Source organism: Pseudomonas sp. FW305-25 (assembly GCF_017351415.1).
Classification (GTDB): Bacteria; Pseudomonadota; Gammaproteobacteria; order Pseudomonadales; family Pseudomonadaceae; genus Aquipseudomonas; species Aquipseudomonas chlororaphis.
On record NZ_JACNDE010000037.1, the window covers coordinates 1 to 55,210 of the forward strand.

Here is a 55,210-nt window from a genome sequence, read left to right on the forward strand (position 1 = left end):
AGGGGGGGTGTTCTGTAGGAGCGAGCTTGCTCGCGATGGCAGCAAAGCGGACCGTCAGGCCCTCAGAACCATTGCTTGAAGCGACGGATATAGAGGGTCTTCATGGTCTGGGCGACGACGCAGTAGCACAGCAGGGTGCCGACCAGCCAAGGGAAGTATTCCCACGGCAGCGGTACCAGGCCGACCATTGCACCCAGCGGCGAGAACGGCACGTAGATACCCAGGGCCATCACCAGGCCGGTCATCAGCATCACCGGCAGCGCCGCGGTGCTCTGGATGAACGGGATCTTCTGGGTGCGCAGCATGTGCACCACCAGGGTCTGCGAGAGCAGGCCTTCGATGAACCAGCCGGACTGGAACAGGGCGGCCATTTCCACGCTGTTGGCGGCGAACACGAACCACATCAGGGCGTAGGTGGTGATGTCGAAGATCGACGAGGTCGGCCCGATCCACAGCATGAAGCGCCCGATGTTCTTGGCGTCCCACTTGCGCGGCTTGCGCAGGAATTCCTTGTCCATCTTGTCCCACGGCAGCGACAGCTGGGAGATGTCGTACATCAGGTTCTGCAGCAGCAGGTGGATCGCCAGCATCGGCAGGAACGGAATGAACGCACTGGCCACCAGCACCGAGAACACGTTGCCGAAGTTGGAACTGGCGGTCATGTTCAGGTACTTCATGATGTTGCCGAAGGTCTCGCGGCCCTTGATCACACCTTCTTCGAGCACCATCAGGCTCTTTTCCAGGAGGATGATGTCCGCCGATTCCTTGGCGATGTCGGTGCCGCTGTCCACCGAGATACCGACGTCGGCATCGCGCAGCGCCGGGGCGTCGTTGATGCCGTCGCCGAGGAAGCCCACGGTGTGCCCGTTGGCCTGCAGGGCCTTGAGCACCCGAGATTTCTGCAGCGGGGTGAGCTTGGCGAATACCGTGCGCTCTTCCACCAGGCGCGCGAGCACCGCGTCGTCCATGTGCTCGATATCCCGTCCGAGCAGCGGCTGGCCGACTTCCAGGCCGACCTCGCGGCAGATCTTCGCGGTGACGATGGGGTTGTCGCCGGTCAGCACCTTCACTGTCACGCCGTTCTCGCGCAGCGCGGCGATGGCCGGGCCGGCGGTTTCCTTGGGCGGATCGAGGAAGGTCAGGAAGCCTTCGATGATCAGCTCGCGCTCGTCGCTGGCGCTGTATTGCTGGCGGGTCTGCCCCGGCGCCAGGTCGCGGGTGCCGACCAGCAGCACGCGGAAACCGTCGCGGTTGTATTCCTCGGCCAGCTCCAGCAGCGCCGCCCGGCGCCCGGCGTCGAGGGCCACGGTGACGCCGTCCTGGCGCACCCGGGTGGCGGTGTCGAGCATTTCCTCGACCGCGCCCTTGCACACCAGCAGGTGATGGCCGCTGGCGTCGGCGAGGATCACCGAGAGGCGCCGGCGGACGAAATCGAACGGCAGTTCATCGACCTTGCTCCAGGCATCGGGCGCGCTGAACTTCGGGTTGTTTTCGGCGTAGCTCACCACCGCGCGGTCCATCAGGTTCTTCATGCCGCTCTGGTGGTAGCTGTTGAGCCAGGCCAGTTGTAGCACCTGGTCGCAGCGGCTGCCGCTGATATCGACGTGGTGCTCGAGGATGATCCGGTCCTGGGTCAGGGTGCCGGTCTTGTCGGTGCACAGCACGTCCATGGCGCCGAAGTTCTGGATCGCGTTGAGGCGCTTGACCACCACCTTGCGCTTGGCCATGGCCGCGGCGCCCTTGGCCAGGTTGGCGCTGACGATCATCGGCAGCATTTCCGGGGTCAGGCCGACGGCCACCGCCAGGGCGAACATGAAGGCTTCGGCCCAGTCACCCTTGGTGAAACCGTTGATCAGTAGCACCACCGGCACCATCACCAGCATGAAGCGGATCAGCAGCCAGCTGACGCTGTTCACCCCGCGGTCGAAGGCGGTCTGGGTCCGCGAGCCGACGATGGAACGCGCCAGGGAGCCGAAGTAGGTGCGCGACCCGGTGGCTACCACCACCGCGGTGGCGGTGCCGCTGACCACGTTGGTGCCCATGAAGCAGATGTTCGGCAGGTCGAGCAGGTCCTGCTGGTCAGCTGCCGCTGTGCGATGGGCGGATTTCTCCTGCACCGCGCCCAGGGTGTCGTACTTCTCCACCGGCAGCGCCTCGCCGGTCAGCACCGCCTGGCTGATGAACAGGTCGCGGGATTCGATCAGGCGGATATCGGCGGGGATCATGTCGCCGGCCGACAGTTGCACGATGTCGCCGACCACCAGGTCGCGCATCGGCACTTCGCGCAGCGCGGCTTTCATGCCCATCTGCTCGCGCCGCAGCACGGTGGCGGTGGTCCGCACCATGGCCTTGAGCGCCTCGGCGGCCTTGGCCGAGCGGTATTCCTGCCAGAAACGCATCAGGCCGCTGGCCAGGACCATGACCAGGACGATGATCACCCCGGTCAGGTCGGTTTCCTCGCCGGCTTGCAGGGGCAGCCAGAAGTCGGTGAAGAAGCTGATGGCGGTCAGCGTCATCAGCACATAGATGAACGGGTTGTTGAAGGCTTGCAGCAATTGCACCAGGGCATGAGGCGGCCGGTCGTGGGCCACTTCGTTGAAGCCGTCGCGCTGCAGGCGGCCTTCGGCGTCGAGCTCGGTCAGGCCGTTGGCGTTCGACTTGACGTTGTCCAGGGTCACGCCAAGGCTGTTCTGCGCTTCGCGGGCGGCGCGCATCGACAGCCGGGTGTCGTCGCGGGTGGAGTTTTGCGAGGAGGAGGTGCGGGTTTTTACCGTAGTCATTACGTGTGCTCCTGCCGCAGGCTTGCGGCACGACACACAGACCACTCACCTATTCAAAGACGAGCGAACGTATGTCGAGCCGCAAGTAAGCGATCGATTCAGGTAGTTGCGTTTTATTGGTTTTAACGTTCGCCGCCTATTCAATGAACATGAACAGGCGACGAACCTACTACTGGCTTCGTCCATAACAATTACCACCAACTTTTAGTTGTAAGCAGGCAATAGGAAGTTGCCGAATTCCTTATTAGGGAAAACGTTCAGGAAGGACTTGAAAGTGCCTTCGGTTGAACTAGAAGTGCGAGTCCCGGGACAGGCTCAGCAGCAGGCCGGCCTGCATGAGGAGGCCGGCCAGGCTCCGACTCTGAGGGTCCTGGCTGTCGTCGAAGCTCCAGCGTTGCTGGAGCCGGCAGGTGACCGGGCAGACGCGCCAGTTGGCCCGCGGCCGGGTTTGCGAGGAGGGGGTGGAATACAGGGTGCCGACCCGGGAAACGGCCGCGCGCTCAGCGCAGGGCTTGACCCGCATGGTCGATGCAAAGGCGCGTACGCCGGGCATTACAGTGGATTTGAAGTTCATAACAGTTGCCTCGCGACCGGACTGGCTCCGGTGAAGGCAAGTTACGAAGGAGCGTCAAGCTCTAGCGCAGCTCACCCGACCGAAAAGTCGAGTCCCGTCATGTTCTGGGTTAAGTGCCCAGCCCTGCGCAAGCGCATCGACCAGACAGCGTCTAGATACTGTGTCCATTGGCTTCTTTTGTGAGTTGAAAAAAGGCCGGTTTGGCCGGCCCGCGCAATTTACTCAGGGCCACCTGTCAAGTCAAGATTAAATTGCCACGAATCATATATTCGTTCAGCTTTAAGCAAGGTCTGTAGCGGAACTCAGATAAATGATGGGCAAGTTATATAAGGCAGTTCTGAATGACGGCCATAACAATGCTGGAGATAGTTATTGTGCTGTAGCCGTTGAGAAACAGGCCGAGGCGCATTGCGCGCCCCGGCGGATATATCAGTCGAGGATCAGGTGCGGCAGGAAGCGGCTGGAGTCCTTGGTGATCAGGCTGTCGTCTTCACGCACGCCGATACCGGCGGCCTGGTCGCCGATGACCCAGGAGCCGATCAGGGTGTAGCTGTCGCCAAAGCGCGGCAGCGGGGCGAAGGACTGCAGGATGTAGGGCGCGTCGGTGTAGGGGCCGTCTTCCTTGACCACCTCGTCCTGCGGGGTGCGCAACTCGATGTTGGCGCCTTCGCGGGAAAAGAACGGCTTGCGCACCCAGCCCTTGGGCACCTCGCGTTGCGGGTGTGGGTCCAGGTGGGTTTCCAGCAGGTTCGGGTGGCCCGGGTGGGCTTCCCAGAGCAGCGGCAGGATGCCCTTGTTGGAGAGGATGGATTTCCACGCCGGCTCGAAGAACTGCGTGTCGCTGGCGGCGATCGCCGCGCCGAAGGGCTCGTGGAAGATGAACTCCCAGGCGTGCAGCTTGAACAGGTGCGGGATCCAGCGGTCCTGCAGATCGACGAAGCGGCCTTCGGCGGTGAGGCCGATGTCTTCCACGTCGATGTGCCGCGACTCGATGCCGGCCTTTTCCGCGATCAGGCGCAGGTAGTCGGTGGTGGCGCGGTCCTCCACCGAATCCTTCATCGAGGCGAAATAGAACGGACGCGTGATCCCCAGCTGGGCGAAAGCCTGGTGCAGCCGGGTGTCGATGCTGTTGAACTGGTCGGCATGCCGTGGCAGCAGGCCGCGCTCGATGTTCTGCTCCAGCCAGCCCCATTGGAACGCCGCGGTTTCATAGAGGCTGGTGGGGGTGTCGTAGTTGAGCTCCAGCAGCTTGGCCGGGCCCTGGCCGTTATAGGAAAAATCCAGGCGGCCGTAGAGGTGCGGGTGACCCTCGAGCCATGAAGTGCGGATCATGTCGTAGAAGGCCGGCGGAATGCTCAGGCGATCGAGCAGGGCCTCGCTGCGCACCACCCGGTCCACCAGGTCCATGCACATCTCATGGATCTCGGTGGTCGGGTCTTCCAGGTCGTCCTCGATCTGCTTGAGGCTGAACTGGTAGTAGGCGCTTTCGTCCCAGTAGGCTTCGCCGTCGATGGTGTGGAACAGGAAGCCGAGCTTTTGCGCGGTCTGTCGCCAGTCCGGGCGTTCGTTGCAGAGGATCTTCTTCATGGCGCGCCTCCTTAGCTGCTCGAGCGTCCCGAACTCCAGCTCGAGGAGCTGGAGCCGCCCCAGCCGCTGCGGGCGCTGGCCTGGCTGCCGAAGCCGCCGCGGGAGGTAGAGGAGGACACGGACATCGGCCGGGTGGTGGTCCGGAAACCGCTGCCCGACTGCGCCTGGCGCGACTTGGAGAAGGTCGAGCCGCTGGCGATGCGCTGGTTGAGCGTCGAGTTGGCATAGCTGCCGCGGTCGTCGCGATAGCGGTAGACCGGCTCGGAGTAATAGTTGCGGTTGCCGCCGCTGAGCAGGTTGCCGATCAGCAGGCCGGTGAGCAGGCCGCTGTCATTGCTGCTGAACGACGAGCTGCGGCCAGCCTCGGGGCTGACCCCGGCCGCTGCCAGCTGTTCGCGGGTGAAGGCACCCTGGGCGTTGATTTCAAAGCCGCCGAGCTTGGGCACGAACTTGCCGCTGGAATCCACCTGGCACCAGTTTTCGACGAAGTCGGCATCGCAATCGGCCTGGTTGTCGTAGACCGGCGCCTGGGCGCGGTGCTCCGCCATGGCCTTGATATAGGCATCGGAGCAGACGTCCACGGCGATCTTGCCGTCCACGCATTCCTGCACCGACTGGAAGTTGAATTTCTGCTGGACCGCGAGGGTCTCCGGCTCCGAGTTGCAGCCCGAGATCGCCAGGGCCACCGAGGCGGCCAGGGAGAGCTGAACGTATTGGCTTCGTTTCATCGAGGGCTCCGTGCGGTCGATCAGTTCTGCGAAGGGGTCATGCAGGCGGCGTTGAGCAGGCCGACGCTGATGGCCACGGCGGCGACATAGATGCCGGCGGCAATTTCGCCGTTGCGGATGCGCTGCGAAGTGCCCTTGAGCACCAGGCTGGTCATCAGGAACGCCAGCAGTTGCACCACGGCGGCGATCAGCGCCCAGACGGCGAAGTCCAGCAGGCTGATGGAGTAGGCGATGACGTTGCTCGCCGGGATGGCGAAACCGATGATGGCGCCGCCCAGGGCGATGGCGGCGGAGACGTTGCCCTCGCGGATCAGCTGGAATTCCTTGTGCGGCGTCAGGCGGGTGTAGACGAACTGGAACAGGGCGAACAGCACGGCCGCGCCGAGGATGTAGGTCAGGAAACCGACCACGGCGAATTTGTTCAGGGAGATGGAAAGGGCTTCAAGCATGGGTTCTGGTCCTTGTCAGAGGGTTTGCAGGTCGGTCATGTATAGGGAAATGCCCAGTGAGGTCACCAGGCTGACGCTGCCGTCGGCGTATTGCTCCACGGAAAACAGCAGGAACTCGCGGCGATTGGTCAGGCCGGTGTCGCGGGCATAGAGCATCGAGTGGCTTTCGAAGGCGAAGGTCTCGTCCGGCTTGGACACCTGCTCGCGCAGCGGCACCAGCTCGGTCTGTCCGGCTTCGGTGCCCCATTCGCGCAGGTACTCGACGCCGTCGAGGCTGTAGGTGGGCTGGCCGATCAGGCTGTTCGGGCCGGCCAGGCGCCGCAGCTCGGCTTCGCTGTTGACGGCCTGGTTGCTCAGGTAGTTGAACAGGATGATCGATTTGACCTGGCCGTCGATGCCGCCGCTGGTGTGCACCTGCAGCCAGTAGTCTTCGTCGTCCAGGTAGTAGCGCGACAGCCATTCGGACTGGCCCAGGTCCACCAGGCCTTCGCTGTAGACCGCCTGGTCGCCGGGAATCGCTACGCGGCTGTTGTCGGCGAGCAGCAGCTTGAGGCTGGCATCGAAGCGGATGCCCGCGCCCATGCTCAGGCCCAGTGGGCCGGTGGCGAAGCTCGAGCTTGTGGTGGCCGGGGCCTGGAGCCCCAGAAAGCGTTTAAACCATCCCATTGTCGATGTCCTTGAGGCGGCTGGAAGCGATGTAGAAGAGTTCGCCGCCCTGGATCCGCGTATCGCTGTGCGGGTTGATCTGCGGGTGTTGCGCGCCGCGGGCGCGGTAGCCGATCAGGGTGGCGTTGTAGCGTTCCTTGAGGTGTACGTAGAGCTCGGCGAAACGGCCTTCGTAAGTCTCGGGCAGGCGCATGACGTATTGGGTGGCGCCCTGGCCGACGCACAGCAGTTCGTTGATCACCACCGAGGAGCCCGGGTCCTGGGAGGAGCGCACCAGCATCTCGATGGCCATGCTCGAGGTGCACTCCAGCTTGGGGGCGTAGGAGGCGGCCAGGGTGGCGATTTCGCTGTCGTTGAAGTGGGCGACCACATGGCCGCTGGGGCGCAGTTGGTTGATCGCCAGCACACTGGCCAGGGTCAGGTCGTCGGAACTGGTGCGCACCAGTACCCGTTCGGCGCCGGGCACCCCGGCGCGCAACAGCAGGGCCGCGGACGACAGGCTTTCGCCCTTGACGAAGGCGGCCTTGCCCTGCATCGGGTTCTCGTCGAGGCTGGCGTCGCAGATGACGATCAGGTTGTCGTTGGAGGTTTCGTCCTGCAGCAGCAATTCGATCACCCGCTCGCTGGACGCGCCTTCCCAGCCGACCAGCACGGTATGCCCGGTCTTGCCGGTGAAGTCGCCTTTGCCTTTCATGCCTTTTCTCCATAGGTCCATAACGCTGCTGGTGGTCTTGCCGATGGCCGCGGTCAGCAGCGCGATGCCGCCGAGCATCACCCACACGGCGACGAACACCCGGCCGGCGGCGGATTGCGGCGACAGGTCGCCATAACCCACGGTCAGGGTGGTGGTGAAATAGAAATAGATGAAGGTCGCGGGCGCGGTGAGGTGCTGCTCGCCCAGGGCCACCAGGCCGAGATAGGAGGTTGCGGCATGCACGCCGAGTGCGATGGCCAGGCCCATCCAGCCGAAGCGCTGGAAGAAGGTGGCCGCGTATACCCGAAGCAAGATGAAAATCGACATCGAATCCCTGATTTCCTGATGAGCAGATCTATCCGTGATGCAGCGCGCCGTGCCCGGGCAAGGCATGGCTCATTGCCGCGCGGCATTAGACATCGGCTTGGCGCCGGATAAAAGCACTTTTGCTGCGATAAACCCCGCGAAGGCGCCAAAGATGTGCCCTTCGAAGGACACCCCGGCCCGTGGCAGGAACCCCAGGACCAGGCCGGAATACAGGAACATCGTCACCGCGGCGGCCAGCAGGCTGCTCCAGCTGCGCAGCAGCCAGGCGCGGGTGAGGATGTAGGCCCACAGGCCGAAGACCCAGGCGCTGGCGCCGACATGGATGCCCCTGAAGCCGAACAGCCAGACCAGCGCGCCGCCGAGCAGGATGATGATCAGGCTGGCCACCACGAAGCGCCGCTGGCCTTCGGCGATCACCATGGCGCCGAGGATCAGGAAGGGCACCAGGTTGGCGGTCAGGTGGGTAAAGGAGCCGTGGAGAAAGGGCGAGACGAGTATCCCCGGCAAACCCTGCAGGGTGCGCGGGATCAGGCCGAAGAGATTCAGGCTGTAGCCGCTCAGGCTGTTGAGCACCTGTGCGGCGATCATTACCAGGGCCAGGCCCGCCAGGGTCTTGAAACCATTTGCAACGGCCATCGAGGCCCTCCAGGAGGCCGAAAAAAACACAGGCGATTCACTGTAGGAGCGCAGCTTGCTCGCGATGGACTGGAGGGCGCCGCGCTCATCCAGGCAGTACGCGACATCGTTAACGACCATCGCGAGCAAGCTGCGCTCCTACAGGTTGAGTGGTGCAACAGCGCTGTTTACTCGGCCGACTTCTGTTTTTTCAGGCGCTCGAGGATGGCGTTGGCGCTGCCCTGGTCCGGCACGATGTTGGCTTCGCGCAGGCGGCGTTCCAGGTCGTTGCCGTTGCTCGCATCGGCCAGTTGCTCCTGGGCTTCCATTTCCGCCGCGCGCTGGTCTTGCTTGGCTTGGAGGCGGTTCAGGGTGTTGACCGCGGTTTCCAGCTTGCCGTTGGCGCCGCCGCTGGCGATCGAGGCGCTGACCTGGGCCTTCTGCACGCTCTCCCGGGCCTTGGCCATGTCCACTTGCTGGCGCAGGCTGCGGATGCGCGCTTCGGCCTTGCCGATGTCCTTGCGCATATTTTCGGCGTAGGCGCCGAATTCGCTGGCTTGCTTCTGCTCCGCTTCCAGGCCGGTGGTCAGGGTCGAGATGGCTTCGGCGACTTCCAGGGCCAGGTCTTCGCGGTTGGCCTGCAGCGAGGCGAGGGCCTTGGATTCCAGGTCGGCGATCTTCGCGGTGAATTCGCTGACCCGCTCAGTGGACAGCTTGTGCTTGGCCATGATGGTGACCAGCTCGCGCTTGGCGTTGGACAGGGCGTTGTCGGCGTCGCGGATTTCCTGGTCGAGGATGCGCAGGGCCTGCTGGTCGGCGATGCTTTCGCCGACTTCGTTGGCGCCGCCGCGCAGGGCGGTGAACAGTTTGTTCCAGATGGACTGAGTCATGTAGGTGTACTCCGGATTCTCGGCAATCAGTTGAAGAAGCTTTCGAAGGCTTCGGTGGCGCGTTGGACGTTGTCCACCAGGGTCTTGACCTCGGTCACCACGTTGGTCAGGTTCGAGCTGGCGCTCAGGGCGCCGAACATGTTGTAGACGGTCTGGCCGTTGGGCATGGACTCGATGCCGATCGAGGAGAGGGGGAACATCTCCCGGCTGCGCAGCACCGCGTCATTGAAGCGGGCGACGTCGTTGATCGACTCCAGGTCCACCAGCACGGTGTCGACGATGATCTGCTCGCCGACCACCGCGATGTAGATCGGCAGGCCGCCGAAGTCGTGCATTTCCAGCTTGATGCTTGGCTCGGCGCCTTGAATCAGGCTCAGGCCGATTTCGTTCGAGGTCACTTCGTCCAGGGCCTGCAAGGCGCCGAAGAGGCGGTCGATGGTCCAGTTCTCACCTGCGATCATGTCATTCTCCAATACCGGTGCGCCGCCGATCAGGGGTTGGCGCAGCTTCTTCTCAATGTGCTTGAGCACGCTCCGGTTTTCCGGAAGTACCCAGGTTTCGTGTTTCACATAACCAGCGGCACTCAGGCCCGCGCGCATCTGCTTCATGTAGAAGCTCGACGGCTTCTTGGCAGAAGCCTTGCTAGGGGCCTTGTTGCTGGAGGCCTTACTGCTGGAAGGTTTCGAGCGCTCTCCTTGTCGACTCTCTGAGGAAGCCGGTAGGTCAGCAGGCTGCCTGGCCGGGAGGGTCTTTTTCATGGGGTGACTCCGTTGTGCACGTATCACGCGTGAGAACATTACAGGGGATTTTGTTACGGCTCAATGACTCACGCGTGATATTTTTTCGCTCGGCTAAACAACGGTCGCAGGGCTCTGGAGCGGCATTTTGCGTTAATCAGCCGACTGCCGTGGCTCAGGGGGCATACCGGTGCCTGGGCGCTGGGCGAGGCTTTTCGGGCCTCGATCATTGCCCGGGCGATGTCGGGGTGTGGAATTTATACAGGGTGCAGGGGTAGCCGTCTGCCGTGATTGGATGACAGCTGTAGGCGTCGCCGACGAGCGTGGGAATGACCCGGGCCCAGAAATCCCGGGCCGGCCGGTTGTCATCGATGTGGACGATCTGCCAGTGCCCGGGCAGCTGTTCCAGCAGTTGCCTCACCACCTGCCGGCCGATGCCGCGACCGCGAAAGCGCCGGGCCACGAAGAAGTAGGCGAGGTTGTACTGCACCTCGGCAAAGTGCACCTGCTCGTCGACGATGGCAAAGCCCGCCAGTTCGCCGTCGACCCGCAGCAGCCAGGGACGGGTGCCGGGCTGGCGCCAGTATTCGGTCTTCGGCTGGATCTGGAACAGACCGTGGCGGCCGAGCTTGAGCGGCAGCCACTCGCTGAATTCGTACATGAAGAACTGCATCAGGTTTTCGATGCATTCCAGCTCGTCGCGCTGGGCCGGGTGCAGCTCGATCAGGCTCATGGTTCGAGGCTGCGCACAGTGTCGGTGGGCGAGGTGGCCTGGGCCGCGAAGTAGCGTTCGGCGCTGAGGCTGTACAGCAGGCTGGAGGGCAGGCCGGGGAAGTCGTCCAGTTCGCCGTCCAGGGTCAGGCCCAGGCGTTCCAGGGCGCGACGCGACGGCAGATTGTCGGGGCGCACCAGGCCGATCACCTGTTCCTTGCCCAGCACGCGGAACGCCAGGTGCAGCGCGGCGCCGGCCATTTCGCTGGCGTAGCCCTGGCCCCAGGCATCGACGGCGAAGCGAAAGTACAGGTTCAGCCCGGTGCGCTCGCCGAAGCGGCTGTGCATGACGCCGCCGAACCCCAGCACCCGCTCGGGCTGGGCGCGGTCGCAGACCACCCAATAGCCGAAACCCTGGTCCTGCCAGTGTTGTATCCAGCCCTGCAGCCGGTGCTGGCAGCTCTCGCGGCTGTCCGGGCCGGCCGGGTTATAGCGCTGAGTCCGCGGGTCGCTGTGGAGCAGGTGGGTGACGTCCAGGTCGGCGGCCGTTGGCGCGCGCAACAGCAGGCGGGCGGTGAGGGTGGTCGCGGAGGAGGGAGCATCGGTCATGGGATTCGTCCATACGCGAGGGGGGTATTTTTCTTCAATACACTGGGCGGCCTGCGCACTTACCTTGGTCACCGGACTCTCCGATTGATCCTTTGAAGGTGTGTGATGAGCGTAGTGTTTTCCATGGCGGCCTTCGCGCTAGCCTCTTCGATTACCCCCGGCCCGGTCAATATCGTGGCCCTGAGTTCCGGCTCGCAGTTCGGCTTTCGCGCCAGCCTGCGGCATGTCGGTGGCGCGACCCTGGGCTTTGTCCTGTTGCTGGTGCTGATCGGCCTGGGTTTGCATGAGCTGTTGCGGCTATGGCCGTTCCTCACCCGGGGCATCCAGCTGTTCGGGGTGGCTTTCCTGCTGTTCATGGCCTGGAAGCTGGCGGTGGACGACGGCCGGCTGAACAGCGATGGCCAGGCCAAGGCGCCGTCGGCCTGGTACGGCGCGATCATGCAATGGCTCAACCCCAAGGCCTGGCTGGCCTGCGTCGCCGGCATGGGCGCATTCGCCGCCAATGGCGAGGCGCTGCTGGTGTGGCAGTTCGCCCTGGTGTACTTCGTGATCTGCTACCTGTCGATTGCCTGCTGGGCCTACGCCGGGACGTTTTTGCGCCAGTACCTGAGCAACCCGAAGGGCATGCGCCTGTTCAACCGCAGCATGGCGGCGCTGCTGGCGGCGAGCGCGGTGTATCTGTTGTTGCCTTGAATCGGCGTTGGCTTTATCGCGAGCAAGCTCGCTCCTGCAGAGATCGCGTCCTCTGTAGGAGCGAGCTTGCTCGCGATGAGGGCGTCAGGTCTGCCAATCACCCGCGATACTGCCCCGGCGTCGCCGCCAGATGCTGCTTGAAGGCTCGCTGGAAGTGCGCCTGGTCGGCGAAGCCGGCTTCCAGGGCCACGTCGGCGATCGGCTCGCCGTCACGCAACCGGGACTGGGCGAACTGCACCCGCTGGTTGACCACGAAGGCGTGGGGCGTCATGCCGTAATGCTGCTTGAAGGCGCGGATCAGGTAGGACGGCGACAGCTCGGCAGCCTGGCAGATTTCCTCGAGCTTCAGCGAGCGGGTGCAGTGTTGGCGAATGTAGTCGGCGGCCCGTTGCAGTTTCTGGTTGCTCTCGCGCGGCGGTCGGCTGGCCGGGTTCAGGCGCTGCTGCAGGTCGCTGAAAAACGCCACCACGGCGCTGTGCTTGTGCAGTGTCTCGGTCTGTTCGTCCACCAGCACCTCATACAAACGGTTGAGCCCGGCATAGAGCTCGGGGTCGTCGCTGTGGGGCGTGGAAAAGGCGCGAAAGCCCAGGTCCTGGCTGAACCCCAGTTGATGCTGCAGGTCGGTCAGCCAGGAGGTATCGACATAGAGCATGAGATACGACCAGGGCTGGTCGTCGATGGGGTTGCAGGCGTGCACTTCGCCGGGGTTCATCAGCACCACGGTGCCGGCGCCGATGCGAAATTGCGCCTGCTCGTGCAGGTAGGTGCTGTGCCCGGCGGTGATGGCGCCGATGGAAAAATGTTCGTGGGCATGCCGGGCGTAACAGACCTTGCGCCCGTCGGCGATCGAGCGGGCCTCGATAAAGGGCAGCGCCGCATCGCGCCAGAACTGCGGGGCGGTATCGGGGCTGTGGCTCAAGCTCGGCTTCATCAAAGGCATCCCATCGGCAAGCGTCGGCCACCGAGTGTATTAGCTCTCGCCGGCGAAGGCTCGTTCCAGCGCGGCGATATCGAGTTTTTTCATCTGCAGCAGGGCCTGCATCACCCGCTGCGACTTGGCCGTGTCGGGGTCGGTCATCCAGTGGTTCAGCGCGCAAGGCACGATCTGCCAGGACAGCCCGAACTTGTCCTTGAGCCAGCCGCACTGCTGGGCCTCGGGCGCGCCGCCGTAGGACAGGGCGTTCCAGAAATGATCGATTTCGCCCTGGTTCTGGCAGTTGACCTGCAGCGAGACCGCTTCGTTGAACTGGAACACCGGACCGCCGTTGAGGCCGGTGAAGGTCTGCCCGTCGAGCTCGAAGGACACGGTCATCACCGAGCCTTCGGGGCGGCCGTGGAACTCGAAGCCGGCCTTGCCGTAGTGGGTGAGGGCGGTGATGCGCGAGTGCTCGAAGATCGAGCAGTAGAACTGGGCGGCGGCTTCGGCCTGGTGGTCGAACCACAGGCAGGGCGTGATGCGATGAATGTGCGACATGACGGTTCTCCTCGGCAGGTGGTCCACGCTTGAGCAAGCGTAGTCAGCCGATAGTCGTCCGGGGTTGCCGTAGATCGACAACTCACCGCCCTTCATCCGGGGGGCGGTGGGTGCATGACCGGTGGTCGCAGAATCCGGCCTGTTCGGCAAACTGCGCTTAGCTGTATGGAAAACCTCGCGGCGCGCGTAGGCCTTCGGCCACAGCGACGCCGCTCCAGGATCCCGTGAATCCTGTCCCCCCTCGGCCTGAGGAGTTGCGCATGTTGACACTCAATATCAATGGCAAGGACCAGCAGCTCGAGGTGCCCGCGGACATGCCGCTGCTCTGGGTGCTGCGCGATGTGGCGCACCTGACCGGTACCAAGTTCGGCTGCGGCATGGCGCAATGCGGCGCCTGCACCGTGCATGTCGACGGCGCGCCGCTGCGTTCCTGCGTGACCCCGGCCGCGACAGTGGCCAACGGGCAGAAAATCCTCACCATCGAAGGCCTGTCGGCGGACGGCTCGCACCCGGTGCAGCGCGCCTGGGCCGAGCTGGACGTGGTGCAGTGCGGTTACTGCCAGTCCGGGCAGATCATGTCGGCCGCGGCCTTGTTGGCGAAGATCCCGTCGCCCACCGACAGCGATATCGATCAGGCGCTGTCCGGCAATATCTGCCGCTGCGGCACCTACCCAAGGATCCGCGCGGCGGTCAAGCGCGCCGCTGAAATCGGCTGAGTCGGCATTAAGAGGGGCAAGGCATGATCACTGCATCACGTCGTGGATTTCTCAAAGGTGGCGCGCTGCTCGGCGGCGGGCTGGTGGTGGCGTTCGTCATCCCGGGAGCCAATCGTTTTGCCCGGGCGGCGAGCGAAGCGTTCGTGCCCAATGCGTTCTTGCGTATCGCCCCGGACGGGTTGGTCACCGTGGTGCTCGGCCATTCGGAAATGGGCCAGGGCATCTGGACCGGGCTGTCGATGCTGATCGCCGAGGAGCTGGATGCCGACTGGTCGAAGATTCGCGTCGAGCACGCGCCGGCCGCTGCGGTGTATGGCTTGCCGGCGTTCGGCGGGATGCAGATCACCGGCGGCTCGACCTCGACCTGGATGGAGTTCGACCGCTATCGCCAGGCCGGCGCCGCGGCCCGGCAGATGCTGATCGAGGCGGCGGCCAAGCGCCTGCAGGTGGCGCCCTCGACCCTGCACACCGAGCAGGGCTGGGTGGTGGCCGGCGACCAGCGCCTGAGCTACGGCGACCTGGCCAACGACGCCGGGCAGCTGCCGGTGCCGGACCCGGCCTCGTTGCGCTTGAAGGAGGCCAAGGACTGGCGGCTGATCGGCAAGCCGACCCAGCGCCTGGACACCCCGGAGAAAATCACCGGCCGTGCGCAATTCGGCATGGACATGTATTTCGACGGCCTGCTGACCGCCGTGGTCCTGCGTTCGCCGGTGTTCGGCGGCACGCTCAAGTTGTTCGATCCCCAGGCGGCGCTGGCGGTGCCCGGGGTGATCAAGGTGCTCCAGGTGCCCACGGGCGTGGCGGTGGTCGCCGAGCATTACTGGGCGGCCAAGCAGGGGCGCGATGCGCTCAAGGCCGAATGGGACCTGGGGCCGAACGCCAACATGAGCAGCGAAAGCCTGATGCAGAGCTTTCGCAAACTGGCGCTGACCCCCGGGACCAAGGCCGCCGAGGCCGGCGATGCGGCCGGGACCATGGCCAAGGCGACGCAGGTGATCAAGGCCGAATACAGCGTGCCGTACCTGGCCCATGCGCCGATGGAGCCGCTCAACTGCACGGTGCGCATCGGCGCCGACAAGTGCGAGATCTGGACCGGCACCCAGTTCCAGACCCTGGACCAGATGGTCGCGGCGAAGATCACCGGGCTCAAGCCGGAACAGGTGCAGATCCACACGCAATTTTTGGGTGGCGGTTTCGGCCGCCGGGCCAACCCGACCTCGGACTTCGTCAGCGAAGCAGTGGAGGTGGCCAAGGCCGCCGTAGCCCCGGTGAAAACCGTCTGGTCGCGGGAGGACGACGTGCGCGGCGGCTACTTCCGTTCGGCGTTCCTGCATCAGGCGCAGGTCGGCCTGGATGCCCAGGGCCTGCCGCTGGCCTGGCAGCATGTGCTGGTGGGGCAGTCGATCATGGCCGGCACCTCGTTCGAGGCCAGCTTCGTCAAGAACGGCATCGATAACACTTCGGTCGAGGGCCTGGCGGACGGGCCTTACCTGAAGGGCACGCCGAACCACCGGGTCGACCTGCATTCGCCGATGACCGGCATCACCGTGCTGTGGATGCGTTCCGTGGGCCATACCCACACCGCGTTCGTCGTCGAATCGTTGATCGACGAGATGGCCGCCGCGGTGGGCAAGGACCCGGTGGAATACCGCCGCACCCTGCTCAAGGATCACCCACGGCACCTGGGCGTGCTCAACCTGGCGGTGGAGAAGGCCGGCTGGGGCAAGCCCGTGCCCAATGGCCATGCCCTGGGCGTTGCGGTGCACGAGTCCTTCGGCAGCTATGTGGCGCAGGTGGCCGAGGTGTCCCAGGAGGCCGAGCGGATTCGCGTGCACCGCGTGGTCTGTGCGGTGGATTGCGGCATCGCGGTGAACCCGCAAAGCATCGCCGCGCAGATGGAGTCGGGGATCACCTTCGGCCTGGGCATGGCCCTGCACAGCCGCATTTCCTTCAAGGACGGCCGGGTGGTGCAGTCCAACTATCACGACTTCCAGGTGTTGCGCCTGAACGAGATGCCCGAGGTCGAGGTGCACATAGTCGCCAGCAGCGAGAAACCCGGCGGTATCGGCGAGGCAGGCGTGCCGCCCACGACGCCGGCGGTGGCCAACGCGGTGTTCGCCCTGACCGGCCAGCGCCTGCGCGAGCTGCCGCTGCAACTGGCGGGGGTGTGAGATGAAACGCCACCTGTTCCTCGGTTCGCTGATCCTGGTCGGCCTGGGCGGTTATGCCTCGGACCTGTTCGCCGCCGATGACCCGGCGCTGGCGGCGTTCGCGACGGTGCAGAAGGTGTTCCAGAGCCCGCGCTGCCAGAATTGCCATATTCCCGGGGATGCGCCCTTGCAGTTCGACGCCGGCACGCCCCATGCCATGGCCGTGGTCCGTGGCCTGGACGGCAAGGGCGCGGCGGGGCTGCCGTGCGCCACCTGCCATGGCGCAAGCAACCCGCCGGCCAGCTACGGCCCGCACGCACCGCCGGGGGCACCACACTGGAGCCTGCCGCCGGCGGCGCACAAGATGGCCTGGATCGGCCTGCCGGCCGACCGCCTGTGCCAGATGATCAAGGACAAGGCCAGCAACGGCGATCGCGACTTTGCCGCGCTGATCAAGCATGTCAGCGAAGACAAGCTGGTGCTCTGGGGCTGGAACCCCGGTGGCAACCGCGCGCCGGTACCGGTGCCCCACGACGTGTTCGTCAGCCAGTTCAAGCTCTGGGCCGAGGCGGGCGGACCCTGTCCGGCGGTCGGAAGTTGACGCCAGGGGCCCCCAGCGAGGGCTGGTTGCGGGGCAGTCGCAGGCCTCGGCAACTAAGCTCTATAGGTGATACCCGCCAATGGAGTGTGCGATGTTTTCCCCAGACAAGCCTGTCCAGGCACCGAACCAGGTGCCATCCCCGGAGGCGGACGACCCGTCCCGGCAACTGTTGCGCGATCAGAACCGCCGGGCCGAGCAGGAGCTGGCCGCGGTGCAGGTAGCCAACCTCGATAAACTGACCCTGCTGCCCAACTCGCACGGCTTTGCGGTGCTGGCCGGCGATGCGCTGCAGGCCTGCAAGGACCTGAACTGCCCGGCGACCTTGCTGCTGTTCGATCTTGACGACATCTACCGTATCGCCCGCGCTTATGGGTCGGAAGAAGGCGAGGCGGCGCTCAAGACCTTCGCCGACGGCCTGCGCATCGCCTTTCGCGAAAGCGACGTGGTCGGGCATCTGGAGTACCAGCGTTTCGCGGTGCTGCTGACCGGCTCGGAACGGATGGAAAAGCTGGCGATCATCACCCGCCTGCAGGCCATCCTCGACGAGCGCACCGCCACCCAGCAGTGCATTTACGACATCTGCTTCAGCATCGGCCAGATCGAGTTCGATCCGGCCCGGCCGGCCGATGTGGAAACCTTGCTGGCGGACGCCGACCAGACCATGAGCAGACCGGGCCGCGGGCCGCTGTTCAAGGCGTGAATGTTGGGCCGAGACGCAATACGGCGGGTTATTGCTCGGTGCCAGCCTGCCCTTGGAGCCTGTTTCGCAACTCGGTGATCACGCGCAGGGCCGTTTGAATGTCTTCAACTTCAAGTCCGGCCGACAAATCGTTGACCAGCGGGGTGTACAGGCGGATGGCCTCATTGAAGGCTGCCGTACCCTTGTCTGTCAGCGTCACGAGCTGCGCGCGCCGGTGATGCGGGTTGGGCTGGAAGGTCACCAGTCCTTCCTTCTCCAGATCGTTGACGATGCGCTGGACATTCTGTCGGTTGGCCTCCAGGTCCCGAGCGAGCCAGGCGACCGGCTGCGGGCGCTCTGCCGCCACGATCGCGCCCAGAATCTGCCAGCGGGCGCTGGTCAGCCCGAGGGGGGCGACTATCCGGTCGCCCCAGGCCAGCGTCAGGTTGCTTGCCCGGAACATACTCAGAATGAAGTCGGTCAGGGCAGCCCCGGCGGGGGTGGGTTCAGGTTCGTGCATAACGTTGTTATCCAGACAAAATGATTCTTCAGGGATATTGACATTATGATGTCAATATAGCAATTTGATTACGAATTCAGCCCTCACACCTGGAGCCTGCCATGTCTCTCATTCGCCCTATGGACCCCGCCTTTCCGATCGACCGCCAGATTACGCTCGAAGCCGCGCCGGTCATCCTGATCAACGTCTTCACCCTGGACCAGGCCGACGAGCCAACCTTCCTGCAGGCCTGGCAAGACGATGCCAGTTTTATGAAGCAACAGCCGGGGTTCATTTCCACCCAGCTGCATCGCGCCATCGGCGAAAGCCCGACCTATCTCAATTACGCGGTATGGGAGTCCAACGCGCATTTCCGGGCGGCCTTCGTGCATCCGGAGTTCAGGGCCAAGCTTTCGCACTATCCGTCCTCGGCGGTCGCTTCCCCGCATCTGTTCCAGAAGGTCGCGGTACCGGGCATCTGCGTCGCCTAGGCAGCCGATACCTGGCCCAGATGATTGCGGCCGTGAGGTGCCTGCCGGTCACTGCTGCATCCGCGCTCGCCGGCCGGTACAGCAGGCCAGCGAGCGCTCATGCCTCGCTGGCCGGCACCAGGAACGCGGCCTCCAGCAACTGCCGGGTGTAGGGATGCTGCGGCGCGGCGAAGATGTGCTGTGCGTCGCCTTGCTCCACCACCTGGCCATGCTTGACCACCATCAACTGGTGGCTCAGGGCCTTGACCACCGCCAGGTCGTGACTGATGAACAGGTAGGTCAGGTTGTACTTGGCCTGCAGCTTGCGCAGCAGCTCCACCACCTGGCGCTGCACGGTGCGGTCGAGGGCCGAGGTCGGCTCATCCAGCAGGATCAGCGCCGGCTTGAGCACCAGGGCGCGGGCGATGGCGATGCGCTGGCGCTGGCCGCCGGAGAACTCGTGGGGGTAGCGGTGCCGGGTTTCCGGGTCCAGCCCCACTTCCTTGAGCGCTTCGATGATCGCCTGTTCCTGCTCGGCGGCGCTGCCGATCTTGTGGATGCGCAGGCCTTCGCCGACGATCTGGCTCACGCACATGCGCGGGCTGAGGCTGCCGAAGGGGTCCTGGAATACCACCTGCATCTCCCGGCGCAACGGCCGCACCTGCTGCTGCGACAGGCCGTCCAGTTGCTGGCCTTCGAAGCGGATGGCGCCCTTGCTGGCGATCAGGCGCAGGATCGCCAGGCCCAGGGTGGATTTGCCCGAGCCGCTTTCGCCGACGATGCCCAGGGTCTGGCCCTGGGGCAGGCTGAAGTTGATGCCGTCCACCGCCTTCACATGGTCGACGGTGTGGCGCAGCAGGCCTTTCTTGATCGGGAACCAGACCTTCAGATCCTCGACCTGCAACAGCGGCGGGCCGACCACGTTGCTCGCCGGCTTGCCGCTGGGCTCGGCCGCCAGCAGTTCGCGGGTGTAGGGATGCTGCGGCGCGCGGAACAGCTCTTCGCAGGACGCCTGTTCGACGATGCAGCCGCGCTGCATCACGCAGACGCGGTGGGCGATGCGCCGGACCAGGTTGAGGTCGTGGCTGATCAGCAGCAAGGCCATGCCCAGGCGCGCTTGCAGCTCCTTGAGCAGTTCGAGGATTTTCAGTTGCACGGTGACGTCGAGGGCGGTGGTCGGCTCGTCGGCGATCAGCAGTTCCGGTTCGTTGGCCAGGGCCATGGCGATCATCACCCGTTGCCGCTGGCCGCCGGACAGCTCGTGGGGCAGGGCCTTGAGGCGCTTGTGCGGCTCGGGGATGCCCACCAGTTCCAGCAGCTCCAGGGTGCGCCGGGTGGCGACCTTGCCGATCAGGCCCTTGTGCAGGCCCAGCACCTCGTTGATCTGCTTCTCGATGCTGTGCAGCGGGTTGAGCGAGGTCATCGGCTCCTGGAAGATCATGGCGATGCGGTTGCCGCGAATATGCCGGATGGTTTTTTCTTTCTGGGTCAGCAAATCCTGGCCGGCGTACTGGATGGTCCCGGACGGATGGCGGGCCAGCGGGTAGGGCAAGAGGCGCAGGATCGAGTGCGCGGTCACCGATTTTCCAGAGCCGCTTTCGCCCACCAGGGCCAGGGTTTCGCCGCGCTTGATATCGAAGCTGATGCCCTCGACCACCCGTTGCGTGTGGGCGCCGACGCCAAATTCGACGGCGAGGTCGCGGACTTCGATCAGATTGTCCTGATTCATTTCATTTCCTCGGGTCGAAGGCATCGCGAGCGGACTCGCCGATAAATACCAGCAGGCTCAACATGATCGCCAGCACGGCAAAGGCGCTGATGCCCAGCCACGGCGCCTGCAGGTTGGATTTGCCCTGGGCCACCAGTTCGCCCAGGGACGGCGCGCCGGGGGGCAGGCCGAAACCGAGGAAGTCGAGGGCGGTCAGGGTGCCGATGGCGCCGGTGAGGATGAACGGCATGAAGGTCATGGTCGAGACCATGGCGTTGGGCAGGATATGGCGGAACATGATCGCGCCGTTCTGCATGCCCAGGGCGCGGGCGGCGCGCACGTATTCCAGGTTGCGCCCGCGCAGGAACTCGGCGCGCACCACGTCCACCAGGCTCATCCAGGAGAACAGCAGCATGATCCCCAGCAGCCACCAGAAGTTCGGCTGCACGAAGCTGGCGAGGATGATCAACAGGTAGAGCACCGGCAGCCCGGACCAGATCTCCAGGAAGCGCTGCCCGGCCAGGTCGACCCAGCCGCCATAGAAGCCCTGCAGCGCCCCGGCGATGACGCCGATGATCGAACTGAGCACGGTCAGGGTCAGGGCGAACAGCACCGAGACCCGGAAGCCGTAGATCACTCGCGCCAGCACATCGCGGCCCTGGTCGTCGGTGCCCAGCAGGTTGTCCGCCGAGGGCGGCGCGGGGGCCGGGACTTTCAGGTCGTAGTTGATGCTCTGGTAGCTGAACGGGATCGGCGCCCACAGCACCCAGGCGTCCTTGGCCGCCAGCAGTTCGCGGATGTACGGGCTCTTGTAGTTGGCCTCCAGGGGGAACTCGCCGCCGAAGGTGGTTTCCGGGTAGCGCTTGAGCGCCGGGAAGTACCAGCCGTCGTCGTAGTGCACCACCAGCGGCTTGTCGTTGGCGATCAGCTCGGCGCCAAGGCTGGCGCCAAACAGGATCAGGAACAGCCACAGCGACCACCAGCCGCGCTTGTTGGCCTTGAACAGCTCGAAACGCCGGCGATTGAGGGGGGACAGGTTCATCTCAATGCTCCCGGCTTTCGAAGTCGATGCGTGGGTCGACCAGGGTGTAGGTCAGGTCGCCGATCAGTTTCACCACCAGCCCCAGCAGGGTGAAGATAAACAGGGTGCCGAACACCACCGGGTAATCACGGTTGATCGCCGCCTCGAAGCTCATCAAGCCCAGGCCGTCGAGGGAGAAGATCACCTCCACCAGCAAGGATCCGGTAAAGAAGATGCCGATGAAGGCCGAGGGGAAACCGGCGATCACCAGCAGCATGGCGTTGCGGAACACATGGCCGTAGAGCACACGGCGCCTGGTCAGGCCCTTGGCCCGGGCGGTGACCACGTACTGCTTGTTGATCTCGTCGAGGAAGCTGTTCTTGGTCAGTAGGGTCATGGTGGCGAAGTTACCGATCACCAGGGCGGTCACCGGCAGCGCCAGGTGCCAGAAGTAGTCGAGGATCTTGCCGCCCCAGCTCAGCTGGTCGAAGTTGTTCGAGGTCAGGCCGCGCAGCGGGAACCAGTCGAAATAACTGCCGCCGGCGAACATCACGATCAGCAGGATGGCGAACAGGAACGCCGGGATCGCGTAGCCGACGATGATCGCCGAGCTGGTCCAGACGTCGAAGTGGCTGCCGTGGCGGGTGGCCTTGGCGATCCCCAGGGGGATCGACACCAGGTACATGATCAGGGTGCTCCACAGCCCCAGGGAGATCGACACCGGGAGTTTCTCGCGGATCAGGTCGACCACCTTGGCGTCGCGAAAGAAGCTGTCGCCGAAATCCAGGGTCGCGTAGTTCTTGATCATGATCCACAGGCGTTCCGGCGCCGACTTGTCGAAGCCGTACATCTTCTCGATTTCCTTGACCAGGGCCGGGTCCAGGCCCTGGGCCCCGCGGTAGCTGGACCCGGCCACCGAGACTTCGGCGCCGCCGCCGGCGATCCGGCTGGTGGCGCCTTCGAAACCCTCGAGTTTGGCGATCATCTGTTCCACCGGGCCGCCGGGCGCGGCCTGGATGATCACGAAGTTGATCAGCAGGATGCCGAACAGCGTGGGGATGATCAGCAGCAGTCGCCGCAGAATGTAGGCCAGCATCTTATTGCTCCACGCCGTCGGGGGCGGCCTGCGAGTGGGTGTCCGGGGTCACGGCCGGCTTGGCGTCGGGCTTGATCCACCAGGTCTGGATGCCGACGTCGTACTTGGGCGAGACGCTCGGGTGGCCTATGTGATCCCAATAGGCCACGCGCCAGGTCTTGATGTGCCAGTTGGGAATCACGTAGTAGCCCCATTGCAGCACCCGGTCGAGGGCTCGGGCATGGGCCACCAGGCTCTTGCGCGAGTCGGCGTTGATCAGGTCTTCCACCAGGGCATCGATGGTCGGGTCCTTGAGGCCGATGAAGTTGCGGCTGCCGGGGTTGTCGGCGCTGGAGGACTTCCAGTATTCGCGCTGCTCGTTGCCCGGCGAACTCGATTGCGGGAAGCCGCCGACCACCATGTCGAAGTCCCGCGAGCGCAGGCGGTTGATGTACTGGGAAACGTCGACCCGGCGGATCACCAGGTCGATCCCCAGGTCCGCGAGGTTGCGCTTGAACGGCAGCAGCACGCGCTCGAACTCGGTCTGGGCCAGGAGGAACTCGATCACCACCGGCTTGCCCTGGGCGTCGACCATCTTGTCGTCGACGATGCGCCAGCCGGCTTCCTGCAGCAGCTGGTAGGCATGGCGCTGCTGGGCGCGGATCATGCCGCTGCCATCGCACACCGAGGGCTGGAAGGCTTCAGTGAAGACCTGGTCGGGGATCTTGCCGCGCAGCGGTTCGAGAATCTGCAGTTCGTCGGCGTCGGGCAAGCCGGTGGCGGCCATTTCCGAATTCTCGAAGTAGCTGCGGGTGCGGGTGTAGGCACCGTTGAACAGTTGCTTGTTGGTCCATTCGAAGTCCAGCAGCAGGCTCAGGGCCTTGCGCACCCGCACATCCTGGAACAGCGGGCGGCGGATGTTGTAGACGAAGCCCTGCATGCCGGTGGGGTTGCCGTTGGGGATCTGTTCCTTGATCAGCCGGCCTTCGGCTACGGCCGGGATGTTGTAGGCGTTGGCCCAGTTTTTCGCGCTGGTCTCCAGCCAGTAGTCGAACTGGCCGGCCTTGAGGGCTTCCAGGGCCACGGTGTTGTCGCGGTAATAGTCGGTGGCCATGACGTCAAAGTTGAACTGGCCGCGGTTGATCGGCAGGTCCTTGCCCCAGTAATCCTTGACCCGCTCATAGCGCACCGAGCGTCCGGCCTTGACCTCGGCCACCTTGTACGGGCCGCTGCCGAGGGGGATTTCCAGGTTGCCCTTGGAAAAGTCGCGGTGTTCCCACCAGTGCTTGGGCAGTATCGACAGCTGCCCGAGAATCAGCGGCAGCTCGCGATTGTTGGTGTGCTTGAACTTGAACAGCACCTTGAGCGGGTCTTCGGCGATCACGTCCTCGACGTCGGCGTAGTAGCCGCGGTACATCGGCGCGCCGGCCTGCATCAGGGTCTGGAAGCTGAACACCACGTCTTCGGCTCGGATCGGATGGCCGTCGTGGAAGCGCGCCTCGGGGCGCAGGTAGAAACGCACCCAGCTGTTGTCCGGGGCTTTCTCGATCTGTCCGGCAATCAGGCCGTACTCGGTGAAGGGTTCGTCCAGGCTCTGGCGCATCAGGGTGTCGTAGATCAGGCCGATATTGTCCGCCGGCACGCCTTTGTTGATGAACGGGTTGAGGCTGTCGAAGCCGCCGAAGCCGGACTCGCGGAAGGTGCCGCCCTTGGGCGCGTCCGGGTTGACGTAGGCGAAGTGCTTGAAGTTCGCCGGGTACTTCGGCGGTTCGTTGTACAGGGTCAGGGCGTGTTGCGGAGCGGCCTGGACGAGGCAGGCGATCCCCGTCAGCAGCACGCCGCCGGCCCACGGGAGCAGGGTACGCAGGGGCATCATTGGGCTTTCTCCAGAGACTTCAGCCACCAGGCGCTCAGGCCCAGTTGGTAGGGCGGCGTAGTGACGAAGGCGAACCGGTTGCGGTACGCCAGGCGATGATAGTTGAGGTACCAGTTGGGGATGATGTAGTGCTGCCACAGCAGCACCCGATCCAGGGCCCGACCGGCGGCCAGTTGCTCGTCGCGGCTCTGCGCGGCGAGCAGGCGTTCCAGCAGGTGATCGACGATGGGATTGTCGATGCCCGCATAGTTCTTGCTGCCCTTGACCCCGACCTGGCTGGAGTGGAAGTACTGCCATTGCTCCAGGCCCGGGCTGAGGGTCTGGTTCAGGGTCATGAGGATCATGTCGAAATCGAACTGGTCCAGGCGCTGCTTGTACTGCGCCCGGTCCACGGTGCGCAGGCGCGCGTCGATGCCGATGCTGGCCAGGTTCTCGACGTAGGGCTGGAGGATCCGTTCCAGGTTCGGGTTGACCAACAGCAGCTCGAAGCGCAGCGGCTGCCCGTTGCTGTCGAGCAGGCGCTGGCCGTTGAGTTTCCAGCCGGCTTCGGCGAGCAGGCCCAGGGCCCGGCGCAGGGTCGCCCGCGGGATGCCGCGGCCGTCGGTCTGCGGCAGGCTGAAGGGCTGGGTGAACAGGCTGGCGGGCAACTGCTCGCGGTAGGGCGAGAGCAGCAGCCATTCATGGCCGACCGGCAGGCCCGTGGCGGAGAACTCGCTGTTGGGGTAGTAGCTGGTCGCGCGCTTGTAGGCGCCGCTGAACAGGGTGCGGTTGGTCCACTCGAAATCGAACATCAGGCCCAGGGCCTCGCGCACCTTGCGTTCGGCGAAGATCGCCCGGCGGCTGTTCATGAACAGGCCCTGGGTCTGGGTCGGGATCTGGTGCGCCACCTGGGCCTTGATGATGTCGCCGCGGTTGACCGCGGGGAAGTTGTAGCCGTTGGCCCAGTTCTTCGCCTGGTGTTCGATGTAGATGTCGAATTCGCCGGCCTTGAAGGCTTCGAAGGCGACGTCGCTGTCGCGGTAGAACTCCACCGCGACCTTGTTGAAATTGTTGAAGCCGCGATTGACCGGCAGGTCCTTGCCCCAGTAGTCCTTGACCCGCTCGAACAGCAGCGAGCGCCCCGGTTGCACCCGGGTGATGCGGTAGGGGCCGCTGCCCAGCGGCGGCTCGAAGGTGGTGGCCTTGAAATCGCGGTCTTTCCAGTAGTGCTGCGGCAGCACCGGCAGTTCGCCCAGGCGCAGGATCAGCAGCGGGTTGCCGGAGCGCTTGAAGACGAAGCGGATGCGCTGCGGGCCGAGGATGTCCACCCGCTGCACTTCCTGCAGGTTGGTGCGGTATTGCGGGTGGCCTTCCTTGAGCAGCAGCCGATAGGAAAACGCCACATCGTAGGCGGTGATCGGCTGGCCATCGTGGAAGCGCGCCTCGGGGCGCAGGTTGAACACCACCCAGCTGCGGTCTTCGCTGTATTCGACGGAACGGGCGATCAGGCCGTAGCTGGAAGTCGGCTCGTCGCCGGACGGCGCGTACTGGCCGGTGCCGACCATCAGCGGCTCGTTCAGCTCGTTGACCCCGTATTGCAGGAAGTTGGGCGTGGAAACCGGGCTGCTGCCCTTGAAGGTGTAGGGGTTGAGGGTGTCGAAGGTGCCAAACGCCATGACCCGCAAGGTCCCGCCTTTGGGCGCGGCGGGGTTGACCCAGTCGTAATGGGTGAATTTGGCGGGGTACTTGAGCGTGCCGAACTGCGCGTAACCATGACTTTCAGTGATCGTTGCGCTTGCGGGAAAGCTCAAGGCCAGACTGATTAGGGACAGGAGGAGGGGACGCATCAAGTCAGAGATCCGATCCAGGCGGCTTGGGCTTTGTGCTCCGTACAGTAACAGCTTGTATCGACAGGAAAAAGGCCGCCCCGGGATGGCCACGACATTTGCTTGTCGCCGCTGGATACAGCGCAATCTGTAGCCGCTGCCGAAGGCTGCGATCGACCGGTACGGTCGCGGCGATCTTGCTGGCGCAGGAGGGCCTGCGCCAGGAGCTGCAGATCAGTGAGGCAGGTAGACGGTCAGCATCTGGCCTGGCTTGAGGGCCTGGCCGGCGCGGGGATTCCAGCGCTTGAGGTGCTGCATCTCGACGTTGAAGCGCTTGGCCACCATGTACAGCGAATCGCCTTGCTTGACCTTGTACTGGGTCGACTTCTTGTCGGCGCGGGCGACCAGGGTCTTCTTGCCGGAAGCCTTGGCGCTGGTCTTGCTGCTGGCCTTGGCCCGGGTGTCCTGCATGACCAGGGTCTGGCCGACCTTGAGCTGCTTGCCGCTGAGCTTGTTCCAGCGTTGCAGGTCCTTGACGTCGACCTTGTTGGCCTTGGCGATCTGCGACAGGTTATCGCCACGCTTGACCCGGTAGTTGCGCTTGGCCTGGGCCATTTCGCGACTGTCGGCACCCTCGAACACCGGCTTGAACGAACGCTGGCTGATCAGCTCTTCGGGTTTCATGGTCGACAGGCTGGCGCTCAGCAGTTGCGCCTTGGACGTCGGCACCAGCAGGTGCTGGGGACCGTCGATGGTGGTGCGCTGCTTGAAGGCCGGGTTGAGCTGGAACAGCTCGTCTTCGTCGATATTGGCCACCGCGGCGACCTTGGACAGGTCCATGCGCTGGTTGATCTCGACGACCTGGAAGTAGGGTTCGTTGGCGATCGGGTTCAGGTTCACGCCATAGGCTTCCGGCGCCAGCACCACCTGGGACAGGGCCAGCAGCTTGGGCACGTAGGCCTGGGTTTCCGACGGCAGCGGCAGGTTCCAGTAGTCGGTGGGCAGGCCGAGCTTCTCGTTGCGCTCGATGGCCCGGCTGACCGTGCCTTCGCCGGCGTTGTAGGCCGCCAGGGCCAGCAGCCAGTCGCCGTTGAACATGTCGTGCAGGCGGGTCAGGTAATCCATGGCCGCGGTGGTCGAGGCGGTGATGTCGCGACGGCCATCGTAGAAGCGGGTCTGGCGCAGGTTGAAGGAACGCCCGGTGGACGGGATGAACTGCCAGAGGCCTACCGCGTCGGCCCGGGAATAGGCCATCGGGTTGTAGGCGCTCTCGATCACTGGCAGCAGGGCCAGCTCCAGCGGCATGTTGCGTTCTTCAAGGCGTTCGACGATGTAATGGATATAGAGGCTGCCGCGTTCGCTGGCATTCTCGAGAAACGAGGGGTTGCTGGCGAACCACAGGCGCTGCTGTTCGATGCGCGGGTTGACGCCGATGCCTTCTTGCAACTGGAAACCTTCGCGCATGCGCTCCCAGACGTCCTGGGGCAATTGCGGGCTGGGTTTTTCATTCAGCCAGATGGGTTTCTGCTTGATGCGGGCGTTGAAATTCTGGGTGTGCGAAGCGTCGGTTTGCGGGACGTGGCTCGTGCTTTGGCAGCCCGCCAGGGTGGCGGACACAGCCACCGCGATGGCTTGAGCCAACCGCGTCAATGCGTCTGAATTGATGGATTTACGAATAGATGACGACATTGGCTGGAAGTAAGTTCCGGGCAAAAATGTCGGGCGATTCTAGAAAGCGCACCCGGTGCGGTCAACCATTCAGAATTTTCGTACCAACCCGCAACCTGCTTAGAACTTATCTTTCCAAGCCCGCAAGGCAGCAAAAACCGCACTCTGGGCCCGGTTATCGAGGCCATTCCGTTCGTCCGCTTTTTGTTTAACGGATGTTTCACCGGTACGCAGGAAAGGATTGGTGAGCTTTTCCAGGGCCAGGGTGGAGGGCAGGGTCATGCGGCTGTTTTCCCGCAGTTCGCTGACTTTGCGCAGGCGCTCGGCGATGTCCGGGTTATCCGGTTCCACCGCCTGGGCAAAACGCAGGTTGCTCAAGGTGTATTCGTGAGTGCAGTACACCAGGGTGTCCGCGGGCAACGCGGCCAGGCGGCTCAGCGAATGGTGCATTTGCTCCGGCGTGCCCTCGAACAGGCGCCCGCAACCGGCGGCGAACAGGGTGTCGCCGCAAAACAGCAGGCCGTGATGGTAGTAGGCAATATGCCCCAGGGTGTGCCCGGGCACCGCGTAGACGTCGAAGTCCCAGCCAAGGATGCTGGCCCGGTCATTGTCGTTCAGGGCCACGTCGCGCCCCGGGATGTTTTCGTTGGCCGGGCCCCAGACCTTGGCGCCGCTGGCTTTTTTCAGCTGTTCGACACCGCCGACATGGTCGTGGTGGTGATGGGTCACCAGGATATCGCTCAGCACCCAGCCCGGGTGCTCGGCGAGCCAGGCCTGCACCGGTGCGGCGTCACCCGGGTCGACCACTGCGCAACGCTGATGGCTGTGGTCCTGTAACAACCAGATGTAGTTATCGGTGAACGCGGGCAGGGCACTGATCTGTATCATCGTTGGAGTCGCCAAGCGGAAAACATTGGCGCATCTTAGAACTTCTTGGCGGGTTGGAGAATGCAATGACCGATAAAGCGTTCGCTCAGGCCGATCCTGACTGGCTGGCCCTGATCAGTGCCGCCCGTGAGTGGCTGTCCGGGCCACTGGGGCAATTTCTGCTGGATGAAGAACGGCGCATGCTCGACGACGAGCTGGGGCGCTTCTTCGGCGGCTACCTGGTGCATTACGGCCCGTCGGCGCAAACCCCGCCGGCGGCGCCCCAGGTGCAGCGCAATGTCCGCCTGGGCGCGCCGCTGCCCGGCGTCGAGATCGTCTGCGAGGAGCAGGCCTGGCCGCTCAGCGAGCATGCTGCCGATGTGGTGGTGCTGCAGCACGGCCTGGATTTCTGCCTGTCGCCCCACGGCCTGCTGCGCGAAGCCGCCAGCGCCGTGCGACCGGGCGGGCATCTGTTGATCGTCGGTATCAATCCCTGGAGCAGCTGGGGCCTGCGGCATGCGTTCGCCCATGACGCCTTGCGCAAGGCGCGCTGCATTTCCCCATCGCGGGTCGCCGACTGGTTGAACCTGCTGGGCTTCGCGCTGGAGAAACGCCGCTTCGGGTGCTATCGTCCGCCGCTTGCCTCGGCGGCCTGGCAGGCTCGGTTGGCCGGCTGGGAGCGCAAGGCCGGCGACTGGCAACTGTCCGGCGGCGGCTTCTACCTGCTGGTGGCGCGCAAGATAGTGGTCGGCCTGCGCCCGGTGCGCCAGGTACGCCGCGAGCCGATGGGCAAGCTGGTGCCGCTGCCGATGGCCAAGGTCAACCGCCGGCACAGCGAACCCCCTCTTTAATTCAGCCGGGCCGAACCTGCCCGGCTTGGGCGTTGTCGATCGACGATCGGCAAGCCACAGGTATTTTCGATTGGAAGTCTGGCATGAGCGATAGCGTAGAAATCTTCACCGACGGCGCCTGCAAGGGCAATCCTGGCCCGGGAGGCTGGGGCGCACTGCTGGTGTTCAAGGGCGTGGAGAAGGAACTCTGGGGCGGCGAAGCCAACACCACCAACAACCGCATGGAGCTGATGGCGGCGATCCGCGGCCTGGAAGAGCTCAAGCGCGAGTGCCAGGTGGTGCTGGTCACCGACTCGCAGTACGTGATGAAAGGCATCAACGAGTGGATGGCCAACTGGAAAAAGCGCGGCTGGAAAACCGCGGCCAAGGAACCGGTGAAAAACGCCGACCTGTGGCAGCAGCTCGATGAGCAGGTCAACCGCCACCAGGTCACCTGGAAATGGGTGCGCGGCCATACCGGCCACCACGGCAACGAACGGGCCGACCAACTGGCCAACCGCGGCGTCGACGAGGTGCGCGGTTACAAGCAGGCCTGATGCGTTGAGCTTGTAGTCAGTTGCAACGCAGCGGCCGTTCGAGCCGCTGCTTCACTTCCCGCATCGCGCGGGGCGAATCCACCAGCACCGCGTCCATCTTCAGGCAGGCGGCCGCCTGGTAATCCTCGGCGGTGTTGATCCCGATCGCCAGCATCCGCACCTTGCCTCGGGACTGGAAGCAGTCCACCGCGGCGGGCGTCCACAGCCGGGCATCGACCTTGGAGCGGGCCTCGCCCAGGGTGAAGGCCTCGACCAGTTGCACCGGGCGCCGGTACTCGAAGGCCACCCAACTGGCGGGCGCCGGCGGCGCCGTGCAGCTGTGGGCCAGGGCGACGCTGGCCAGTCGATCCCGGGTGTTGTCCCGGGACTCGAACAGCCGCGCCTGCGGATAGTGCGCGAACGCCTGCTGGTAGCTGGCATCGGTGGAGTAGATCAGCACCCGGTTCCAGGCATGCAGCTGCTCCAGCACCTGGGCGACCGCCTTGGCCTGGGGCGCGGCGGGCAGGGCCTTCATATCGAGAATGACCGGCACCGAGCCGGGGATCGCCGCCAGCGCCTGCTGCAATGAGGGGATGGTCGCCGCCTGGGAGCGATAGGGAAAGGTCACCTGGCCATCGGCCGCGGTCTGCTTGAAGTTCCAGCCGGCATTCAGTGTTTGCAACTGCGCCAGGGTTTTCTCGCTGACCGCGCCGGAGGCCGGGGTATTGGCGCTCAGGTCCGCCGGTCGATACAGCACCGGCACGCCGTCGCGGCTCAGTTGCACGGTCAGCCAGAGCATGTCGACGTCGTTGCGCAAGGCGTTGTCGATGGCCAGCAGGGTGTTCTCGGGAAAGTCCGCGGCGCCGGCGCGATGGGCGACGATCAAGGGGGCTTGTCCGGCGTCGAGACCGGCAACGGGAGGCGATGAGCAACCGCTGATGAAGGCCGAGGCCAGCAGCAGCGGGATAATCTGTCGGGCTTGGATCATGGGGGTGATTCCCGGCGTGGGCCGGCCATCGAAGCGGCCTGCCAAAGTGGAGAGGCGGCCACGGCAAGATCCATGGCTAGCGTGTCAGCGGCGTACGGTAGCGCAATACGCGCGGTCGAGCGCGCTCATTTGAAGAGACGCGCCCCGCGCTGGTTAAATTAGCGGCTTGCCCATAGTGCTGGAGCCTGCCATGCCTGCTTCATCCCATGCCGATACGCTGGCGTTCCTGCGCGAGTCGCTGGACACCGAGCCCGAAGGCCTGAGCTACAGCCCGCAGGGTATTACCCGGATGGTTCACCGGGCCCTGCCACCCTGGGGCGCGATCGAGTGCGTGCGGGTGGCCGAAGGGCCGCACCGCTTCGAGATGCGTCGCGACCTGCATCAATTCGTGCTCTACCACCCGGGGGCCGTCAGCGATGGCGAGGTCAGCATCGACGGCCAGCGCCTGGCGGGGGCGCGGATGCTGGACCAGATCATCGATTTCGTGCCGGGACGAGCGCTGTTCGAGGGCTGGACGGGCGAGCGGGCGCGGATCGGTTACGTCCTGGTGTCCGTCGACGACGCGCAATTGAGCCGGATCTGTCCGTCCTACCAGCCCCAACAGGACCTCAAGCCGCTGATCAGCTGTCATGACGTGTTCCTGCGCGGCCTGCTGGAGCGCCTGTGTCTGGTGGCGGGCGAAAGCGACACCGAGACCCTCTACCTGGAGTCCCTGGTCATGTTGTTGATGCACGAGGTGCGCAAGTTGCAGCGCTTGCCCGAAGGCCTGCCTGCCGGCGCCGGAGAGTTGGGGTCGTTGCAGCGCCAGCGGCTGGACGACTACATCGGCGCATCCCTGGCCAGCGAGATACGCCTGGCGGACCTGTCGAACCTCGTCAACCTGAGCCCCTATCATTTTTCCCGGGTGTTTCGCCGTTCTTACGGCATGTCGCCGTACCAGTACCTGCTGCATTGCCGGGTCGAGCGGGCCAAGGAGCTGATCGGCACCAGCGACCGCAGCCTGTTGCAGATCGCCCTGGATACCGGTTTCGCCGGCGCCAGCCAATTCTCCCGCACCTTTCGGCGCATCGTCGGGCTCGCCCCGAGCGAGTTGCGCCGGCCCTGAGCGCCAAGTCAGCAAGAAACGTCAACACAACAGCAGCCACTGCAAAGCAGGCGCCTGGCCCGCTGGTTAGTCTGCTCCTCACTGGCGGCCGGCGCTTGTCTCGGTAGGGCCGCCGCCAGGATCGGGCAAGCAGCAGGCCGGACCCGCGATCCAACCCAGTGGAGAAGCAATGATGAAAAACGTTCGTGGATGGTTGATCGGTGTGTTGGCGAGTACGGCGCTGTTCGTTGGCATCGCCAATGCGCAAGTGCAGGGCAAGATCGAGGAAATGGGCGGGTTTTATTACCTGACCCGGGGCTACACCGCGGCGCAGGTGGCGGACTTCTACTGGCGCAGCCTCAACGGCTGGTCCGAACATCCGGAGCAGATGGCCAGGTACTACACCGCGGACAGCGCCTTTGAACTGGCCTACGCTCCCGTCGCCGACTTCCCGGACAGCGGTTTCAAGCGCGTCAACCGCGGGCGCCAGGAAATGACCGACTATTTCACCAACTTCAGCAAGCAGCTCGGCAACCTGAAATACAGCGACCCTGCTGGCTGGACGATCCTGCAGACGACCGACAAGGACACCTACGTGTTCGAGTACAGCAGCGACGGTGTCATCCGGGCCAGCGGCAAGCCTTATCACCAGAACTTCATTGCCATCCTGCGCATGGCTAACGGCCAGATCCAGCAGGTGCGTGAGTACTGGGACCCCTATGTGGCCCTGCGCGACTTCAATCTGATCCAGAAGACGCCATGAGCGAACGCTGGCCGGGGCCTGCCTGACAGGCTCCCGGCCATGGCTTGTGTCATATCGCCAGGATTGCCGCGCCAGTCGCAGGTCCGGATAGGCGGTCGGGTTCGGGCAAATCGCGGCCGGCGTTCAAGGGGCGCCCGGTGGCGCGAGAGCGTGCTAAAATCCCGCGCCTTGAAAGACTTCCACCGTTGAGAACTGACCCCTGATGGCCAACAGATCTGTTGTACTCGATACCGAAACCACCGGCATGCCGGTGACCGACGGCCACCGGATCATTGAAATCGGTTGCGTCGAGTTGATGGGACGGCGCCTGACCGGTCGGCATTTCCACGTCTACCTGCAACCGGATCGCGAGAGCGACGAGGGCGCGATCGGCGTCCACGGCATCACCAACGAGTTCCTGGTGGGCAAGCCGCGCTTCGCCGAAGTCGCCGACGAGTTCTTCGAGTTCATCCAGGGCGCGCAGCTGATCATCCACAACGCGGCGTTCGACGTTGGCTTCATCAACAACGAATTCGCCCTGATGGGCCAGCACGACCGCGCCGACATCACCCAGCACTGCACCATCCTCGACACCCTGTTGATGGCCCGGGAACGCCACCCCGGCCAGCGCAACAGCCTCGATGCCTTGTGCAAGCGCTATGACGTCGACAACTCCGGCCGTGAGCTGCACGGCGCCTTGCTCGACTCGGAGATTCTCGCCGACGTCTACCTGACCATGACCGGCGGCCAGACCAGCCTGTCCCTGGCCGGCAATGCCTCGGACGGCAACGGCAGCGAAGGTTCGGGCAACAGTGCCAGCGAAATCCGTCGCCTGTCGGCGGATCGCCAGCGCGGGCGGGTCATTCGCGCCAGCGAAGCCGAACTGGTCGAGCACCAGGTGCGTCTCGAGATCATCGCCAAATCCGCCGGTGCCCCGGCGCTCTGGACCCAGCTGGCCGAAGCCAAGGCCCAGCAGCAGTAGTTGTTCGTGGGCGACCTTTTGTTACAGGAGGTCGTTGACGGGGTTCCGCGCCGGCCCCCGAGCTTCTACCCTGAGGTGATTGGCGGACCCTTGTTCGCCGCCTCAGGATGCCTGGTGCCATGTACAAAGACCTGAAATTCCCCGTTCTTATCGTGCATCGCGACATCAAGGCCGACACCGTCGCCGGCGACCGGGTGCGGGGGATTGCCAGGGAATTGGAGCAGGAAGGCTTCAGCATCTTTTCCGCGGTGGACTACGCCGAAGGGCGGCTGGTGGCCTCGACCCACCACGGCCTGGCCTGCATGCTGATCGCCGCCGAAGGCGCCGGGGAAAACACCCACTTGCTGCAGAACATGGTGGAGCTGATCCGCCTGGCCCGGGTGCGCGCGCCGAACCTGCCGATCTTCGCCCTGGGCGAGCAGGTGACCCTGGAAAACGCCCCGGCCGACGCCATGAGCGAGCTCAATCAGCTGCGCGGCATTCTTTACCTGTTCGAAGACACCGTGCCGTTCCTGGCGCGCCAGGTGGCGCGGGCGGCGCGCAATTACCTCGATGGCCTGTTGCCGCCATTTTTCAAGGCGCTGGTGCAGCACACGGCCGACTCCAACTATTCCTGGCACACCCCGGGGCACGGCGGTGGCGTGGCCTATCGCAAAAGCCCGGTGGGGCAGGCGTTCCATCAGTTCTTCGGCGAGAACACCCTGCGTTCGGACCTGTCGGTGTCGGTCCCGGAGCTGGGTTCGCTGCTCGATCACACCGGGCCCCTGGCGGAAGCCGAGGCGCGGGCGGCGCGCAATTTCGGCGCCGACCACACCTTCTTCGTGATCAACGGCACCTCGACCGCCAACAAGATCGTCTGGCATTCCATGGTCGGCCGCGACGACCTGGTGCTGGTGGATCGCAACTGCCACAAGTCGGTGCTGCACTCGATCATCATGACCGGCGCCATCCCGCTGTTCCTCTGTCCGGAGCGCAACGAGCTGGGGATCATCGGCCCGATCCCCCTGAGCGAGTTCAGCCGCGAGTCGATCCAGGCCAAGATCGACGCCAACCCGCTGACCCAGGGGCGGCCGCCCAAGGTCAAGCTGGCGGTGGTCACCAACTCGACCTACGACGGCCTTTGCTACAACGCCGAGCTGATCAAGCAGAGCCTGGGCAACAGCGTCGAGGTGCTGCATTTCGACGAGGCCTGGTACGCCTACGCGGCCTTCCATGAGTTCTTCGAGGGGCGTTACGGCATGGGCACCTCGCGCAGCGCTGACAGCCCGCTGGTGTTCACCACCCATTCCACCCACAAGCTGCTGGCCGCCTTCAGCCAGGCCTCTATGATCCATGTGCAGGACGGCGGCGCCCGGCAGCTGGACCGCGACCGCTTCAACGAAGCCTTCATGATGCACATCTCCACCTCGCCGCAGTACAGCATCATCGCCTCGCTGGACGTGGCCTCGGCGATGATGGAGGGGCCGGCGGGGCGCTCGCTGCTGCAGGAAATGTTCGACGAGGCCCTGAGCTTCCGCCGGGCCCTGGCCAACCTGCGCCAGCACATCGCCGCCGACGACTGGTGGTTTTCCATCTGGCAACCGGAGCGGGTGGAAGGTATCGACCGGGTCAGCACCGCGGACTGGCTGCTGGAGCCGGAAGGCGAGTGGCACGGGTTCGCCGGGGTCACCGACGACTATGTGCTGCTGGACCCGATCAAGGTCACCCTGGTGATGCCCGGGCTTACCGCTGGCGGTGCCTTGAGCGAGCGCGGGATCCCGGCGGCGGTGGTCAGCAAGTTTCTCTGGGAGCGCGGCCTGGTGGTGGAAAAGACCGGCCTGTATTCGTTCCTGGTGCTGTTTTCCATGGGCATCACCAAAGGCAAGTGGAGCACGCTGCTGACCGAGTTGCTGGAGTTCAAGCGCAACTACGACGCCAACGTCAGTCTCGCCGCCTGCCTGCCGAGTATCGCCCAGCAGGACATGGCCCGTTACCAGGGCATGGGCCTGCGCGACCTGTGCGATCAGTTGCATGCCTGCTACCGCAGCAATGCCACGGCCAAGCACCTCAAGCGCATGTACACCGTGCTGCCGGAGGTGGCGATGAAGCCCGCCGACGCCTACGATCAGTTGGTGCGGGGCGAGGTCGAGGCTGTGTCCATCGATGCCCTCGCCGGGCGGGTGGCGGCGGTGATGCTGGTGCCGTACCCGCCGGGTATTCCCCTGATCATGCCGGGCGAGCGCTTCACCGAGTCGACCCGCTCGATCATCGATTACCTGGCTTTCGCCCGTACGTTCGATAGCAGCTTTCCCGGCTTTGTCGCGGATGTGCATGGATTGCAGCATGAAGACGAAGGCAATGGGCGGCAGTACACCGTCGATTGCATCAAGGTTTGAGGACGTTTCCCGCTATGCAGCCAATGATCAATCCCAAGTACCCCGGCCTGTCGGTGCGCGTTGCCGACGACGGTTTCGCCGCGTATGTCTGGGGCAGCGATTTCAGCTTCGAAGTCAGCGCCTATGCCCAGGCACAGAGCGAGCAGGTGGTGGCCAAGTGGCCGTTGCACCCCATTACCCCGTACCGCAAGTGCTACGGCATCGACCCCGAAGAGTTCAGCAGCTATCGCGATGCCGCCGACAGCGCGGTGTTCATGGCCTACCTGGACGACGAGCCGGTCGGCCATGTGGTGGTCAGCACCAACTGGAACGGCTACGCCCATATCGACGAGTTGGCGGTACATGCGCCGGCGCGGCGCCACGGGGTGGCCAAGGCCTTGCTGGATGTGGCGCAGTTCTGGAGCCGCAAGAAAAAACTGCCGGGCATCATGCTCGAGACCCAGAACAACAACCTGGGGGCCTGCCGCTTGTACGAGCGCTGCGGTTATGTGGTCGGCGGCATCGATCACCTGCGTTACCGCGGGATCGATCCGACCACGGCCGAGGTGGCGATTTTCTGGTATCGGCTGTTCAACGACGAGCTGGCGCGGCAAGCCGGGGCCTAGCCGGCCAGCATCCCTTCAGCCTTTTCCGTGAGGGTTTCCAGCAGCGCTTCCAGGGTTGGCGAGGATGGACTGCCGCCGCGGGTCAGCGCATAGAGGGTGATCGGGATCGGCGGCGACAGCGGGCAGACGTCCAACCCGCCTTCGCGCGCCCCGAGGGCGGTGAAGGGGTCGACAATCGCCAGGCCTTCGCCGGCCTCGACCATGCTGCGCATCATCTGGTGGGTTTGCACTCGGGTGTGGATGCTTGGGCTCGGGCGCAGGTTCTGCAGCTTGCTGTCGAGGGCCACGCTCAGCGGGTCCTGGCCTTCCAGGCCGACCATGGCCTGGCCCGCCAGGTCCTGCAGGGAAATGTACTTCTGCTTCGGTTGCAGCCAGCCGTGGGGCGCCAGCAATTGCAGCTTGCCCTGGGCCAGGGCCACGCACTGGATATCGGGGTGATCGGGGTTGTGCAGGCTCAGGCCCAGGTCGCCTTCGCGCAGCAACAGGCTCTTGACCATGTCGCGGGTGGCCTGGCTGGCGAGGTGGCACGGGGTGTCGGGAAAGCGCCGGCGCAGGGCGGCGATGCTCTGCGGCAACAGTTGCTGGGCCAGGGGCGGGGTGCTGATGATGCGCAAGGGCGGCGCCTGGTATTGCTTCAGGCTGTCGGCCAGGCGTTGCACGGGTTCGAAGGCGTCATACAGGGTGGCGATCGCCGGTTGTAGCTCGCGGGCCTCGCGGGTGGCTTGCAGGCGTCCGCGAACACTGGCGAAGAGCATGAAGCCCGATTGGCTTTCGGCGTCGCGCAGGATCGTTTCCACCTCGGCCACCGGCAATTGCAGCAGCTCGGCGGCCGTGCCCAGGTGTCCGGTTTGCAGGAGCGCCTGAATCACTTCGATATGACGTAAACGCATGCTTGAAGTCCATGTCCAGCCGGTGGGGGATTCACACTGAATCCTAACCCATGTCCGCGCCTATGACTTCTGCTCATAACGGTACGTTATGAAGGAAGGATGGTCTCGGGTTCGCGAATGAGGGTGATGCCCGATTGCACGAGGAGGAACTGGTTGTCGTCCATTTTGTTGACGCGATCGCCAATGGCCAGGCGATAGGTGGTGACAGGCTCCGAGCCGGCGATGCCCTCTGGCGAGGGGGTGGATTCCTGGAACTCATGCACCGAATAGACGCGGCCTTCCGCGTCCCTTGCATGAAATTGTCCGACGAGTACTGCTGCCATCTTTAGAGCCTCTGGAGATAAAACACTCAATTTGCGGTCCTGTAGACCGTGCCTGGGCGAACTAAGTTTAGCGGCGGAAAAAAAATAGTCCGCGGCCCTGATTGCAGCTGGCGTACAGCGGCGTGAAGCCTGGAAAAGCTCACGGAACTTCCTTCGACGGGTGGCTGTGGGCGGGGTGGATCATCTATAACTACCAGCCTCCTCAACCAGAAGTCGGGAATTCGCTATGAGCAACGTCTACACGATTGCAGTGCTGGTGGGCAGCCTGAGAAAGGCCTCGATCAACCGGAAAGTGGCGCTGGCCCTGGCGGAACTGGCGCCGGCCAACCTGCGGCTGAAGATTGTCGAGATCGGCGATCTGCCGCTTTACAACGAAGACATCGATGTGGATCCACCGGCAGCCTACAGGACTTTCCGTGAACAGGTGAGTGCAGCCGACGCCGTGCTGTTCGTCACTCCGGAATACAACCGCTCGGTTCCCGCGCCGATGAAAAACGCCATCGACGTGGGGTCGCGCCCCTACGGCAAGAGCGCCTGGAGCGGCAAGCCGGGGGCAGTGATCAGCGCATCCCCGGGCGCCATCGGCGGTTTTGGCGCCAACCATCATCTGCGCCAGTCCCTGGTGTTCCTCAATGTGCCATGCATGCAGCAGCCTGAAGCCTACCTGAGCGGCGCCGGTTCGGCCTTCGACGAGGCGGGCAAGCTGTCCGAGTCGGTCAAGCCGTTCCTGCAGAACTTCATCAATGCCTACGCCCAGTGGGTCGAGCAGCACAAAAAGCTCTGATCCTGCTACCGCGGGAGTCGGCCGACCGGCTCCCGTGGGTGATGGATATTCCGCTTGTCATGGTAAAAGCGCTTTACCGCATATCTGAATATTCATATATTCGCCGCTCCCAATGCCTGGAGTGGCCCTGGTGTCCGACTCTCTCAATCCCGCCGAGCTGTTCAAGGCGCTTGCCGACGAAACCCGCAGCCGCATCGCCTTGCTCGTGACCCGCGAAGGCGAGTTGTGTGTCTGCGAGCTGACCGCCGCCCTGGGCCAGAGCCAGCCGAAGATCTCCCGGCACCTGGCGCTGTTGCGCAGCTGCGGCCTGCTGGCCGACCGCCGCCAGGGGCAATGGATCTATTACCGGCTGCACCCGCAGTTGGCCCCCTGGGTGACCACCCTGCTGCAGGACACGCTGCAGGCCAACAGCCCCTGGCTGCAGGCCGACCTGCAACGCCTGCAGACCATGATCGATCGCCCCGTGCGCTGCTGCTGAATTCTCATCACCTTCACTTTTCCTGCTCAAGGCTGCCCGGCATGCTGACTGCTTCATTGATTTTCCTGCTGACCATTACCCTGGTGATCTGGCAGCCCAAGGGCCTCGGCGTGGGCTGGAGCGCGGTGTTCGGCGCGGTGCTGGCACTGCTGTTCGGGGTGGTGCAGCTGACGGATATCCCGGTGGTCTGGCAGATCATCTGGAACGCCACCGGCACCTTCGTCGCCTTGATCATCATCAGCCTGCTGCTCGACGAGGCCGGGTTTTTCGCCTGGGCCGCCTTGCATGTGGCGCGCTGGGGGCAGGGCAGCGGACGCAAGCTGTTTGCCTTCATGGTGTTGCTGGGGGCGCTGGTGTCGGCGCTGTTCGCCAATGACGGGGCGGCGTTGATTCTCACGCCGATCGTGATTTCCATGCTGCTGGCGTTGCGTTTCTCCCGGGCCGCGACCCTGGCGTTCGTCATGGGCGCCGGGTTTATCGCCGATACCGCGAGCCTGCCGCTGGTGGTGTCGAACCTGGTGAACATCGTTTCCGCGGACTTCTTCAACATTGGTTTCAATCAGTACGCCGCGGTGATGCTGCCGGTGAACCTGGTCAGTGTGGCCGCGACCCTGGCGGTGTTGCTGTGGTTCTTCCGCCGCGACATTCCGCAGGCCTACGACCCCGAAGAACTGGCACAGCCGGCCAGCGCGATCCACGACAAGGCCACCTTTATCGCCGGCTGGTGGGTGCTGGTTATCCTGCTGCTGGGGTGTTTTGCCCTGGAGCCGCTGGGCATTCCCATCAGCGCGATTTCGGCGGTGTGCGCGGCCCTGCTGCTGGGCATCGCGGCCAGGGGCCACAAGATTTCCACGCGCAAGGTGCTCAAGGAAGCGCCGTGGCAGATCGTGATTTTCTCCCTCGGCATGTACCTGGTGGTGTATGGCCTGCGTAATGCCGGGCTGACCACGCACCTGGCCGGCTGGCTCGACCGTTTCGCCGACTACGGCATCTGGGGCGCGGCCATGGGCACCGGGCTGCTGACCGCGGTCTTGTCATCGATCATGAACAACCTGCCCACGGTGTTGATCGGCGCGCTGTCCATCGACGCCAGCCAGGCCAGCGGCCTGGTCAAGGACGCGATGATCTACGCTAACGTGATCGGCAGCGACCTGGGGCCGAAGATCACCCCGATCGGCAGCCTGGCCACCTTGCTCTGGCTGCATGTGCTGGAGCGCAAGAATATTCATATCGGCTGGGGCCGCTACTTCAAGGTCGGCATCGTACTGACCCTGCCGGTATTGCTGGTGACCCTGGCGGCGCTGGCCGTGCGCTTGTCGGTGATGTGAGGGTCCACCGCGCACCCTGTAGGAGCCAGCTTGCTCGCGATAGCGTCATACCTGACACACCACGGTGCCTGCATCGCCAGCAAGCTGGCTCCTACAGGGGGCAGGCGGAGGCTCAACTGGTTCCGGGGACGTTCGGCCAGAGGTCCGCCACCAGGAACAGGCGTTCGGCTTCTTCCCAATCGCCGGCGCGGTTTTCCGTCAGGCGCACCAGCAATTGCGCCGGAGCGTGCGGGTCGAGTTCCTCCAGCCAGGCTTGCAGCCGGGGGGCGCTCCAGGTTTGTTCCGCCGGGTAGGACGCTGGCGCCAGCCAGGCCTGGCGCGGCAAGGGTTGCCAGCGCCCGGGGGGGCTTTGATCGATAAAGGCCGGCCAGTCGCGCTGATGCAGCCAACGCCCGCGCAGGTGCTGCGGGTGGGCGCCGCGGGGCGGTTGCGTGGTGCCGGGCCAGGGGTAGAGCAGGTAGCCGCCGAGCCACAGGTGGGCGCTGAAGTCCTGGATATCCATGGCCGCCAGCACCTCCAGGCTGTCGGCCCGGGCGGAGATCGGCAACTGGTGTTCGTTCAGGTGCGCCAGCTTGCGGTCCAGGCGGTCGTGGCAGCCGGGGCCCAGCCATAACGCGGTGTCCGCGCCGTTGCCCGATTGCGGGCCGAGGTAGAGCTTGATCGCCAGTTCCAGGTGGTGAATGCCGTCGCGGTCGCGCAACAGCATGTCCAGTTCGCCCAGGGTGTGGCCGGCGCGGCGGATCGGCAGGTTGGCCGCCAGCAGCTCGACACCGGGCGCGTGCTGTACGGCAAATTGCCACAGGCGTTCGTAGTAGAGCCCCAGGCGCTTGGTCGGCCCGAGAGCCAGCCAGCGGCGCAGGGCACGGCCGTCCTGGTCCAGCTGGCGCAGCCAGTGCGCCAGCAGCTGCGGCGCCTGCACCCAGTCGCTGCCGGCCAGTGGGTGGCGCTGCGGCCAGGGGGTCTCGTCGAGCATCGGCGGCGCGAGGATGACCCAGGCCAGGTCGCGCACTTCGGGGTGGCGCAACTGGCGGGGGAGGTCGAGCAAGCCGGGAAACAGGATCATTCTGCGAGCATAGCGCCTAACGTCGAGGCTGAAAGGATTTTGTCTATGGCCGGCTTTCGCCCATAATCTCTGCTTTGCCCGTCCCAGAACCCCTGCAGGAGCCCCATGGAGCAATTTCGCAATATCGGCATTATCGGTCGCCTGGGCAGTTCGCAGGTGCTGGACACAGTTCGCCGACTGAAAAAGTTTCTGCTCGCCCGCCACCTGCATGTGATCCTCGAAGACACTATCGCCGAAGTCCTGCCCGGCCACGGCCTGCAGACCTCCTCGCGCAAGTTGCTGGGCGAAGTCTGCGACATGGTGATCGTGGTCGGCGGCGACGGCAGCCTGCTGGGCGCGGCCCGTGCCCTGGCGCGCCACAACATCCCGGTGCTGGGGATCAACCGCGGCAGCCTGGGCTTCCTCACCGACATTCGTCCGGACGAGCTGGAGGTCAAGGTCGCCGAAGTCCTCGACGGCCACTACCTGGTGGAAAACCGCTTCCTGCTGCAGGCCGAAGTACGGCGTCACGCCGAAGCCATCGGCCAGGGCGATGCGCTCAACGATGTGGTACTGCACCCGGGCAAGTCGACGCGGATGATCGAGTTCGAGATCTACATCGACGGGCAGTTCGTCTGCAGCCAGAAGGCCGACGGCCTGATCGTCGCCACGCCGACCGGCTCCACCGCCTACGCCTTGTCCGCCGGCGGGCCGATCATGCATCCCAAGCTCGACGCCATTGTGATTGTGCCGATGTACCCCCATACCTTGTCGGGAAGGCCGATCGTGGTCGATGGCAACAGCGAGCTGAAAATCGTCGTGTCCAAGGATATGCAGATCTACCCGCAGGTTTCCTGTGACGGGCAGAACCATTTCACCTGTGCCCCCGGTGACACCATCACCGTCAGCAAGAAGGCCCAGAAACTGCGCCTGATCCACCCGCTGGACCACAACTATTACGAGGTCTGCCGGACCAAGCTCGGCTGGGGCAGTCGACTGGGTGGTGGAGGCGACTGATGCTCGATCCCGCGCGTAGCTACGACCTGATCGGTGACGTGCACGGTTGCGCCCTGACCCTTGAGCACTTGCTGGACAAGCTCGGTTATCGCAAGCAGGGCGGCGTCTGGCGGCATTCGTCGCGCATGGCGGTGTTCCTCGGCGACATCATCGACCGCGGCCCACGGATCCGCGAAGCCTTGCACATCGTCCACGACATGGTCGAGGCCGGCCAGGCGCTGTGCGTCATGGGTAACCATGAGTTCAACGCCTTGGGCTGGGTCACCCCGGCAGCGCCCGGCGGCGGCAAGCGCTTCGTGCGCGAACACACGCCGCGCCATGCCCGTCTGATCAACGAGACCCTGGCGCAATTCGAGCATTACCCCAACGACTGGCACGATTTCCTCGCCTGGTTCTACAAGATGCCGCTGTTCGTCGACGCCGGGCGTTTTCGCGTGGTGCATGCCTGTTGGGACGCCGGCCTGATCGAGCCGCTGCGGGCGCAATACCCCGATGGCTGTATCGACGAGCACTTCCTCCAGGCCTCGGCGATCCCCGGCAGCTTCGCCAATAACGTGTTCGACCGCCTGCTGCGCGGCACCGACATGCGCCTGCCCCATGGCTTGACCATGACCAGCGGCGATGGCCTGACCCGTTCGTTCTTCCGCACCAAGTTCTGGGAAGACGACCCGCAGACCTACGGCGACATCGTGTTCCAGCCCGATGCGCTGCCCGAACCGGTGGCCCGCACGCCGCTGTCCTTGGCGGAGAAAAACAACCTGCTGCGCTACGGCGTCGATGAGCCGCTGCTGTTCGTCGGCCATTACTGGCGCAGCGGCAAACCGGCGCCGATTCGCTCGAACCTGGCCTGCCTGGATTACAGCGCGGTGCTCTACGGCAAGCTGGTGGCTTATCGCCTGGACCAGGAAACCCGCCTGGACCCGGATAAATTCGTCTGGGTCTATGTCGAGCGGCCGGAGGAGTCCTTGCCATGAGTGCTGTTGCAGTATTGCGTCTGCCGTTGAATGTGGACCTGAGTGGCTTCGTCAAACTGCTGCAGCGCATGCAGGTGCCGCATCGGGTCAGCGAGGAAGCGGGGGAGCAGGTGCTCTGGGTGCCGGACGCCATCAGCGAGGATGTGCGTTCGTTGTACGAGCGTTTTCCGGCGGGCGACCCCGAGCAGCAACTGGACATCCCCGAGGTCGGCGCCGCCATGCGCCGCCCGGGGTTCGTCGAGCAATTGCGCCGTAGCCCGGCCACCGCGCTGATCCTGCTGCTGAGCCTGATCGTTGGGGCCCTGACCCTGCTCGGCGAAAACCTCGGCACCCTGCGCTGGCTGACCTTCCTGGAGTTTCGCGTGGTCGGCGACTACATCCAGTTCACGCCCCTGGCCGACAGCCTGGCGGCGGGGCAGTGGTGGCGCCTAGTCACGCCGATGCTGATCCACTTCGGATTCCTGCACATCGCCATGAATGGCATGTGGTACTGGGAGCTGGGGCGGCGCATCGAACAGCGCCAGGGCAGCATCAACCTGCTGGGCCTGACGCTGCTGTTCAGCCTGGTGTCGAACTACGCGCAATACCTGTTCAGCGGGCCGAGCCTGTTCGGCGGCTTGTCCGGTGTGCTGTACGGCCTGCTCGGGCATTGCTGGATCTATCAGTTGCTGTCGCCCAACCCGGCCTATCGCCTGCCTCGCGGAGTCCTGGCGATGATGCTGGTGTGGTTGCTGATCTGTATGTCGGGGCTGATCTCGGTGATCGGCTTCGGTGAAATCGCCAACGCCGCCCACGTCGGCGGGTTGCTCGTCGGATGCCTCACAGGTTTGTTGGGCGGCTTGTACAGTCGCCGTAAACTGGCCCTCTAATGCTGGAGACCGCTTATGTCGTCGTTTGTTGAAATGATTGAAAACATCACCCCGGACATCTACCAGAGCCTGAAACTGGCGGTAGAGATCGGCAAATGGTCCGATGGCCGCAAGCTCACCGCCGAGCAGCGCGAGCTGTCCCTGCAGGCGATGATCGCCTGGGAAATGCAGAACCTGCCCGAAGAGCAGCGCACCGGCTACATGGGCCCGCAGGAGTGTGCGTCGAAGTCGATCGAAGTGCCGAACATCCTGTTCAAATCGGATGCCATCCATTGATCGAGATCGGCCGTGGCTCCATCAGTAAAATGTCGGCGCGCCTGGACGGGGCAGATGTGCAGTATGCCTTTCGCCTTGGCGACACCGAGGTGCCGGTCAACCCATTGATCGGCAGCACCGTGCGCCTGGAATACCTGGGGGCGATCCACTGCACCCATTGCGGGCGCAAGACCAAGACCAGCTTCAGCCAGGGTTACTGCTACCCGTGCATGACCAAGCTGGCCCAGTGCGATATCTGCATCATGAGCCCTGAACGCTGCCACTACGACGCCGGCACCTGCCGCGAGCCGTCCTGGGGCGAGCGGTTCTGCATGACCGACCACGTGGTGTACCTGGCCAACTCGTCGGGGATCAAGGTCGGCATCACCCGCGCCACCCAGCTGCCGACCCGCTGGCTCGACCAGGGTGCCAGCCAGGCGCTGCCGATCATGCGCGTGGCGACCCGCCAGCAGTCCGGTTTCGTCGAGGACCTGTTCCGCACCCAGGTGGCCGACAAGACCAACTGGCGCGCGTTGCTCAAGGGCGACGCCGAGGCGGTGGACCTGACGCAAGTGCGCGACCAGCTGTTCGCTTCCTGCGCCGAGGGCCTGCGCGCCTTGCAGGAACGCTTCGGCCTGCAGGCTATCCAACCGGTCAGCGATGTCGAGCCGATCGAGATCCGCTACCCGGTCGAGCAGTACCCGGCCAAGATCGTCAGCTTCAACCTGGACAAGAACCCGATTGCCGAAGGCACGCTGCTGGGGATCAAGGGCCAATACCTGATCTTCGATACCGGCGTGATCAACATTCGTAAATACACGGCCTACCAGCTCGCCGTGCATCAGTAGAAGGATTCGCCGCATGCGCACCGAACAACCGAAGATGATTTACCTGAAGGACTATCAGGCGCCCGAGTACCTGATCGACGAAACGCACCTGACCTTCGAGTTGTTCGAGGACCACAGCCTGGTCCATGCGCAACTGGTGATGCGCCGTAACCCGGCGCATGGCGCTGGCCTGCCGCCGCTGGTGCTCGACGGCCAGCAGCTGGAGCTGCTGTCGGTGTCCCTGGGCGACCGCGAGCTGACAGCCGCGGATTACCAGCTGAGCGCCAACCACCTGACCCTGCAGCCGACCAGTGAATCCTTCACCGTCGACACCAGCGTCAGGATCCACCCGGAAAGCAACACCGCCCTGGAAGGCCTATACAAGTCCGGCGGCATGTTCTGCACCCAGTGCGAGGCCGAGGGCTTTCGCAAGATCACCTACTATCTCGACCGCCCGGATGTGATGAGCAAGTTCACCACCACCGTGGTGGCCGAGCAGCACAGCTATCCGGTGCTGTTGTCCAACGGCAACCCGATCGCCAGCGGGCCGGGCGAAGACGGCCGGCACTGGGCGACCTGGGAAGACCCGTTCATGAAACCGGCCTACCTGTTCGCCCTGGTGGCGGGCGATTTGTGGTGCGTCGAGGACAGCTTCACCACCATGAACCAGCGCGAAGTCGCGCTGCGCATCTACGTCGAACCGGAAAACATCGACAAGTGCCAGCACGCCATGACCAGCCTGAAGAAGTCCATGCGCTGGGACGAACAGACCTACGGCCGTGAGTACGACCTGGACATCTTCATGATCGTCGCGGTCAACGACTTCAACATGGGCGCCATGGAGAACAAGGGCCTCAACATCTTCAACTCCAGCGCCGTGCTGGCCCGCGCCGAAACCGCCACCGACGCCGCGCACCAGCGGGTCGAGGCGATCGTCGCCCACGAATACTTCCACAACTGGTCGGGCAACCGCGTGACCTGCCGCGACTGGTTCCAGCTGTCGCTCAAGGAAGGCTTCACGGTATTTCGCGATGCCGGCTTCTCCTCGGACATGAACTCGCGCACGGTCAAGCGCATCCAGGACGTGGCCTACCTGCGCACCCACCAGTTCGCCGAAGACGCCGGCCCCATGGCCCACGCCGTGCGCCCGGAAAGCTTTATCGAGATCTCCAACTTCTACACCCTGACCGTGTACGAGAAGGGTTCGGAAGTGGTCGGCATGATCCGCACCCTGGTGGGCGCCGAAGGCTTCCGCAAGGGCAGCGACCTGTACTTCGAACGCCACGACGGCCAGGCCGTGACCTGCGACGATTTCGTCAAGGCCATGGAAGACGCCAACGGCATCGACCTGGGCCAGTTCAAGCGCTGGTACAGCCAGGCCGGCACCCCACGCCTGGCGGTCAGCGAGGCCTATGACGCGGCGGCTAAGACCTACAGCCTGACCTTCCGCCAGAGCTGCCCGCAAACCCCGGACAAGGTGGAAAAACTGCCGTTCGTGATTCCGGTCGAGCTGGGCCTGCTGGATTCCCAGGGCGCGGCGATTGCCCTGCGCCTGGCTGGCGAAGCCGCCGCGCAAGGCACTTCGCGGGTGATCTCGGTGACCGAAGCCGAGCAGACCTTCACCTTCGTCGACATCGCCGAACAGCCACTGCCGTCCTTGCTGCGCGGTTTCTCGGCGCCGGTGAAGCTGAGCTTCCCGTACAACCGCGACCAGCTGATGTTCCTCATGCAGCACGACAGCGACGGTTTCAACCGTTGGGACGCCGGCCAGCAACTGGCGGTGCAGGTGCTGCAAGACCTGATTGCCCAGCATCAGCAGGGCCAGGCGCTGGTGCTGGACCAGCGTCTGGTCACCGCGCTGGCTACGCTGCTGGCCGATGACAGCCTGGACCAGGCCATGGTCGCGGAAATGCTTTCGCTGCCGGGCGAGGCCTACCTGACCGAGATCAGCGAAGTGGCGGATGTCGAGGCCATTCACGTGGCGCGCGAGTTCGCCCGCCAGCAACTGGCCGACCGCCTGTTCGATGCGTTGTGGAAGCGTTACCAGGCCAATCGCGAGGTCTCCAAGGCCACCGCCTATGTGGCCGAGTCCGAGCACTTCGCTCGCCGCGCCCTGCAAAACATCGCGCTGTCGTACCTGATGCTCACCGAGAAGCCGCAAGTGCTGGCGGCGGCCATCGAACAGTTCGACGCCGCCGACAATATGACCGAGCGCCTGACCGCGCTGGCGGTACTGGTCAACTCGCCGTTCGAGGCCGAGAAGGCCAAGGCCCTGGCGGTGTTCGCCGAGCACTTCAAGGACAACGCCCTGGTCATGGACCAGTGGTTCAGCGTCCAGGCCGGCAGCACGCTGCCGGGCGGGCTGGAGCGGGTCAAGGCCTTGATGCAGCACCCGGCGTTCAACATCAAGAACCCGAACAAGGTACGCGCGCTGATCGGCGCCTTCGCCGGCCAGAACCTGATCAACTTCCACGCCGCGGACGGCTCCGGCTATCGCTTCCTGGCCGACCTGGTGATCCAGCTCAACGGCTTCAACCCGCAGATCGCCTCGCGGCAACTGGCGCCGCTGACCCGCTGGCGCAAATACGACAGCGCCCGCCAGGCGCTGATGAAAGGCGAGCTGGAGCGCATTCGTGCTTCCGGCGAGCTGTCCAGCGATGTCTTTGAGGTCGTGAGCAAAAGCCTCGCCTGACGCCGGGCTTGGGCCTATGTAGGCTCGACAGCTGTAGCCGCTGCCGAGCCTGCGAGGCTGCGAAAAGCTCCGCAGGGGCTTGCCTGACGATCTCCCGTCCAGCCTCTTGCGTCCTTGCGGGCCGTTCGCAGCCTGCGGCAGCGGCTACAGGGTGGTGGTCAGGGCGCTGCTCAGGTCAGGGTGATAGTTCTTCGCGCCGATGGCGTGCAGGATGCCGACCCGCTCAAGCTTGGTGTGGACCTTGAGGTTGGCTTCGCACAGCTTCACCACGATCCCGCGTTTGTGCAGCTGGCCAATCACTTCCTCCAGCATCTGCAAGCCCGTTATGTCCATAAACGGCACGTGTCTCAGGCGAATGATCAGCACCCGCGGGTCGCTGTGGGTCTGCGCCAGCGCCCGCTCGAAAGTCTCCGCGGCCCCAAAGAACAGCGGCCCCTCGATGGTGTAGATCAGCACGCCCGGTGGCAGATGCAACTGGCCGTTGCCGTGCAGCTCGTGCTGCAGGTCCTGTTCCACCACCTGTTGCACCTCCACCGAGGAGGCCATGCGCCGCAGGAAATGCAGCATCGCCAGAATCACCCCGATATTCACCGCGATCACCAGGTCGCTGAACACCGTGAGGGTAAAGGTGGCCAGCAGAATCGCCACGTCCGCCCGGGGCGCCCGTTGCACCATGCGCTTGAAGTGGTGCAGCTCGCTCATGTTGTAGGCCACCACGAACAGGATCGCGGCCAGGGCGCACAGCGGGATATTGGCCGCCAGCGGCGCGAGAAACAGGATGATCAGCACCAGGACCAGTGCGTGGACGATGCCCGCCAGCGGGCTGCTGCCGCCGTTGCGGATATTGGTCGCGGTGCGGGCAATCGCGCCGGTGGCGGCGAATCCGCCGAACAGCGGCGTGGCCAGGTTGGCGATGCCCTGGCCGATCAGTTCCTGGTTGGAGTCGTGGCGGGTGCCGGCCATGCCGTCGGCCACCACCGCCGACAAGAGCGACTCGATGGCGCCGAGCATGGCGATGGCGAAGGCCGGGCCGATCAGGTCCAGCACCCGGGGCAGGCTGATCTCGGGCAACTGCAGCGCCGGCAAGCCCTGGGGAATGCCGTCGAAGGCACTGCCGATGGTGGCCACGCCGTCGAACTGGAACAGTGACTGCAGGGCCGTGGCCAGGGTCATGGCGACCAGGGGCGCGGGCAGGCGTTTGAGCTGCGCGACCCTGGGCACGCCCCACAACAGCGCCAGGCTGAGCAGGGCCAGCAGGGTGGTGGCCAGGTGCAGGTCGGGCAGGGCTTGCAGCAGGTGCCAGAGCTTCTGGTGAAAGTGCTCGCCGCCGACGGCGGGCAGGCCGAAGAAGTCCTTCCACTGGCTGACCCAGATGATCACCCCGATCCCGGCGGTAAAGCCGAGTATCACCGGGTCCGGGATGAACTTGATCAGGGCCCCCAGGCGGCTGATGCCCAGCAGGAACAGGATGATCCCGGCCATCATGGTTGCCAGTTGCAGGCCGTCGACCCCGTACTTGGCGGTGACCCCGGCCAGAATCACGATAAAGGCCCCGGTGGGCCCGGCGATCTGCAAGCGGCTGCCGCCAAACAGCGACACCAGCAGGCCGCCGACGATGGCGGTGTAGATCCCCTGTTCAGGCTTGACCCCGGAGGCGATGGCGAAGGCCATGGCCAACGGCAGCGCCACCACGCCGACAATCACCCCGGACACCAGGTTGCGGGCCCAGTGCGCGCGTCCCAGCAATCCGGCTTTCCACGCCTCGCGTATGGCAATCATGGGGCACTCCTGAAGTCCGGCTTGCAGAACACGCAGCTCAATCATAGCCAAAGCCGGGAGGCGCAGCCCCTGGCCTGAGTCAGTCTTTGCGCGGCTATCGGCTGCAGATGCTTGGGGATCGAGGGGCGCAGTCCGCGGCGTTGGTGTTCCAGCCTCAGCTACGCTTCGTACGTTGCCTCAGTATCGACTGAGCAGTCAGGTTCCAGGCGGAGTACGGTGGTTAACAAAAGATAACGTGGCGTCGATTGTCAGACGTTTCTAAAGCCCGATAGGATAGGTCAGCTTCCGAAGGGGCTCTAGATTGCAGGTTTCAGGACGGTGTCCTGGATCCCATGCCCCGAACGGCGCCCTGTAAAGGTTGAACGACCTAACAATAATAAATGGGGGAAAGGTCTATGAGTGAGCCTGTCATGGGTGTGAGTTCCTGCCGCCCGCCGGCCTTGCGCAGATTTGCGTTGCTGGCTACAGCGCTCTCGCTGTTTGGGGTCGCCCTGTTGCCGGCCCCGGTCCAGGCCGCTGCGTCCGCGGCGGACACTGTCTACTCCACCGAATCGGCCAAGGCCAGCAAGGGCCTGATGCTCGATGTCGTGCATGCCGGTTCGCGCCTGGTCGCTGTTGGCGATCGCGGGCACATTCTCTATTCCGACGACCAGGGCCAGACCTGGACCCAGGCCAAGGTGCCGACCCGGCAGCTGCTGACCGCGGTGTATTTCGTCGACGCCAAGCACGGCTGGGCCGTCGGCCACGATGCCCAGGTGCTCGCCAGCGAAGACGGCGGCCTGACCTGGACCAAGCAATTCGAAGACCTCAAGCGCGAAGCGCCGCTGCTGGACCTGTGGTTCCAGGACACCAGCAACGGTTTTGCCGTGGGTGCCTACGGCGCGCTGCTGGCCACCACCGACGGCGGCAAGCACTGGGAAGACGCCAGCGACCGCCTGGACAACGAAGACCAGTACCACCTCAACGCCATCGCCGCGGTGAAGGATTCCGGGCTGTTCATCGTCGGCGAACAGGGCAGCATGTTCCGCTCCGCCGACTGGGGGCAGACCTGGGAACGCCTCGAAGGCCCTTATGAAGGTTCGTTCTTCGGCGTGATCGGCACCGCCCAGCCCGCCACGCTGCTGGCTTACGGCCTGCGCGGCAACCTCTACCGCTCCACCGATTTCGGCAGCACCTGGGAACAGGTCGAACTCAAGGCGGCCCGCGGCAGCCTGGAGTTCGGCCTGTCCGGCGCCACGCTGCTGGACGACGGCTCGCTGGTGATCGTCGGCAACGGCGGCAGCGTGGTGCGCAGCACCGACAACGGCTTGACCTTCAGCGTCTACAACCGTCCGGACCGGATCTCCCTGGCAGCGGTGACGGCGGCCGGCAATGGCAACCTGATTCTGGCGGGGCAGGGCGGTGTGCGCTCGACCTCGGTGAATGGCGCCGATCTCGGAAAATAATCAGGGCAAGCAAGCCGGGCCAATAATAAGAAGGCGGGAACACTTCCATGAGCAGTCATCAAACCGACAAGGCGACGTTTCTCGAGCGTCTGATTTTCAACAACCGCCCGGCAGTGATCGTCATCTGCCTGCTGGTCAGCGTTTTCCTGTTCTGGCAGGCCACGCTGATCAAACCGTCCACCAGCTTCGAAAAAATGATCCCGCTCGAGCATCCCTTCATCGAGAAGATGATGGAGCATCGCAATGACCTGGCGAATCTGGGCAACACCGTGCGCATCTCGGTGGAAGCCAAGGACGGCGACATCTTCACCAAGGAGTACATGGAGACGCTGCGGCAGATCCACGACGAGGTGTTCTACATCTCCGGCGTCGACCGCTCGGGCCTGAAATCGCTGTGGAGCCCCAGCGTGCGCTGGACCGAGGTGACGGAGGAGGGCTTCGCCGGCGGCGAAGTGATCCCGCAGAGCTACAACGGCTCGGCCGACAGCCTCGACCTGCTGCGCAACAACGTGCTCAAGTCGGGCCAGGTCGGGCGCCTGGTGGCCAACGACTTCAAGTCGAGCATCGTCGACATCCCGCTGCTGGAGTCCTACCCGGACCCAGAGGACCAGGGCAAGCTGCTGGCCCTGGACTACCAGAAGTTCTCCCACGAGCTTGAGGAAAAGATCCGCGACAAGTTCGAGGCGCAGAACCCCAATGTGAAGATTCATATCGTCGGATTCGCCAAGAAGGTCGGCGACCTGATCGATGGCCTGATCATGGTGGTGATGTTCTTTGGCGTCGCCTTCCTGATCACCCTGGTGCTGCTGTACTGGTTCACCTGGTGCATCCGCAGCACCATCGCCGTGCTCATCACCACCCTGGTGGCGGTGGTCTGGCAACTGGGCCTGATGCACGCCGTGGGCTTTGGCCTCGACCCTTATTCGATGCTGGTGCCGTTCCTGATCTTCGCCATCGGCATTTCCCACGGCGTGCAGAAAATCAACGGTATCGCCCTGCAATCCAGCGGTGCCGACAACGCCCTGACCGCGGCCCGGCGCACCTTCCGCCAGCTGTTCCTGCCGGGGATGATCGCGATCCTCGCCGATGCCGTGGGCTTCATCACCCTGTTGATCATCGACATCGGGGTGATTCGCGAATTGGCCATCGGCGCGTCCATCGGCGTGGCGGTGATCGTGTTCACCAACCTGATCCTGCTGCCGGTGGCGATTTCCTATGTCGGCATCAGCAAGCGCGCGATCGAGCGCAGCAAGAAGGACGCGACCCGCGAGCATCCGTTCTGGCGCCTGCTGTCGAATTTCGCCAGCCCGAAAGTCGCCCCGGTATCGATCTTCCTGGCCCTGCTGGCCTTCGGTGGCGGCCTCTGGTACAGCCAGAACCTGAAGATCGGCGACCTCGACCAGGGCGCGCCGGAACTGCGTCCGGACTCGCGCTACAACAAGGACAATAACTTCATCATCAACAACTACTCCACCAGTTCCGACGTGCTGGTGGTGATGGTCAAGACCGCCTCCGAAGGCTGCTCGCGCTACGAAGCCATGGCGCCGATCGACGAGCTGATGTGGAAGATGCAGAACACCGAGGGCGTGCAGTCGGCGATTTCCCTGGTGACCGTGTCCAAGCAGATGATCAAGGGCATGAACGAGGGCAACCTGAAATGGGAAACCCTGTCGCGCAACCCGGATGTGCTGAACAACTCCATCGCTCGGGCCGACGGCCTGTACAACAACAATTGCTCGCTGGCGCCGGTGTTGATCTTCCTCAACGACCACAAGGCCGAGACCCTCGACCGCGCGGTGCATGCGGTGCAGGAGTTCGCCAAGGAGCACAACAAGGAGGGCCTGGAGTTCCTGCTGGCGGCGGGTAACGCAGGGATCGAGGCGGCCACCAACGAAGTGATCAAGCGCTCGGAACTGACCATCCTGGTGCTGGTGTACATCTGCGTGGCGGTGATGTGCATGATTACCTTCCGCTCGTGGGCGGCAACCCTGTGCATCGTCTTGCCGCTGGTGCTGACTTCGGTGCTGGGTAACGCGCTGATGGCGTTCATGGGCATCGGCGTGAAGGTCGCGACCTTGCCGGTGGTGGCGCTCGGGGTGGGGATCGGCGTGGACTACGGGATCTACATCTACAGCCGCCTGGAAAGCTTCCTGCGTGCCGGCCTGCCGTTGCAGGAGGCCTACTACCAGACCCTGAAATCCACCGGCAAGGCGGTGCTGTTCACCGGCCTGTGCCTGGCCATCGGCGTGGCTACCTGGATCTTCTCGGCCATCAAGTTCCAGGCCGACATGGGCCTGATGCTGACCTTCATGCTCCTGTGGAACATGTTCGGCGCGCTGTGGCTGCTGCCGGCGCTGGCGCGGTTCCTGATCAAGCCGGAGAAACTGGCGGGGCAGAAGGGCAACTCGCTGTTCGCTCACTAAGCCCTCAAGGCTGCAAGCAAAACCGCGACCCAGGTCGCGGTTTTTTATTGCCCGTCTCCGTGACCTGTAGCCGCTGCCGAGCCCGCGAGGCTGCGATCGACCGGCAGGGTCGCGGCGGTCTTCCTGACCCAGGAGGGCCTTCGGCCCTGGCGCAGCCTGCGGCAGCGGCTACAGGGGGCAGTAGATGGCGAACTTTGCAATGCCACTACAGCCGCGCCGCGCCGGACCCGCTATCATGGCCGCTTTCCATTGCTGACTGACGACCATGACTGCCGCTACAGACACTTTGCTGACTGCCCTCCAAGCCTGCGACATGCTGGAAATCGATGGGCTGCATGCCTTCGACTTCACCCTTGACGACCAACAGTTGCTGATCGAATGCATGGACGGCCGCGCGGCCAAGCGCTGGAGTTTCAGCCTGGCCCAGGTCAGCGCCGCGACCTTCGACGACACCCTGCAGAGCTGGACCATCGTCGGCGATTGCGGTGAGCACCGCCTGGTGTGCATGAGTGCTTTCAGTGCCCGTAACGATGAGGAGGATGAACATGAGGATGCGTAACTTCTGGCCACTGCTGATGGCTGGCAGTGTCGGTGCCATGGCCGTGCAGGCCGCGCCGGTCGAGACCCAGGAACTGCTGGTCGGTTCCTACACCCAGGGCCAGAGCGAAGGCATCTACCGCCTCAAGTTCGACGGCCGCACCGGCAAGATCGACGCCAAGCCGCTGCAGGTGGTCAAGAGCGCCAACCCGTCCTGGCTGACCCTGTCCAAGGACCAGAAGCAGCTGTTCGTGGTCAACGAGAACGGGCCAGGGCAAGCCGACCCGATCGGCCGGGTCAGCAGCTTCGGCATCGAAGCCAAGAGCCGCAAGCTGAACCCGATCAACCAGGTGCAGAGCCTGGGCAACGAGCCGACGCATTCGAGCCTGAGCGGCGATGGCCGCTACCTGTTCGTCAGCAACTATTCGGTGGTCGAAGATCCGGGCGGCAGCCTTGCGGTAGTGCCGGTCAGCGCCGATGGCAAGCTGTCGCCGGTGGTCCAGCTCAGCAGCCACCCAGGCAGCCGGGTCAACCCCGAGCGCCAGGTGGCGGCCCACGTGCATTCGGTGGTGTCGTCGCCGGACGGCCAGTTCGTGTTCGCCAGCGACCTGGGCGCGGACAAGATCTTCGTCTACCGCTACGACCCCAAGGCCAACGCCGAGCGCCCCCTGACCGCGGCCGAGCCGGCGTTCGTCGAGCTGCCGCCGGGCAGCGGCCCACGCCACCTGCTGTTCAG

The 55,210-nt window shown here is 64.4% G+C and carries 53 protein-coding genes (1 of these 53 cut by a window edge); 26 read left to right on the plus strand and 27 right to left on the minus strand.

The features are described 5' to 3' along the window. Positions 1-62: 62 nt before the first annotated feature. From mgtA to J4E58_RS25995, 12 genes are all read right to left on the minus strand, one after another. Positions 63-2,780 carry a magnesium-translocating P-type ATPase gene (gene mgtA / locus J4E58_RS25940; RefSeq protein ID WP_087092834.1) on the minus strand — a complete coding sequence of 906 codons (2,718 nt, stop codon included), beginning with the start codon at positions 2,778-2,780 and terminating at the stop codon, positions 63-65. A gap of 289 nt (positions 2,781-3,069) precedes the next feature. After that, a complete protein-coding gene (locus J4E58_RS25945) occupies positions 3,070-3,354 on the minus strand; it encodes a hypothetical protein (protein WP_007920982.1) in 285 nt (94 codons plus the stop codon). 429 nt (positions 3,355-3,783) lie between these two features. Then, positions 3,784-4,941, minus strand: coding sequence for a glutathionylspermidine synthase family protein (locus tag J4E58_RS25950; protein WP_087092835.1), 1,158 nt, complete (start codon positions 4,939-4,941; stop codon positions 3,784-3,786). A gap of 11 nt (positions 4,942-4,952) precedes the next feature. After that, the gene (locus J4E58_RS25955) at positions 4,953-5,669 is read right to left on the minus strand and encodes a DUF1190 domain-containing protein (RefSeq protein WP_007920978.1); all 717 of its coding nucleotides are present in this window, start codon (positions 5,667-5,669) and stop codon (positions 4,953-4,955) included. A gap of 20 nt (positions 5,670-5,689) precedes the next feature. Further along, complete coding sequence (locus J4E58_RS25960; RefSeq protein WP_009043573.1) at positions 5,690-6,118, minus strand: DUF350 domain-containing protein; 429 nt, start codon at positions 6,116-6,118, stop codon at positions 5,690-5,692. Between the two features lie 15 nt (positions 6,119-6,133). After that, positions 6,134-6,784 (minus strand): DUF2491 family protein, encoded by a 651-nt coding sequence (locus tag J4E58_RS25965; protein ID WP_053260903.1) that lies wholly within the window; start codon positions 6,782-6,784, stop codon positions 6,134-6,136. Beyond that, positions 6,771-7,805 carry a potassium channel family protein gene (locus tag J4E58_RS25970; RefSeq protein ID WP_087092836.1) on the minus strand — a complete coding sequence of 345 codons (1,035 nt, stop codon included), beginning with the start codon at positions 7,803-7,805 and terminating at the stop codon, positions 6,771-6,773. Before J4E58_RS25970 ends, J4E58_RS25965 begins: the two co-directional genes overlap by 14 nt. A gap of 69 nt (positions 7,806-7,874) precedes the next feature. After that, a complete protein-coding gene (locus tag J4E58_RS25975) occupies positions 7,875-8,441 on the minus strand; it encodes a rhomboid family intramembrane serine protease (protein ID WP_087092901.1) in 567 nt (188 codons plus the stop codon). 167 nt (positions 8,442-8,608) lie between these two features. After that, on the minus strand, positions 8,609-9,310 hold the full coding sequence (locus tag J4E58_RS25980; protein ID WP_053260905.1) for a PspA/IM30 family protein: 702 nt from the start codon (positions 9,308-9,310) through the stop codon (positions 8,609-8,611). A 26-nt stretch (positions 9,311-9,336) separates the two neighbouring features. After that, positions 9,337-10,068, minus strand: coding sequence for a YjfI family protein (locus tag J4E58_RS25985; protein ID WP_370686848.1), 732 nt, complete (start codon positions 10,066-10,068; stop codon positions 9,337-9,339). A 205-nt stretch (positions 10,069-10,273) separates the two neighbouring features. Further along, positions 10,274-10,780, minus strand: coding sequence for a GNAT family N-acetyltransferase (locus J4E58_RS25990; RefSeq protein WP_087092837.1), 507 nt, complete (start codon positions 10,778-10,780; stop codon positions 10,274-10,276). Then, positions 10,777-11,367, minus strand: a complete 591-nt coding sequence (locus tag J4E58_RS25995) for a GNAT family N-acetyltransferase (protein ID WP_087092838.1) — start codon at positions 11,365-11,367, stop codon at positions 10,777-10,779. The genes J4E58_RS25990 and J4E58_RS25995 overlap by 4 nt, the downstream gene beginning before the upstream one ends. Before the next feature lie 105 nt (positions 11,368-11,472). Here J4E58_RS25995 and J4E58_RS26000 point away from each other — a divergent pair, with 105 nt between their 5' ends. Continuing rightward, positions 11,473-12,060 (plus strand): LysE family translocator, encoded by a 588-nt coding sequence (locus tag J4E58_RS26000; protein ID WP_087092839.1) that lies wholly within the window; start codon positions 11,473-11,475, stop codon positions 12,058-12,060. 97 nt (positions 12,061-12,157) lie between these two features. On the opposite strand, the gene J4E58_RS26005 is transcribed toward J4E58_RS26000, so the two are convergent. Both J4E58_RS26005 and J4E58_RS26010 read right to left on the minus strand, forming a co-directional pair. Further along, positions 12,158-12,991, minus strand: a complete 834-nt coding sequence (locus J4E58_RS26005) for an AraC family transcriptional regulator (RefSeq protein ID WP_087092840.1) — start codon at positions 12,989-12,991, stop codon at positions 12,158-12,160. A gap of 39 nt (positions 12,992-13,030) precedes the next feature. Next, entirely contained in the window at positions 13,031-13,534 is a 504-nt protein-coding gene (locus J4E58_RS26010) for a VOC family protein (RefSeq protein ID WP_087092841.1), read from the minus strand. Between the two features lie 260 nt (positions 13,535-13,794). On the opposite strand from J4E58_RS26010, the gene J4E58_RS26015 reads away from it, so the two are divergent. The 4 genes from J4E58_RS26015 to J4E58_RS26030 all read left to right on the plus strand — a co-directional run bounded on the left by J4E58_RS26015 (position 13,795) and on the right by J4E58_RS26030 (position 17,701). Beyond that, positions 13,795-14,250: a (2Fe-2S)-binding protein gene (locus tag J4E58_RS26015; RefSeq protein WP_009043583.1), complete on the plus strand. Its 456-nt coding sequence runs from the start codon at positions 13,795-13,797 to the stop codon at positions 14,248-14,250. A gap of 23 nt (positions 14,251-14,273) precedes the next feature. Continuing rightward, positions 14,274-16,421 carry a xanthine dehydrogenase family protein molybdopterin-binding subunit gene (locus J4E58_RS26020; protein WP_087092843.1) on the plus strand — a complete coding sequence of 716 codons (2,148 nt, stop codon included), beginning with the start codon at positions 14,274-14,276 and terminating at the stop codon, positions 16,419-16,421. 1 nt (position 16,422) lies between these two features. Next, complete coding sequence (locus J4E58_RS26025; protein ID WP_087092845.1) at positions 16,423-17,001, plus strand: hypothetical protein; 579 nt, start codon at positions 16,423-16,425, stop codon at positions 16,999-17,001. A gap of 91 nt (positions 17,002-17,092) precedes the next feature. Continuing rightward, positions 17,093-17,701, plus strand: a complete 609-nt coding sequence (locus tag J4E58_RS26030) for a GGDEF domain-containing protein (protein ID WP_087092847.1) — start codon at positions 17,093-17,095, stop codon at positions 17,699-17,701. Between the two features lie 28 nt (positions 17,702-17,729). On the opposite strand, the gene J4E58_RS26035 is transcribed toward J4E58_RS26030, so the two are convergent. Further along, entirely contained in the window at positions 17,730-18,200 is a 471-nt protein-coding gene (locus tag J4E58_RS26035; RefSeq protein ID WP_087092849.1) for a MarR family winged helix-turn-helix transcriptional regulator, read from the minus strand. A gap of 101 nt (positions 18,201-18,301) precedes the next feature. Between J4E58_RS26035 and J4E58_RS26040 the strand changes: the two genes are divergently transcribed. Next, the gene (locus J4E58_RS26040; protein WP_007920961.1) at positions 18,302-18,670 is read left to right on the plus strand and encodes an antibiotic biosynthesis monooxygenase; all 369 of its coding nucleotides are present in this window, start codon (positions 18,302-18,304) and stop codon (positions 18,668-18,670) included. 97 nt (positions 18,671-18,767) lie between these two features. Here the strand turns inward: J4E58_RS26040 and J4E58_RS26045 are convergent, their stop codons facing one another. The 7 genes from J4E58_RS26045 to gloB form a co-directional block, all read right to left on the minus strand. Then, positions 18,768-20,378, minus strand: a complete 1,611-nt coding sequence (locus J4E58_RS26045) for an ABC transporter ATP-binding protein (RefSeq protein ID WP_087092851.1) — start codon at positions 20,376-20,378, stop codon at positions 18,768-18,770. A gap of 1 nt (position 20,379) precedes the next feature. Then, positions 20,380-21,399, minus strand: a complete 1,020-nt coding sequence (locus J4E58_RS26050; RefSeq protein ID WP_007920958.1) for an ABC transporter permease — start codon at positions 21,397-21,399, stop codon at positions 20,380-20,382. A gap of 1 nt (position 21,400) precedes the next feature. Further along, entirely contained in the window at positions 21,401-22,474 is a 1,074-nt protein-coding gene (locus J4E58_RS26055) for a microcin C ABC transporter permease YejB (RefSeq protein WP_007920957.1), read from the minus strand. Between the two features lies 1 nt (position 22,475). Then, complete coding sequence (locus J4E58_RS26060) at positions 22,476-24,329, minus strand: extracellular solute-binding protein (protein WP_087092854.1); 1,854 nt, start codon at positions 24,327-24,329, stop codon at positions 22,476-22,478. Continuing rightward, positions 24,326-26,155 (minus strand): extracellular solute-binding protein, encoded by a 1,830-nt coding sequence (locus J4E58_RS26065; protein WP_087092856.1) that lies wholly within the window; start codon positions 26,153-26,155, stop codon positions 24,326-24,328. The genes J4E58_RS26060 and J4E58_RS26065 overlap by 4 nt, the downstream gene beginning before the upstream one ends. A gap of 213 nt (positions 26,156-26,368) precedes the next feature. Beyond that, positions 26,369-27,823: a transglycosylase SLT domain-containing protein gene (locus tag J4E58_RS26070; protein WP_087092858.1), complete on the minus strand. Its 1,455-nt coding sequence runs from the start codon at positions 27,821-27,823 to the stop codon at positions 26,369-26,371. A gap of 99 nt (positions 27,824-27,922) precedes the next feature. Further along, positions 27,923-28,690, minus strand: coding sequence for a hydroxyacylglutathione hydrolase (gloB, locus tag J4E58_RS26075; protein WP_087092860.1), 768 nt, complete (start codon positions 28,688-28,690; stop codon positions 27,923-27,925). A gap of 65 nt (positions 28,691-28,755) precedes the next feature. Between gloB and J4E58_RS26080 the strand changes: the two genes are divergently transcribed. Both J4E58_RS26080 and rnhA read left to right on the plus strand, forming a co-directional pair. After that, positions 28,756-29,520: a class I SAM-dependent methyltransferase gene (locus J4E58_RS26080; protein WP_007920945.1), complete on the plus strand. Its 765-nt coding sequence runs from the start codon at positions 28,756-28,758 to the stop codon at positions 29,518-29,520. A gap of 83 nt (positions 29,521-29,603) precedes the next feature. After that, on the plus strand, positions 29,604-30,056 hold the full coding sequence (gene rnhA, locus J4E58_RS26085; RefSeq protein ID WP_007920943.1) for a ribonuclease HI: 453 nt from the start codon (positions 29,604-29,606) through the stop codon (positions 30,054-30,056). Between the two features lie 16 nt (positions 30,057-30,072). On the opposite strand, the gene J4E58_RS26090 is transcribed toward rnhA, so the two are convergent. Beyond that, entirely contained in the window at positions 30,073-31,023 is a 951-nt protein-coding gene (locus J4E58_RS26090) for a glycerophosphodiester phosphodiesterase family protein (protein WP_087092861.1), read from the minus strand. A 190-nt stretch (positions 31,024-31,213) separates the two neighbouring features. Between J4E58_RS26090 and J4E58_RS26095 the strand changes: the two genes are divergently transcribed. From J4E58_RS26095 to J4E58_RS26115, 5 genes are all read left to right on the plus strand, one after another. Next, positions 31,214-32,128 carry an AraC family transcriptional regulator gene (locus J4E58_RS26095; RefSeq protein ID WP_087092863.1) on the plus strand — a complete coding sequence of 305 codons (915 nt, stop codon included), beginning with the start codon at positions 31,214-31,216 and terminating at the stop codon, positions 32,126-32,128. Between the two features lie 172 nt (positions 32,129-32,300). Then, positions 32,301-32,870, plus strand: a complete 570-nt coding sequence (locus J4E58_RS26100; protein ID WP_158247365.1) for a nuclear transport factor 2 family protein — start codon at positions 32,301-32,303, stop codon at positions 32,868-32,870. A gap of 202 nt (positions 32,871-33,072) precedes the next feature. Further along, complete coding sequence (gene dnaQ / locus J4E58_RS26105) at positions 33,073-33,831, plus strand: DNA polymerase III subunit epsilon (RefSeq protein ID WP_087092867.1); 759 nt, start codon at positions 33,073-33,075, stop codon at positions 33,829-33,831. A gap of 119 nt (positions 33,832-33,950) precedes the next feature. Then, positions 33,951-36,206: an arginine/lysine/ornithine decarboxylase gene (locus tag J4E58_RS26110; RefSeq protein WP_009043597.1), complete on the plus strand. Its 2,256-nt coding sequence runs from the start codon at positions 33,951-33,953 to the stop codon at positions 36,204-36,206. A gap of 14 nt (positions 36,207-36,220) precedes the next feature. After that, on the plus strand, positions 36,221-36,811 hold the full coding sequence (locus J4E58_RS26115) for a GNAT family N-acetyltransferase (protein WP_007920929.1): 591 nt from the start codon (positions 36,221-36,223) through the stop codon (positions 36,809-36,811). On the opposite strand, the gene J4E58_RS26120 is transcribed toward J4E58_RS26115, so the two are convergent. Further along, complete coding sequence (locus J4E58_RS26120; protein WP_087092869.1) at positions 36,808-37,701, minus strand: LysR substrate-binding domain-containing protein; 894 nt, start codon at positions 37,699-37,701, stop codon at positions 36,808-36,810. The genes J4E58_RS26115 and J4E58_RS26120 overlap by 4 nt on opposite strands. A gap of 86 nt (positions 37,702-37,787) precedes the next feature. Further along, positions 37,788-38,024, minus strand: a complete 237-nt coding sequence (locus tag J4E58_RS26125) for a hypothetical protein (protein ID WP_025809195.1) — start codon at positions 38,022-38,024, stop codon at positions 37,788-37,790. A gap of 226 nt (positions 38,025-38,250) precedes the next feature. Here J4E58_RS26125 and J4E58_RS26130 point away from each other — a divergent pair, with 226 nt between their 5' ends. The 3 genes from J4E58_RS26130 to J4E58_RS26140 all read left to right on the plus strand — a co-directional run bounded on the left by J4E58_RS26130 (position 38,251) and on the right by J4E58_RS26140 (position 40,614). Then, positions 38,251-38,808 carry an NADPH-dependent FMN reductase gene (locus J4E58_RS26130; protein WP_007920924.1) on the plus strand — a complete coding sequence of 186 codons (558 nt, stop codon included), beginning with the start codon at positions 38,251-38,253 and terminating at the stop codon, positions 38,806-38,808. Positions 38,809-38,938: 130 nt separating this feature from the next. After that, positions 38,939-39,286, plus strand: coding sequence for a metalloregulator ArsR/SmtB family transcription factor (locus J4E58_RS26135; protein WP_037033643.1), 348 nt, complete (start codon positions 38,939-38,941; stop codon positions 39,284-39,286). A 41-nt stretch (positions 39,287-39,327) separates the two neighbouring features. Then, positions 39,328-40,614 carry an arsenic transporter gene (locus J4E58_RS26140; RefSeq protein WP_087092872.1) on the plus strand — a complete coding sequence of 429 codons (1,287 nt, stop codon included), beginning with the start codon at positions 39,328-39,330 and terminating at the stop codon, positions 40,612-40,614. 112 nt (positions 40,615-40,726) lie between these two features. Here J4E58_RS26140 and J4E58_RS26145 read toward each other — a convergent pair whose 3' ends face one another. Continuing rightward, the gene (locus tag J4E58_RS26145) at positions 40,727-41,677 is read right to left on the minus strand and encodes a DUF1853 family protein (protein WP_085531083.1); all 951 of its coding nucleotides are present in this window, start codon (positions 41,675-41,677) and stop codon (positions 40,727-40,729) included. A 105-nt stretch (positions 41,678-41,782) separates the two neighbouring features. Here J4E58_RS26145 and J4E58_RS26150 point away from each other — a divergent pair, with 105 nt between their 5' ends. From J4E58_RS26150 to pepN, 6 genes are read left to right on the plus strand one after another with little or no spacing between them, the layout of a single operon-like run. Continuing rightward, positions 41,783-42,673, plus strand: coding sequence for an NAD(+) kinase (locus J4E58_RS26150; protein WP_007920913.1), 891 nt, complete (start codon positions 41,783-41,785; stop codon positions 42,671-42,673). Continuing rightward, the gene (locus J4E58_RS26155; protein WP_370686849.1) at positions 42,670-43,647 is read left to right on the plus strand and encodes a metallophosphoesterase; all 978 of its coding nucleotides are present in this window, start codon (positions 42,670-42,672) and stop codon (positions 43,645-43,647) included. Before J4E58_RS26150 ends, J4E58_RS26155 begins: the two co-directional genes overlap by 4 nt. Beyond that, the gene (locus J4E58_RS26160) at positions 43,644-44,516 is read left to right on the plus strand and encodes a rhomboid family intramembrane serine protease (protein ID WP_087092876.1); all 873 of its coding nucleotides are present in this window, start codon (positions 43,644-43,646) and stop codon (positions 44,514-44,516) included. The genes J4E58_RS26155 and J4E58_RS26160 overlap by 4 nt, the downstream gene beginning before the upstream one ends. A gap of 15 nt (positions 44,517-44,531) precedes the next feature. After that, positions 44,532-44,792 carry a YeaC family protein gene (locus tag J4E58_RS26165; protein WP_007920905.1) on the plus strand — a complete coding sequence of 87 codons (261 nt, stop codon included), beginning with the start codon at positions 44,532-44,534 and terminating at the stop codon, positions 44,790-44,792. Beyond that, positions 44,789-45,619 carry a DUF2797 domain-containing protein gene (locus J4E58_RS26170; protein WP_087092879.1) on the plus strand — a complete coding sequence of 277 codons (831 nt, stop codon included), beginning with the start codon at positions 44,789-44,791 and terminating at the stop codon, positions 45,617-45,619. The genes J4E58_RS26165 and J4E58_RS26170 overlap by 4 nt, the downstream gene beginning before the upstream one ends. 13 nt (positions 45,620-45,632) lie before the next feature. Next, entirely contained in the window at positions 45,633-48,290 is a 2,658-nt protein-coding gene (gene pepN / locus J4E58_RS26175; RefSeq protein WP_087092881.1) for an aminopeptidase N, read from the plus strand. Between the two features lie 144 nt (positions 48,291-48,434). Here the strand turns inward: pepN and J4E58_RS26180 are convergent, their stop codons facing one another. Next, a complete protein-coding gene (locus tag J4E58_RS26180; protein ID WP_087092883.1) occupies positions 48,435-50,069 on the minus strand; it encodes a SulP family inorganic anion transporter in 1,635 nt (544 codons plus the stop codon). A 395-nt stretch (positions 50,070-50,464) separates the two neighbouring features. Here J4E58_RS26180 and J4E58_RS26185 point away from each other — a divergent pair, with 395 nt between their 5' ends. The 4 genes from J4E58_RS26185 to J4E58_RS26200 form a co-directional block, all read left to right on the plus strand. Continuing rightward, positions 50,465-51,514, plus strand: a complete 1,050-nt coding sequence (locus tag J4E58_RS26185; RefSeq protein WP_087092885.1) for a YCF48-related protein — start codon at positions 50,465-50,467, stop codon at positions 51,512-51,514. 47 nt (positions 51,515-51,561) lie between these two features. Next, positions 51,562-53,937 (plus strand): RND family transporter, encoded by a 2,376-nt coding sequence (locus tag J4E58_RS26190; RefSeq protein ID WP_009043611.1) that lies wholly within the window; start codon positions 51,562-51,564, stop codon positions 53,935-53,937. Positions 53,938-54,202: 265 nt separating this feature from the next. Next, positions 54,203-54,496, plus strand: a complete 294-nt coding sequence (locus J4E58_RS26195; RefSeq protein WP_087092887.1) for a DUF5629 family protein — start codon at positions 54,203-54,205, stop codon at positions 54,494-54,496. Continuing rightward, on the plus strand, positions 54,483-55,210 hold the 5' portion of the coding sequence (locus tag J4E58_RS26200; protein WP_053260933.1) for a lactonase family protein. It continues 445 nt past the right edge of the window; 728 of the gene's 1,173 nt are visible here — the first part of the coding sequence; it begins with the start codon at positions 54,483-54,485; its stop codon lies off the right edge, out of view. The genes J4E58_RS26195 and J4E58_RS26200 overlap by 14 nt, the downstream gene beginning before the upstream one ends.

Bases quoted from the DNA above. Each gene is read 5' to 3' on its own strand.
- mgtA (WP_087092834.1), bottom strand. From the start codon at position 2,780: ATGACTACGGTAAAAACCCGCACCTCCTCCTCGCAAAACTCCACCCGC.
- J4E58_RS25945 (WP_007920982.1), bottom strand. From the start codon at position 3,354: ATGAACTTCAAATCCACTGTAATGCCCGGCGTACGCGCCTTTGCATCG.
- J4E58_RS25950 (WP_087092835.1), bottom strand. From the start codon at position 4,941: ATGAAGAAGATCCTCTGCAACGAACGCCCGGACTGGCGACAGACCGCG.
- J4E58_RS25955 (WP_007920978.1), bottom strand. From the start codon at position 5,669: ATGAAACGAAGCCAATACGTTCAGCTCTCCCTGGCCGCCTCGGTGGCC.
- J4E58_RS25960 (WP_009043573.1), bottom strand. From the start codon at position 6,118: ATGCTTGAAGCCCTTTCCATCTCCCTGAACAAATTCGCCGTGGTCGGT.
- J4E58_RS25965 (WP_053260903.1), bottom strand. From the start codon at position 6,784: ATGGGATGGTTTAAACGCTTTCTGGGGCTCCAGGCCCCGGCCACCACA.
- J4E58_RS25970 (WP_087092836.1), bottom strand. From the start codon at position 7,805: ATGTCGATTTTCATCTTGCTTCGGGTATACGCGGCCACCTTCTTCCAG.
- J4E58_RS25975 (WP_087092901.1), bottom strand. From the start codon at position 8,441: ATGGCCGTTGCAAATGGTTTCAAGACCCTGGCGGGCCTGGCCCTGGTA.
- J4E58_RS25980 (WP_053260905.1), bottom strand. From the start codon at position 9,310: ATGACTCAGTCCATCTGGAACAAACTGTTCACCGCCCTGCGCGGCGGC.
- J4E58_RS25985 (WP_370686848.1), bottom strand. From the start codon at position 10,068: ATGAAAAAGACCCTCCCGGCCAGGCAGCCTGCTGACCTACCGGCTTCC.
- J4E58_RS25990 (WP_087092837.1), bottom strand. From the start codon at position 10,780: ATGAGCCTGATCGAGCTGCACCCGGCCCAGCGCGACGAGCTGGAATGC.
- J4E58_RS25995 (WP_087092838.1), bottom strand. From the start codon at position 11,367: ATGACCGATGCTCCCTCCTCCGCGACCACCCTCACCGCCCGCCTGCTG.
- J4E58_RS26000 (WP_087092839.1), top strand. From the start codon at position 11,473: ATGAGCGTAGTGTTTTCCATGGCGGCCTTCGCGCTAGCCTCTTCGATT.
- J4E58_RS26005 (WP_087092840.1), bottom strand. From the start codon at position 12,991: ATGAAGCCGAGCTTGAGCCACAGCCCCGATACCGCCCCGCAGTTCTGG.
- J4E58_RS26010 (WP_087092841.1), bottom strand. From the start codon at position 13,534: ATGTCGCACATTCATCGCATCACGCCCTGCCTGTGGTTCGACCACCAG.
- J4E58_RS26015 (WP_009043583.1), top strand. From the start codon at position 13,795: ATGTTGACACTCAATATCAATGGCAAGGACCAGCAGCTCGAGGTGCCC.
- J4E58_RS26020 (WP_087092843.1), top strand. From the start codon at position 14,274: ATGATCACTGCATCACGTCGTGGATTTCTCAAAGGTGGCGCGCTGCTC.
- J4E58_RS26025 (WP_087092845.1), top strand. From the start codon at position 16,423: ATGAAACGCCACCTGTTCCTCGGTTCGCTGATCCTGGTCGGCCTGGGC.
- J4E58_RS26030 (WP_087092847.1), top strand. From the start codon at position 17,093: ATGTTTTCCCCAGACAAGCCTGTCCAGGCACCGAACCAGGTGCCATCC.
- J4E58_RS26035 (WP_087092849.1), bottom strand. From the start codon at position 18,200: ATGCACGAACCTGAACCCACCCCCGCCGGGGCTGCCCTGACCGACTTC.
- J4E58_RS26040 (WP_007920961.1), top strand. From the start codon at position 18,302: ATGTCTCTCATTCGCCCTATGGACCCCGCCTTTCCGATCGACCGCCAG.
- J4E58_RS26045 (WP_087092851.1), bottom strand. From the start codon at position 20,378: ATGAATCAGGACAATCTGATCGAAGTCCGCGACCTCGCCGTCGAATTT.
- J4E58_RS26050 (WP_007920958.1), bottom strand. From the start codon at position 21,399: ATGAACCTGTCCCCCCTCAATCGCCGGCGTTTCGAGCTGTTCAAGGCC.
- J4E58_RS26055 (WP_007920957.1), bottom strand. From the start codon at position 22,474: ATGCTGGCCTACATTCTGCGGCGACTGCTGCTGATCATCCCCACGCTG.
- J4E58_RS26060 (WP_087092854.1), bottom strand. From the start codon at position 24,329: ATGATGCCCCTGCGTACCCTGCTCCCGTGGGCCGGCGGCGTGCTGCTG.
- J4E58_RS26065 (WP_087092856.1), bottom strand. From the start codon at position 26,155: ATGCGTCCCCTCCTCCTGTCCCTAATCAGTCTGGCCTTGAGCTTTCCC.
- J4E58_RS26070 (WP_087092858.1), bottom strand. From the start codon at position 27,823: ATGTCGTCATCTATTCGTAAATCCATCAATTCAGACGCATTGACGCGG.
- gloB (WP_087092860.1), bottom strand. From the start codon at position 28,690: ATGATACAGATCAGTGCCCTGCCCGCGTTCACCGATAACTACATCTGG.
- J4E58_RS26080 (WP_007920945.1), top strand. From the start codon at position 28,756: ATGACCGATAAAGCGTTCGCTCAGGCCGATCCTGACTGGCTGGCCCTG.
- rnhA (WP_007920943.1), top strand. From the start codon at position 29,604: ATGAGCGATAGCGTAGAAATCTTCACCGACGGCGCCTGCAAGGGCAAT.
- J4E58_RS26090 (WP_087092861.1), bottom strand. From the start codon at position 31,023: ATGATCCAAGCCCGACAGATTATCCCGCTGCTGCTGGCCTCGGCCTTC.
- J4E58_RS26095 (WP_087092863.1), top strand. From the start codon at position 31,214: ATGCCTGCTTCATCCCATGCCGATACGCTGGCGTTCCTGCGCGAGTCG.
- J4E58_RS26100 (WP_158247365.1), top strand. From the start codon at position 32,301: ATGAAAAACGTTCGTGGATGGTTGATCGGTGTGTTGGCGAGTACGGCG.
- dnaQ (WP_087092867.1), top strand. From the start codon at position 33,073: ATGGCCAACAGATCTGTTGTACTCGATACCGAAACCACCGGCATGCCG.
- J4E58_RS26110 (WP_009043597.1), top strand. From the start codon at position 33,951: ATGTACAAAGACCTGAAATTCCCCGTTCTTATCGTGCATCGCGACATC.
- J4E58_RS26115 (WP_007920929.1), top strand. From the start codon at position 36,221: ATGCAGCCAATGATCAATCCCAAGTACCCCGGCCTGTCGGTGCGCGTT.
- J4E58_RS26120 (WP_087092869.1), bottom strand. From the start codon at position 37,701: ATGCGTTTACGTCATATCGAAGTGATTCAGGCGCTCCTGCAAACCGGA.
- J4E58_RS26125 (WP_025809195.1), bottom strand. From the start codon at position 38,024: ATGGCAGCAGTACTCGTCGGACAATTTCATGCAAGGGACGCGGAAGGC.
- J4E58_RS26130 (WP_007920924.1), top strand. From the start codon at position 38,251: ATGAGCAACGTCTACACGATTGCAGTGCTGGTGGGCAGCCTGAGAAAG.
- J4E58_RS26140 (WP_087092872.1), top strand. From the start codon at position 39,328: ATGCTGACTGCTTCATTGATTTTCCTGCTGACCATTACCCTGGTGATC.
- J4E58_RS26145 (WP_085531083.1), bottom strand. From the start codon at position 41,677: ATGATCCTGTTTCCCGGCTTGCTCGACCTCCCCCGCCAGTTGCGCCAC.
- J4E58_RS26150 (WP_007920913.1), top strand. From the start codon at position 41,783: ATGGAGCAATTTCGCAATATCGGCATTATCGGTCGCCTGGGCAGTTCG.
- J4E58_RS26160 (WP_087092876.1), top strand. From the start codon at position 43,644: ATGAGTGCTGTTGCAGTATTGCGTCTGCCGTTGAATGTGGACCTGAGT.
- J4E58_RS26165 (WP_007920905.1), top strand. From the start codon at position 44,532: ATGTCGTCGTTTGTTGAAATGATTGAAAACATCACCCCGGACATCTAC.
- pepN (WP_087092881.1), top strand. From the start codon at position 45,633: ATGCGCACCGAACAACCGAAGATGATTTACCTGAAGGACTATCAGGCG.
- J4E58_RS26180 (WP_087092883.1), bottom strand. From the start codon at position 50,069: ATGATTGCCATACGCGAGGCGTGGAAAGCCGGATTGCTGGGACGCGCG.
- J4E58_RS26185 (WP_087092885.1), top strand. From the start codon at position 50,465: ATGAGTGAGCCTGTCATGGGTGTGAGTTCCTGCCGCCCGCCGGCCTTG.
- J4E58_RS26190 (WP_009043611.1), top strand. From the start codon at position 51,562: ATGAGCAGTCATCAAACCGACAAGGCGACGTTTCTCGAGCGTCTGATT.
- J4E58_RS26195 (WP_087092887.1), top strand. From the start codon at position 54,203: ATGACTGCCGCTACAGACACTTTGCTGACTGCCCTCCAAGCCTGCGAC.